The 57,671-nt window shown below is 63.9% G+C and carries 44 protein-coding genes (1 of these 44 running past the window's edge); 28 read left to right on the top strand and 16 right to left on the bottom strand.

The annotated features are described in order from the left end of the window. Positions 1 to 299: the 5' end (the start) of a chromosomal replication initiator protein DnaA gene (gene dnaA, locus HTS88_RS11700; RefSeq protein ID WP_174178545.1), read on the bottom strand. It extends 1,126 nt beyond the left edge of the window; 299 of the gene's 1,425 nt are visible here — the first part of the coding sequence; it begins with the start codon at positions 297 to 299; its stop codon lies off the left edge, out of view. Positions 300 to 767: 468 nt separating this feature from the next. Between dnaA and rpmH the strand changes: the two genes are divergently transcribed. The 8 genes from rpmH to HTS88_RS11660 all read left to right on the top strand — a co-directional run bounded on the left by rpmH (position 768) and on the right by HTS88_RS11660 (position 6,520). Continuing rightward, positions 768 to 905 carry a 50S ribosomal protein L34 gene (gene rpmH, locus HTS88_RS11695; RefSeq protein ID WP_003800212.1) on the top strand — a complete coding sequence of 46 codons (138 nt, stop codon included), beginning with the start codon at positions 768 to 770 and terminating at the stop codon, positions 903 to 905. 39 nt (positions 906 to 944) lie between these two features. Beyond that, entirely contained in the window at positions 945 to 1,355 is a 411-nt protein-coding gene (gene rnpA / locus HTS88_RS11690) for a ribonuclease P protein component (RefSeq protein WP_174178543.1), read from the top strand. Continuing rightward, positions 1,348 to 1,743: a membrane protein insertion efficiency factor YidD gene (yidD, locus tag HTS88_RS11685; RefSeq protein WP_174178541.1), complete on the top strand. Its 396-nt coding sequence runs from the start codon at positions 1,348 to 1,350 to the stop codon at positions 1,741 to 1,743. Before rnpA ends, yidD begins: the two co-directional genes overlap by 8 nt. Before the next feature lie 15 nt (positions 1,744 to 1,758). Beyond that, the gene (gene yidC / locus HTS88_RS11680) at positions 1,759 to 2,739 is read left to right on the top strand and encodes a membrane protein insertase YidC (protein ID WP_174178539.1); all 981 of its coding nucleotides are present in this window, start codon (positions 1,759 to 1,761) and stop codon (positions 2,737 to 2,739) included. Beyond that, entirely contained in the window at positions 2,739 to 3,305 is a 567-nt protein-coding gene (locus HTS88_RS11675) for a Jag family protein (RefSeq protein ID WP_174178526.1), read from the top strand. Before yidC ends, HTS88_RS11675 begins: the two co-directional genes overlap by 1 nt. Before the next feature lie 21 nt (positions 3,306 to 3,326). Next, the gene (rsmG, locus tag HTS88_RS11670; protein WP_174178524.1) at positions 3,327 to 3,977 is read left to right on the top strand and encodes a 16S rRNA (guanine(527)-N(7))-methyltransferase RsmG; all 651 of its coding nucleotides are present in this window, start codon (positions 3,327 to 3,329) and stop codon (positions 3,975 to 3,977) included. Positions 3,978 to 4,066: 89 nt separating this feature from the next. Continuing rightward, positions 4,067 to 5,134, top strand: a complete 1,068-nt coding sequence (locus HTS88_RS11665) for a ParA family protein (RefSeq protein ID WP_343044944.1) — start codon at positions 4,067 to 4,069, stop codon at positions 5,132 to 5,134. A 63-nt stretch (positions 5,135 to 5,197) separates the two neighbouring features. Continuing rightward, positions 5,198 to 6,520 carry a ParB/RepB/Spo0J family partition protein gene (locus HTS88_RS11660; protein WP_174178522.1) on the top strand — a complete coding sequence of 441 codons (1,323 nt, stop codon included), beginning with the start codon at positions 5,198 to 5,200 and terminating at the stop codon, positions 6,518 to 6,520. Positions 6,521 to 10,719: 4,199 nt separating this feature from the next. Here the strand turns inward: HTS88_RS11660 and trxA are convergent. From trxA to HTS88_RS11635, 5 genes are all read right to left on the bottom strand, one after another. After that, positions 10,720 to 11,046 carry a thioredoxin gene (gene trxA / locus HTS88_RS11655; RefSeq protein ID WP_174178520.1) on the bottom strand — a complete coding sequence of 109 codons (327 nt, stop codon included), beginning with the start codon at positions 11,044 to 11,046 and terminating at the stop codon, positions 10,720 to 10,722. A gap of 35 nt (positions 11,047 to 11,081) precedes the next feature. Next, a complete protein-coding gene (trxB, locus tag HTS88_RS11650) occupies positions 11,082 to 12,038 on the bottom strand; it encodes a thioredoxin-disulfide reductase (RefSeq protein WP_174178518.1) in 957 nt (318 codons plus the stop codon). Between the two features lie 255 nt (positions 12,039 to 12,293). Continuing rightward, positions 12,294 to 13,871, bottom strand: a complete 1,578-nt coding sequence (locus HTS88_RS11645; RefSeq protein WP_174178516.1) for a protein kinase family protein — start codon at positions 13,869 to 13,871, stop codon at positions 12,294 to 12,296. A 165-nt stretch (positions 13,872 to 14,036) separates the two neighbouring features. Further along, positions 14,037 to 16,226: a murein biosynthesis integral membrane protein MurJ gene (gene murJ / locus HTS88_RS11640; RefSeq protein WP_174178514.1), complete on the bottom strand. Its 2,190-nt coding sequence runs from the start codon at positions 16,224 to 16,226 to the stop codon at positions 14,037 to 14,039. Positions 16,227 to 16,297: 71 nt separating this feature from the next. Next, positions 16,298 to 16,798, bottom strand: coding sequence for an NUDIX hydrolase (locus HTS88_RS11635; RefSeq protein ID WP_104186702.1), 501 nt, complete (start codon positions 16,796 to 16,798; stop codon positions 16,298 to 16,300). Positions 16,799 to 17,005: 207 nt separating this feature from the next. Between HTS88_RS11635 and HTS88_RS11630 the strand changes: the two genes are divergently transcribed. The 15 genes from HTS88_RS11630 (at position 17,006) to HTS88_RS11560 (ending at position 35,743) form a co-directional block, all read left to right on the top strand. After that, complete coding sequence (locus tag HTS88_RS11630) at positions 17,006 to 18,529, top strand: CCA tRNA nucleotidyltransferase (protein ID WP_174178512.1); 1,524 nt, start codon at positions 17,006 to 17,008, stop codon at positions 18,527 to 18,529. Then, a complete protein-coding gene (locus HTS88_RS11625) occupies positions 18,526 to 19,110 on the top strand; it encodes a histidine phosphatase family protein (protein WP_102976429.1) in 585 nt (194 codons plus the stop codon). The genes HTS88_RS11630 and HTS88_RS11625 overlap by 4 nt, the downstream gene beginning before the upstream one ends. A 581-nt stretch (positions 19,111 to 19,691) precedes the next feature. Continuing rightward, positions 19,692 to 19,829 carry a hypothetical protein gene (locus HTS88_RS11620; RefSeq protein WP_174178510.1) on the top strand — a complete coding sequence of 46 codons (138 nt, stop codon included), beginning with the start codon at positions 19,692 to 19,694 and terminating at the stop codon, positions 19,827 to 19,829. A gap of 164 nt (positions 19,830 to 19,993) precedes the next feature. Then, a complete protein-coding gene (locus HTS88_RS11615) occupies positions 19,994 to 21,460 on the top strand; it encodes a glycosyltransferase family 87 protein (protein WP_174178508.1) in 1,467 nt (488 codons plus the stop codon). Continuing rightward, entirely contained in the window at positions 21,453 to 22,901 is a 1,449-nt protein-coding gene (locus tag HTS88_RS11610; RefSeq protein WP_174178506.1) for a phytoene desaturase family protein, read from the top strand. The genes HTS88_RS11615 and HTS88_RS11610 overlap by 8 nt, the downstream gene beginning before the upstream one ends. Before the next feature lie 69 nt (positions 22,902 to 22,970). Next, a complete protein-coding gene (locus tag HTS88_RS11605; RefSeq protein WP_174178504.1) occupies positions 22,971 to 24,959 on the top strand; it encodes a penicillin-binding transpeptidase domain-containing protein in 1,989 nt (662 codons plus the stop codon). 90 nt (positions 24,960 to 25,049) lie between these two features. Beyond that, positions 25,050 to 26,732 carry an ABC-F family ATP-binding cassette domain-containing protein gene (locus HTS88_RS11600; RefSeq protein WP_174178502.1) on the top strand — a complete coding sequence of 561 codons (1,683 nt, stop codon included), beginning with the start codon at positions 25,050 to 25,052 and terminating at the stop codon, positions 26,730 to 26,732. A 131-nt stretch (positions 26,733 to 26,863) separates the two neighbouring features. Next, positions 26,864 to 27,637, top strand: coding sequence for a DeoR/GlpR family DNA-binding transcription regulator (locus HTS88_RS11595; protein WP_174178500.1), 774 nt, complete (start codon positions 26,864 to 26,866; stop codon positions 27,635 to 27,637). Next, positions 27,634 to 28,827: an MFS transporter gene (locus tag HTS88_RS11590; RefSeq protein WP_174178498.1), complete on the top strand. Its 1,194-nt coding sequence runs from the start codon at positions 27,634 to 27,636 to the stop codon at positions 28,825 to 28,827. The genes HTS88_RS11595 and HTS88_RS11590 overlap by 4 nt, the downstream gene beginning before the upstream one ends. Before the next feature lie 65 nt (positions 28,828 to 28,892). After that, positions 28,893 to 30,395 (top strand): bifunctional phosphatase PAP2/diacylglycerol kinase family protein, encoded by a 1,503-nt coding sequence (locus HTS88_RS11585; protein WP_174178496.1) that lies wholly within the window; start codon positions 28,893 to 28,895, stop codon positions 30,393 to 30,395. Between the two features lie 150 nt (positions 30,396 to 30,545). Then, positions 30,546 to 31,493, top strand: coding sequence for an ABC transporter ATP-binding protein (locus tag HTS88_RS11580; protein WP_174178494.1), 948 nt, complete (start codon positions 30,546 to 30,548; stop codon positions 31,491 to 31,493). After that, positions 31,490 to 32,338 carry an ABC transporter permease gene (locus HTS88_RS11575; protein WP_174178492.1) on the top strand — a complete coding sequence of 283 codons (849 nt, stop codon included), beginning with the start codon at positions 31,490 to 31,492 and terminating at the stop codon, positions 32,336 to 32,338. Before HTS88_RS11580 ends, HTS88_RS11575 begins: the two co-directional genes overlap by 4 nt. Positions 32,339 to 32,365: 27 nt before the next feature. Further along, complete coding sequence (locus tag HTS88_RS11570; protein WP_174178490.1) at positions 32,366 to 33,718, top strand: sensor histidine kinase; 1,353 nt, start codon at positions 32,366 to 32,368, stop codon at positions 33,716 to 33,718. Then, positions 33,715 to 34,407 (top strand): response regulator, encoded by a 693-nt coding sequence (locus HTS88_RS11565; RefSeq protein ID WP_174178488.1) that lies wholly within the window; start codon positions 33,715 to 33,717, stop codon positions 34,405 to 34,407. Before HTS88_RS11570 ends, HTS88_RS11565 begins: the two co-directional genes overlap by 4 nt. A gap of 34 nt (positions 34,408 to 34,441) precedes the next feature. Further along, entirely contained in the window at positions 34,442 to 35,743 is a 1,302-nt protein-coding gene (locus HTS88_RS11560) for a M18 family aminopeptidase (protein ID WP_174178486.1), read from the top strand. Here the strand turns inward: HTS88_RS11560 and HTS88_RS11555 are convergent. From HTS88_RS11555 to HTS88_RS11535, 5 genes are all read right to left on the bottom strand, one after another. Beyond that, positions 35,740 to 36,405: a NeuD/PglB/VioB family sugar acetyltransferase gene (locus HTS88_RS11555; protein WP_174178484.1), complete on the bottom strand. Its 666-nt coding sequence runs from the start codon at positions 36,403 to 36,405 to the stop codon at positions 35,740 to 35,742. The two genes, HTS88_RS11560 and HTS88_RS11555, sit on opposite strands and share 4 nt — an antisense overlap. Further along, positions 36,402 to 37,532 (bottom strand): DegT/DnrJ/EryC1/StrS family aminotransferase, encoded by a 1,131-nt coding sequence (locus HTS88_RS11550; protein WP_174178606.1) that lies wholly within the window; start codon positions 37,530 to 37,532, stop codon positions 36,402 to 36,404. Before HTS88_RS11550 ends, HTS88_RS11555 begins: the two co-directional genes overlap by 4 nt. 85 nt (positions 37,533 to 37,617) lie before the next feature. Further along, positions 37,618 to 38,763 carry a Gfo/Idh/MocA family protein gene (locus tag HTS88_RS11545; protein WP_174178482.1) on the bottom strand — a complete coding sequence of 382 codons (1,146 nt, stop codon included), beginning with the start codon at positions 38,761 to 38,763 and terminating at the stop codon, positions 37,618 to 37,620. A 40-nt stretch (positions 38,764 to 38,803) separates the two neighbouring features. After that, positions 38,804 to 40,306 (bottom strand): sugar transferase, encoded by a 1,503-nt coding sequence (locus HTS88_RS11540; protein ID WP_174178603.1) that lies wholly within the window; start codon positions 40,304 to 40,306, stop codon positions 38,804 to 38,806. A 248-nt stretch (positions 40,307 to 40,554) separates the two neighbouring features. Then, positions 40,555 to 43,245 (bottom strand): LuxR family transcriptional regulator, encoded by a 2,691-nt coding sequence (locus HTS88_RS11535; protein WP_174178480.1) that lies wholly within the window; start codon positions 43,243 to 43,245, stop codon positions 40,555 to 40,557. A 624-nt stretch (positions 43,246 to 43,869) separates the two neighbouring features. Here HTS88_RS11535 and HTS88_RS11530 point away from each other — a divergent pair. From HTS88_RS11530 to HTS88_RS11520, 3 genes are read left to right on the top strand one after another with little or no spacing between them, the layout of a single operon-like run. Beyond that, positions 43,870 to 45,681 (top strand): nucleoside/nucleotide kinase family protein, encoded by a 1,812-nt coding sequence (locus HTS88_RS11530; RefSeq protein WP_174178478.1) that lies wholly within the window; start codon positions 43,870 to 43,872, stop codon positions 45,679 to 45,681. Next, on the top strand, positions 45,678 to 46,703 hold the full coding sequence (locus tag HTS88_RS11525; RefSeq protein WP_174178476.1) for a phosphotransferase: 1,026 nt from the start codon (positions 45,678 to 45,680) through the stop codon (positions 46,701 to 46,703). Before HTS88_RS11530 ends, HTS88_RS11525 begins: the two co-directional genes overlap by 4 nt. 48 nt (positions 46,704 to 46,751) lie before the next feature. Beyond that, positions 46,752 to 48,227 carry an O-antigen ligase family protein gene (locus tag HTS88_RS11520; protein WP_174178474.1) on the top strand — a complete coding sequence of 492 codons (1,476 nt, stop codon included), beginning with the start codon at positions 46,752 to 46,754 and terminating at the stop codon, positions 48,225 to 48,227. A gap of 292 nt (positions 48,228 to 48,519) precedes the next feature. On the opposite strand, the gene HTS88_RS11515 is transcribed toward HTS88_RS11520, so the two are convergent. Then, positions 48,520 to 49,989 carry a lipopolysaccharide biosynthesis protein gene (locus HTS88_RS11515; RefSeq protein ID WP_174178472.1) on the bottom strand — a complete coding sequence of 490 codons (1,470 nt, stop codon included), beginning with the start codon at positions 49,987 to 49,989 and terminating at the stop codon, positions 48,520 to 48,522. A 361-nt stretch (positions 49,990 to 50,350) separates the two neighbouring features. On the opposite strand from HTS88_RS11515, the gene HTS88_RS11510 reads away from it, so the two are divergent. After that, entirely contained in the window at positions 50,351 to 51,424 is a 1,074-nt protein-coding gene (locus HTS88_RS11510; RefSeq protein WP_174178470.1) for a glycosyltransferase family 4 protein, read from the top strand. A 243-nt stretch (positions 51,425 to 51,667) separates the two neighbouring features. Then, a complete protein-coding gene (locus HTS88_RS11505; protein ID WP_174178468.1) occupies positions 51,668 to 52,942 on the top strand; it encodes a hypothetical protein in 1,275 nt (424 codons plus the stop codon). Positions 52,943 to 53,012: 70 nt separating this feature from the next. Here HTS88_RS11505 and HTS88_RS11500 read toward each other — a convergent pair whose 3' ends face one another. The 4 genes from HTS88_RS11500 to HTS88_RS11485 all read right to left on the bottom strand — a co-directional run bounded on the left by HTS88_RS11500 (position 53,013) and on the right by HTS88_RS11485 (position 57,268). Further along, positions 53,013 to 53,354: a YciI family protein gene (locus HTS88_RS11500; RefSeq protein ID WP_174178466.1), complete on the bottom strand. Its 342-nt coding sequence runs from the start codon at positions 53,352 to 53,354 to the stop codon at positions 53,013 to 53,015. Between the two features lie 28 nt (positions 53,355 to 53,382). After that, positions 53,383 to 54,198, bottom strand: a complete 816-nt coding sequence (locus HTS88_RS11495) for a glycosyltransferase (protein ID WP_174178464.1) — start codon at positions 54,196 to 54,198, stop codon at positions 53,383 to 53,385. A 272-nt stretch (positions 54,199 to 54,470) separates the two neighbouring features. Then, positions 54,471 to 55,604 carry a glycosyltransferase gene (locus tag HTS88_RS11490; RefSeq protein ID WP_174178462.1) on the bottom strand — a complete coding sequence of 378 codons (1,134 nt, stop codon included), beginning with the start codon at positions 55,602 to 55,604 and terminating at the stop codon, positions 54,471 to 54,473. 92 nt (positions 55,605 to 55,696) lie between these two features. Beyond that, positions 55,697 to 57,268 (bottom strand): tyrosine-protein kinase domain-containing protein, encoded by a 1,572-nt coding sequence (locus HTS88_RS11485; protein WP_174178460.1) that lies wholly within the window; start codon positions 57,266 to 57,268, stop codon positions 55,697 to 55,699. Positions 57,269 to 57,671: the final 403 nt, after the last annotated feature.

Genomic DNA, 57,671 nt, shown 5'->3' with positions numbered 1-57,671 from the left:
GGTTCCGTGTGGATGGGCACCAAATCGGTATCGACGTCGATGGCGCACCGGATGTCCTCGGAGAAAACGTTGTGCAGCGCATCATCCAGTGCGTCCTTGACCTGGGTCTGGAGCACTTCGCGGGTGAGCTCGTTGGGGACGGCCACCAGGAGGGTGGAACCGATCAGGCCCTGGGCCTGGGCGAGGATGACAAAGCCCCGCTGACGTGGTGAAACACGGTGGTCCTGCTCCAGCAGGCTGACAACGCGCCGCCAGGAACTTCCGACAGTATTGGCGTGGTTGGCTTCGTCTACTGTCATCAATCGGTTCCCTCAAAACTTGCTTTGCCTGCATTGCCTGCAGCCGCAAGTCATGAACCAGGATGGATTCAGCTTCATCCACAGGGTTATGCACAGTCCGTGGATAATCGGCTACTGGGCCACTCTAGGGGATGAAAAGCCTAGAAGATAGCTGGCAAGTAGCTTGTGGATAATTACACCGGTGTGGTTCGGAAAAGGGGGCTGTGAGCCACTTCATCCACAGGCTCCGGGGGCAGGTTAGGCACAGCTGGGGATAGCGGCCAGAAGGGGTTCCGGTTTGACTCGGGGGCTTAAATTGCCCTAACGTTGTGAAGTCCTTTGTGTCCGCTTTTTGGCCCCATCTGAATCTCCCAGGCGCAGTGCGCTTGGGCAGCCGGGGGAAGCGTGCATATACAAAACTTAGCGTCGGCCAGTTCTTCCCCATTACTGATCGGGTGGGCGCACCTTTGATCCACTGGAGTAACTAACGTGAGCAAGCGGACTTTTCAGCCGAATAACCGCCGTCGAGCCAAGAAGCACGGCTTCCGCCTTCGTATGCGTACCCGTGCCGGCCGTGCCATCCTGGCAGCCCGTCGTGGCAAGGGTCGCACCGAGCTGTCGGCCTAAATACTGACTCGTCGGTAGACATTTCTTTGCGAGTTTAAGGTGCTGGCCACCCGTAACCGTTTGAGGACTGCATCCGATTTTTCAACAACTGTACGTTCCGGTGTCCGCAATGGACGCCGGAACGTAGTGTTATATACGGCAGCCATTGCTGCTGACGAACCCAGCCGGATCGGGTTCATCGTTTCCAAGAGTGTAGGGAACGCTGTGGTCAGGAACCTCGTTAAGAGGAGACTGAGAGAAGCAGGTGCTGCCTCGCTGCGCGAGCACGGTACCGGGTTTGCCATAGTGGTCCGGGCGCTTCCTGCGTCCGCAACTGCCAGCTGGGACCAGCTGCTGTCGGATTACAATGCCGCATTGGAATCGACGATGGTCCGGCTGGCCGGCCGCCCTGCAAGGGCTGCTGCCAAGGATTCGGCCGGTACAACACAGGAGGGGACACCGCGTGCGTAACGCCACCGCCGTCGTCGTTACTTCCCTCCAACGTGGTGCTGCAGCCGTGGGGCTGTTCCTGTGGAACCTGCCCCGGAATATTCTCATTCTTCTTCTCAAGGCCTACCGCAAGGTGATTTCCCCCTTGTACGGCCAGGTGTGCCGGTTCTTTCCCTCCTGCTCGGCCTATGCGCTCGAAGCTGTCACTGTCCATGGCGCCGTCAAGGGAAGCTGGCTCGCTGTCCGGCGCCTTGGCCGCTGCCATCCATGGAACGCCGGCGGTGTGGACCACGTCCCCGCCGGCCATCGGGAATGGCCTGAGCACCAGACCCCCACAATTGTTGTGCTGAACAACCCGGACAAGTACCTGGCTGCTCGGACTGATGGAGAAGGCCGCAGTGCGGCCTGACGAATAGGGATAAGTATGGACTTCTTTGAAACAATCATGTTTCCGTTCAAATGGCTTGTGTCCATCATCATGGTGGGATTCCATGAGGGACTGACTGCCATTGGGCTGCCGGAAGCTTCCGGCTGGACGTGGACGCTGTCCATCATCGGCCTGGTGCTGGTGATCCGTGCCGCCCTGATTCCCGTGTTCGTCAAGCAGATCAAGGCCCAGCGCGGCATGCAGCTGCTGCAGCCCGACCTCAAGAAACTCCAGGACAAGTACAAGGGCAAGACCGACCAGCTGTCCCGCCAGGCAATGGCTCAGGAACAGATGGCCATGTACAAGAAGCACGGGACCAACCCCTTCTCGGCCTGCCTTCCCATGCTGATCCAGATGCCGTTCTTCTTCGCACTGTTCACCGTGCTGTCCGGCATTTCGACGGCGAGCCGCGAGGGCGAGGGCATCGGCGCCATGAGCCACGAGCAGGTGGTGCAGTTCGATCAGTCGACCATCTTCGGGGCCCCCCTGTCTGCAACCCTGCTTCACGGGACGCCTCCCGGGGGCAATGTGGTGGCGGTCTGGATTCTTTCCATCCTGATGATCCTCGCCATGACTGCCTCGCAGTTCATTACGCAGAAGCAGATCATGGCCAAGAACATGTCCGAAGAAGCCATGGCCAGCCCGTTCATGCGCCAGCAGAAGATGATGCTTTACATCCTGCCGATTGTCTTCGGTGTTGGCGGCATCAACTTCCCGATCGGTGTCCTCATCTACTGGACCACCACCAACCTGTGGACCATGGGACAGCAGTTCTTCGTGATCCGCCGCATGCCGACGCCGGGATCCCCCGCTGCAAAGGCCCTCGCCGAGCGCCGGGCTGCCAAGGGCCTTCCGGCCCTCCCCATCCTGGGCGGCAAGAAGGATGAGGCAGCGGACGCCGCTGCTGCCGCCGCGGCCGTGGCCCAGGCAAAGGGCCAGCGTATCCAGCCACAACGCAAGAACAGGAAGAAGAAGTAATGTCTGCCGAGAGCACCGAACACGCCCTGTCCGAGGAGATCATCGACGATCAGGACGTCTCCGAGAACGGGGAAGCTTCCCTGCCCAAGGCCTCCTCAGCCAGCCGCCTGGAGGAAGAGGGGGACGTGGCTGCGGACTACCTCGAGGAGCTGCTGGACATTGCCGACATCGATGGTGACATCGACATCGAGGTCCGCAACGGACGCACCTACATTTCCATCGTGACCGAGGAAGAGTCTGACGCCCTGGACAGCCTGGTGGGTGAGGACGGCGAAGTCCTTGAAGCCCTTCAGGAACTGACGCGGCTTTCTGTGCTGTCCGCGACGGAGAACCGCTCACGGCTGGTACTGGATATCAACGGTTACCGGCAGGAGCGTACCGGCCACCTGCAGAAGGTTGCCGAGGACGCCGCAGCTTCAGTGAAGGAAAGCGGCCAGCCGGTGGCGCTGGAACCGATGAGCGCCTACGAGCGGAAAATCGTCCACGATGCCGTTGCCGACCTGGGACTGGTCAGTGAGTCCGAGGGCGAAGGCGCCGGACGCCACATCGTTGTATCCGCCGAGTAGAGAATGGCTGATCCGCTAACCATGGTTGACATTACGCCAGCTGAGCTTTCGGCCGCGGAGAAGATCTTCGGCGACCGGTTGGACCTGGCTAAACGCTATGTTGAACACCTGGCGACCTCCGGCACGGAGCGCGGCCTCATCGGGCCGCGGGAGATCCCCCGCCTCTGGAGCCGGCACGTCCTTAACTGCGCCGTCATTGAGAGCGAGATCCCCGAGGGGAGCCACGTTGCTGACGTCGGCAGCGGTGCAGGCCTGCCCGGGTTGTGCCTGGCAATTGCCCGGCCGGACCTGGAGCTGACCCTCATCGAGCCGCTGGAACGCAGGGTGATTTGGCTCCAGGAAGTTGTTGACGACCTGGGCCTGGACAACGTCACCGTGATGCGGACCCGGGCCGAATTGGCCGTGGGGCACGTCGAGGCGGATGTGGTGACGGCCAGGGCTGTTTCGGCCCTCAGCAACCTTGCTGGCCTGACCATCCCGCTTCTTGCGGGTAAGGGCGAAGTGGTGGCCATCAAGGGCCGCAGCGCCGCCGAGGAGATCGAAAAAGCCGCGAAGACGATCCGTAAGTTGGGGGGCGTCGAAACGTCCGTTCTCACGGTTGGTGAGAACCTCCTGGAGGAACCCACCACCGTGGTTCGCATCGTTGTAAACAAGTCCCAAAAGAAGGCCTAGTTCGGGCCCGGTGGCCTAACTCTGGCGGGTCCAGCAGTTAGGCTAGACAACGGCAGCAAATTTGGCTGAACGAGAGTGAGTGTGCCCCAGTGACCAGTAGTGAAGCCTCCACACAACGGATCCCCCCGTTTGTGTCTTTGGGGTCAGCACGTTCTGTCGCTGGTCCTGTCGCGACGCCGGGCAGGGGCGGAATCCACCCGGAACGGGTTTCGAACGCCGCGAAATCAGCAGCCGTTTCACGTGAAACAACTACTGGCGGTAGATCCAACGTTATTGATGCAATCGATGATTCCAGCCCCATTGCCCGAGAGCTGGCGCATGAAACCAAGCGCCGTGAACGCCTGGTAGGCCGCCAGCTGCCGCGGCCCGAGAACACACGCGTCTTTACGGTTTCCAACCAAAAGGGTGGGGTGGGAAAGACCACCACCACGGTGAACATTGCCGCGGCACTGGCGGCGGCTGGACTCAATGTCCTGGTCATCGACATTGACCCTCAAGGCAACGCTTCCACCGCCCTGGGAATCGAACATCACGCGGACGTGGACAGCATCTACGACGTCCTGATCAACGACGTACCCCTCGCGGACGTGGTGGCACCGTGCCCTGACATCGGGAACCTGATTTGCGCGCCCGCAACTATCCACCTGGCAGGCGCGGAGATTGAGCTGGTCTCCCTCGTGGCACGTGAACAGCGGCTCCGCCGCGCCATTGACGTCTATGCCAAGACCCGTGAAAAGAACGGCGAGCAGCGGCTCGACTACATCTTCATTGATTGCCCGCCGAGCCTTGGGCTGCTGACCGTCAACGCTTTCTGCGCAGCCAACGAAGTACTCATCCCGATCCAGTGCGAGTACTACGCACTCGAGGGACTGAGCCAGCTGCTCAAGAACATCGAGATGATCCAGAAGCACCTGAATGCTGACCTGGTGGTGTCGACGATCCTTTTGACCATGTACGACGGCCGTACCAACCTCGCAGCCCAGGTTGCGGCCGAGGTACGCCAGCACTTCCCGGATCAGGTCCTCTCTGCTGTGGTTCCACGATCGGTGCGCATCTCGGAAGCACCGAGCTACCAGCAGACGGTCATGACCTACGACCCTTCCTCCAGTGGAGCCCTGTCTTACCTGGAAGCCGCTGCTGAAATAGCAGAGCGCTAAAATCTTCAAACTGCAACGACTGGAGCCTGGCAACGCCTGGCTCTACCACTGGAGGGATTACCAATGAGCGAGAAACGACGCGGCCTGGGCCGCGGTCTGGGTGCGCTGATTCCAAGTTCCGCCGCCGCCAACGGGTCGGGTACCGCCACAACCGTCTCGCGTCCGGTAGATCTCTTCTTCCCTGAGGGACGCAAGAAGACGGAACCTTCAGAGGAGGCGGTTGAGGCCCCGTCGTCGAAGCCCGCAGCGGACAAGCCTGCGGCGGCTAAGTCCTCCCGGTCCTCTTCATCCACATCCTCCCCGGCTAAATCCACGCCGGCGAAGTCCGCTGCAGGGAAGTCCGCTGCAGGTAAGGGAACAGCTGCTGGAACCCCGGCAGCCGGGCCCAGCACTTCAGCGAAGGCAAAAACGGAGGCCGTGGCCACCTCGGCCGTCACAACAGACGATGCCGCTGACACCGGCTATGAGCCCACGACCGGTGTGCCTGAAGCCGCGGCCTCCGCGGCTGTACTTGGCGGTCGATCGGAAACCCCTGGGTGGGATGATGACGGCGTGGGCCTGGTCGAGGTACCGGGAGTTCGGTTTGCCGAGATTCCGGTCGGCGACATCCACCCCAACCGCAAACAGCCCCGCTCTGTCTTCGATGAAGACGACATGGCGGAGCTCGTCCACTCGGTACGCGAAATCGGCGTCCTCCAGCCAATTGTGGTTCGGAAATCAACCGAAAATGGTAGCGAACCGTTTGAGCTTGTTATGGGTGAACGCCGGTGGAGGGCAGTACAGGCCGCTGGCCTCGAAACTATCCCCGCTATCGTCCGTGACACCACTGATGACGATCTGCTTCGGGATGCACTGCTCGAAAACCTGCACCGCAGCCAGCTAAACCCCCTGGAAGAAGCTGCCGCCTACCAGCAGCTCCTGGAGGACTTTGGAACTACCCATGAGCAACTGGCTGACCGCATCGGAAGATCCCGCCCCCAGGTCTCGAACACCCTGCGTCTCCTCAAGCTGCCCCCGCTGGTGCAGCGCCGGGTGGCAGCCGGCGTCCTTTCAGCTGGCCACGCCCGCGCCCTCCTGGCTCTTCCTGACGCCGCGGCGATGGAGCGACTGGCCCAGAAGATTGTTGCGGAGGGTATGTCGGTTCGTGCCACCGAAGAAGCCGTGACGCTGTACCAGGATCCGGCAAAGCCTGCGAAGAACAACATCCCCCGTCCAGGGGCCCGACATGAGCGGCTCGACTACTTGGCGTCGTCGCTTTCCGACCGGCTTGATACGAATGTCAAGATCTCCCTTGGCGTCCGTAAGGGCAAAGTAAGCATTGAATTTGCGAGCGTCGAAGACCTCAATCGCATTATGGAAGTCCTGGCTCCGGGCCAGTCCGGCTAGCAGGACGATTTCAGTAGGGCCGGGTTCACTCCGAATCGGGCCCTACGTGTATCCGGGGCCCTCCCCGTGAGAGCCGATAAGGGTGGAAGATCGTCACATCCCAAACTTATGACCCATCATCGAGTCTTGTGGATCGGTCGAGGGGCACGGGAAGTTGTACAGAGCTGCTGATACGGTGTCACGGCCTTGCGAGGATTTGGTTGTGCCTCCGTCCCGCCACTAGGTTCTACGGCTGAGAGACTCGCGGCTGGGGTACCATTCTAGGGTTTCAGAGAGGTGGCGTGATTGGTTCGCCGATTTAGACTGAACGGCCAGTTCAGGTTAGGGGAACCAATCCTCGGAACGCCCACCCATGGAGGTCCTCTTCTCAAGCTGAAGTTCCACGCACAGGACAGTAACGTTTCACGTGAAACGCAGCCCCGAGGATTGGTACTGTTCAAGTCGGCCGTACTTCGTTGAGTCTATTCACAAAGAGGATATGTGGCTATTCCCTGATGTCGCCTCCTTATCCTCGATGTAAGTCCCACTGGAAGTAGAGCGACGCAGTCTAAATTTCCATCTAGTAGGTTCAGCAGCCGATGCGGCCCGAATTGCGCCCCAAGAAACCCTTAGAAACAGGGCTCTGAGCCTGGGCAATGAGAGGTACTCGAACCCCACACCTATACGAGATTCAAGGAAGGCCGTATGTCCTTTACGTTTCACGTGAAACAGGTATGTCAGCGCTGCAGCTCAGCGGCCTGCTGATCAGTTCGGTGCTCTCAATTTCTGCACGCTCTTCTTTGCATGTCCGTGTTCGTCGTCATTTCCGCTACCGCCGCATTTGGCATCACCGGTGCCAAGTCTGACCTAGGAGAGAAGGAGCCCTTCACATCATTCAGGCACTTTGTGTAATGCCTCGGACTTGAGGGGCTTGGGAGCAGCTCCGTCAGCACTGGCAGGAGCTGCAGGCGGCCCGTCCGGACGTCAATGTTGTAGATAAGCGCGTGATCGAGGGCTGATCCGTCTCCCTCGGCTCCAGGGCCCCAGAGAAGGTCCCTGTTGTCCTGATGTAGGGCCGCAGAGCCAGCTACCCCTCTGCATGAAAGGCCCGTACAAGCCGATACCCAGAACCACAACGGCCTGCCAACACGGGCCGTTGCATGCAGAAGAACAATCAAATGCGAGCATGGGCCTTTGAATCCCGTTCCATGCGTTTCACGTGAAACAGTGAGCGCCACCTAGTGCTGGGGCCGAAGGACTGAAAATGCGGCGTATTCCGGGCCGGCTCCTGCGACTGGGACCAAAAATACGACCGCCGACCGCCAGAGACGTCCAGCTGCGACTGAGCAGTCATAATGACACAGACATGGGCCGACGTTTTCCCCTGGGCATGAGCGCGCCGGCATCTTCACCCGCAGAACGACAGGTCATATATCTTACGACCTCCATGTCGATGATCAGCCTTGAATGTTACCCGAACCTGAACGACCCTCACCGCTAATCTCCACGATCTCATGTCCGCGGATGTGGCGTGTGCCGGCGATCAGAGCGTCGGAGGTGCACATATGCCGAACGAACTGATTAGGGAGAATTGTCTAAAGCCTGTCCATCGGCAGGTATAACGCCACGACCCACGTGGAGTCTGGCAGTCGATGGTAAGCGCTTGGTTCACGCGCATACCGTCGACGTACTCCCCCGTGGTCTGCGGCTCATGGCCCTGGTCGCAAAATGATTGCCTCCATATCGGCGTCGTGCGCCGCCCCTTGACGGTCAATGTTTGTACGTGCTGTCGGGTAGGGCCAAATGTCGACACTCGTGGTCGAATGGGCGTGACGAGCTATGAGTGAGGCGGCTCAGGCCGGGCAGCGATGGGCCGTGGAAAACGCTGTGGATAACTTTGTGGATGATCGGACGGGAGGACCGGCTCCTCGCGCACGCAGAACGACGATCCGAGGAGTCGGTACGTTCTTCCTTTGGGCACCTGTTGAGGTACGGCAGGCCGGCGCGCCCCTGTGTTTCACGTGAAACACGATGGCGCCGCAAGGAGCCGCACATCACACTGAGTGGAAATCAGCTTAAGTAGTGCACTTTCGTGCAGATCGGGCGGGCCTTTGGAGACGTTTCAATGAGCCATCACCGAGGTGGTCGGACGCTAAGGCATGAGGTTATGCGCAGCATCGAGAGTGGGTCGCGAGCAGCCAACCCGAGACAGAGCTGACGTGGCGCAACCAGGCCTGTGGATATCACTGTGAATATTGAGGTCTCTGGCTGTGGAAAAGATTGTGGATATCCAGCACCGATCTACGCCCTTACGACCTCTCCTGGATACCTATTTCTTCCCCTTTGCTCTGAGCATTCTGGGTCCTTGGACTATGTAGCCACAGCCCCGCCCTGTTGATCCATGAAGCGGTCAGCTCGTATCACGACGTCGGACATCAGCCGAACCATGGATCAGCTCTTGTACTTTCCGCCGTGGAGCAAGTAGCTAGAGGATATCAATCGTTCTGCCATAGGTCTGCCGCCAATGAGTTCGTTCAGGGGGCCGTTGTCGGTGGAAGGCGAACGAGTCAGCTCCACCAATTCCGTACCTGATGCTCTGTGTTCAAAGCTGGACTGGGTGCAGAGGAACCGGCAGGAAGGGTCTGTGGGCATAAGCGTGCGTGAGTACCGCGCTACAGTCCACGCTATGTCTCGAGTGCTAGGGTATCCCCCAGTTCAATGCGCGATTGGCCGCTTTATTGTCTGGACAACAGTGTGGATATCTCCACCTCTTGTTTTCGGTACAACATAAGGCCCTAACAACCGCATGGCCCACGCAACCGCGCATGTTTCACGTGAAACGGCGTCCCGGGTACTCATCATTTGCGACCAGCTTTGGATTGTGTTGTCGACGGAGGGCTCGTGGTCAAGATTAGGGTGCCATCAAGCCTGGTCGTCGGCTCATAGGCGTCACCGCCCGCTTCCGCAAACGTGTGATCAGTATGTTCTGACGATTGGCCGCTTGGATAGTTTGCGTTGCCTGCGAACGCAGGTATGCCGTTCTCATAGGTCTTCGGGTGCACCGACCTTCCGAAGCAGGACAGCCCGGAAAATCGGGGTGGGCACGATATCCCTCGGGCACAACGATCGGCGGGGCTTGGATTCAATGACTAGATGAATCCTGGTCCGTGCTCACTGCTGCACCTACACCGGGAGTGTGTTCGTAGTGGGAAATCAAGACATTGCTACAGTTGGCCTGCTTGGTTTCCGCCACTGGTGCGAGTGTCCTGAATGACCGCCGCCTTCTAGGGCGCTCCGCGTGAGGCTGTTGCTGGACCCGAGCTTGATTGCGACAAGTCGGGAATTTTGTTTTCTACGCTGGGCCGGCCCAGACTGCGCCGGGCCGTATCGTGGAGACCTGAGCGCGGCCGGACGGATGTTGTGCCAGGGCGCCATTATCGACGGCGGCTCAGGGGCGAGACCTGCAGCGAAAAGTCCACTCAGTACGAAATTTGGGTGAAGGTAGCCTTTGGAGCGGAAAACTTAGGGGCTGCTGATGCCGGGGGAAACGTCGCTCCATGTTTCACGTGAAACCGCCCCACGTGGGAGCGTGTACGCGTAAAACTCAGTGATCCTCGTGTGTTTCACGTGAAACGGTTCGGTCACTATGCCGGCACTGCACCCCCCCGCCCGGTACACCGTCAACCCCTGAGGCGTCTGCATCAGAATGTTCGAACCGTCCTCCAACGTGCCCTGTAGGGACACGCGTTCTGAGAGTTCCACCCGCCGCGGCGCTTCCCCCTGGCGCTAGTTTGGCACTCTGCCTCAGATCTAGGAGCATTAAGATTGCTGAAACGGTCGGTGGAGCGTCCTTGTTCATTGATTGGAGCACGCAAACGATAGCGTGCAGACGCCGCCTGGCTGAAATAGCTTCTGATGCACGTCTTCGGTCCCGGCTAGCTAGATAGTGGCACTTTGGAGCCCCTATTGGACGCCCTCGGCCAGGTATTTTCGACTCCCATGCCTTTTGGCGGTACGGAGGCAACTCCGGGCAGGCAAGCGTTTCACGTGAAACGAGCCTACTACTCCAGCCGCCCGGTCTACAGGTGGGTATCTTTGCTCAACGATAAACGGACAGTACGAGCAGAAATTGATTTCCAGGCCGCGCGTACACAAAAAAGTGGCCACCGCATATGCAGTGGCCACTTTTCCAAGCTCGACTCATCCGAGCCGGTGCACGCTCAGGACAGGACGTCCGCAAACTCTTTTTCGAAGAACTGCTTCGGCTTGGCACCGATGACCGTGTTCTTCACTTCTCCACCCTGGAAGAGGTACACGGCCGGGATCGACGTAATGCCGTATTCTGCGGCGATGGCGGGGTTATCGTCCACGTTCACCTTCACGACATCCACCTTTTCGCTGTACTCGACCGAGATCTCATCCAGGATGGGACCGAGCTTGCGGCAGGGGCCGCACCATTCAGCCCAGAAATCAACGATTACCGGCTTGTCGGAGGACAATACGTCCGTGCTGAAGCTTGCGTCTGTTACGTCTTTTGCGTTGCTCATAACCTGATCTCTCTCTTCGGGTATCGTGGCGGTAATTACGCGGGCAAGTCTGCGAGGTAGTGCTCAACATCAATTGCCGCTACACAGCCGGAGCCGGAAGCGGTGATCGCCTGGCGGTAGGTGGGGTCCACCACGTCTCCGGCTGCAAACACTCCGGGAATGCTGGTTCTCGAGCTGCGTCCTTCGACGGCGATGGTGCCCTCAGGGGTGAGGTCCAGGATGTCCTTGACCAATTCGGTCCTCGGGTCGTTGCCGATCGCAACGAACACGCCTGTTACTGCGAGATCCGAAACACTGCCGTCGAGTAGGTTCTTGATCTTCAGCCCGGTGACCTTGTCCTCGCCGATGACGTCGTCCACAGTGCTGTTCCAGACAAAGCTGATCTTCTCGTGGGCCAGGGCACGGTCAGCCATGATCTTGGAAGCCTTGAGGGAGTCCCGGCGGTGCACAACCGTGACCGTCCTGGCAAACTTGGTGAGGAACAGGGCCTCCTCCATGGCGGAGTCGCCACCGCCGATCACGGCAATGTCCTGATCTTTGAAAAAGAAACCATCGCAGGTTGCACACCAGCTAACGCCGTGTCCGGAGAGACGCTTTTCGTTCGGCAGGCCCAATTCGCGGTAGGCAGATCCGGTGGAAAGGATGACGGCCTTCGCCTTGAAGCTCTCACCGGTCGCGATGGTGACCGTCTTTACCGGCCCTTCAAGCTCAAGGCTTGTAACGTCCTCGAACTGGATCTCCGTGCCAAAACGGACAGCCTGCTTCTCGAAGTTCTCCATCAGGTCTGGACCCATGATCCCTTCCGGAAAGCCCGGATAGTTCTCAACGTCTGTGGTGTTCATGAGTTCGCCGCCGGCAGTGACGGAGCCGGCAAGCATCAGCGGCTTCAGGTTGGCACGTGCTGTGTAGACAGCTGCCGTGTAACCGGCCGGGCCTGAACCGACAATGATGACATCACGTACATCGGACGCGGTGTTTTCTGCGATGGTCACTGAACGGTGAACCTCTTCCTTGGTTGACGCGCCCCTCGTGGAGGCCGGCCACATGGCACAACTGCTGCGTGTTGCTGATTATTCCGGCGCCAGGACATGGTAGACCACCGGTACACGGCAGGCCGCCGTCACCATAGGCGCTCTTTCAAGGTTACCGTCCCGGCAGGGGCACGCCGCCTGCTGCAGGGTTTGTCCAGATTTCCGCGCTGATGACGGCCAGAGCCGGTACGAAAGCTGCAGCCCGGAGGAGCCTGTTTACTGGACCTTGATCTCCGCGAGCCGGATGCCGAATCCGTAGCGGGTTTTGGGAGCAGCCAGCCGCGGCAGGGAGTTTATGGAGACGATCACATACTCGGCCTCCACCGGCTCCGCCAATGGCATGGTCAGGTCGGTTGAGGTGAAGCTGTTGGTCCCTACCGCTTTAGCCCCATCCAGTGAAGGACGGTCGTTGGTGTAGACGGTGATGTTGCCACCGGAGCCACCAAGCTGCGAAAGCGTAATGGAGGAGACCCGGGCCGGGTTTTCGAGCTTCACTACCAGGGGCACGCCCTGGGGTGCCAATCCGCCCCAGTTCTCGGTAGCGAACTCCATGTCTGACCAGAAGCTCGCGGCGTTGCCGTCGTACGCCCTGACGAGGTCGCCATCAAAGGTGGCGGCAAAGTCGAAGTTGCCCTGCCTGGTGATGCTCTCGATGGCCGGTGGCGCTGCCGGCGGTGCCGTTGTGGGTTCCTGCGTCGGAGCCGAGGTGGCTTCGGGAGCGTTGCCGTTTGTCCCGGGTGCCGTGGGCACTGCCTGGGGCTGTGAGGAGAACAGGCTGCCCAGGTTGGTGACGGCAAATACCAGGCCGGCAATGAGCACCACGGCCAGCAGTCCACCCACCAGCCAGCGCATGGAGCGGGGCTCGCGGGCAGGTTCGTCACGGTCGTCGTCGTCATAACCGCCCTGATCGGGGACGGCTGCGCCGGCGGCAGCTGCGGGCGCGGCCGACCGTGCGAAAACGGAGGATTTTTTCTTCTTGGCCTCTGGTTCGTCGTCGACCGGCGATTCCACCGGGGCATGCTCTTCAGCGTGCGCGTAATCGTCATCGGACCACAGGGAAACCTTGGGCTTACCCGCAGGTGAGCCGGGAGATCCTTGGGTGTGGCCTGCTGCCGGCGTGTAGGCGGTCTGGTGCTCCTCCTCCGGGCGTGCAGAACGGTCGGTTCCGGAGCCGGCGGCAGCGGCCGCAGCTGCGGCTCCTCCCGCAGCAAGGGCTCCACCGGATGCTGTTGCCCCGCCACCAGCGGAGGCCCCGTTGGACGGGCGTCCAGCGGAAGGCGCGGCAGCAGGACGGACCGGCGGCTTCGGCGGAACGGCCGGTGCTGCCCGGTAGGGATCCACCTGGCTGGGGTGGTTGTCCCCGTAGTTGATGTAGCCGGCTTCCACATGGTCTTCATCGTCGTAGGGTTCCGGCTCGTTCGACCGTGGCTGGCCAAAGATTTCGCTTCCCAGGGTGTCTGTGAAAAACGGTTCCACGTAGGGAGGGTTGGAGGCCACCACCAGGTCCAGCAGATCCGCCGCGGAGGTGTGGTTGGTGATGAGGTAGGTGGCTGCCTCGCTCATGCCAAGGTCCAGGACCTGGACGGTGCCGGGACGTTCCCCGGTGGCTACTTCGCGGGCACTCTGGGCAACCTGTTCGGTGTTGCCGGGTCCGGCCACCAGTATGCTGACGGGACGGTTCAGGACCTGATCCACACCGTCCAGCACCAGATCGTGGTCGTGCGAGGCCAATACCGTGGCAGTGACCTTATAGCGGCCGCCCAGTACTGATCCGACATCGATCGGGTTGGACACGTGTTCCTCCTAGACTGTCCGGGATTGCCGGCTTGAATGATGCAACCACCGTCCAGGAGCCGGCGGGCGCCTGACCCCTGGATGCAACTACCCCTGTACCCTTCCGATCCTAGCCGATTGCGTCCCTTCCACCTTGGACGACGGCAGCCGGAAACCGCGGGAACGTCACTTTTTCCGGGGTTTCCTCGGCTTGAAATGGGGGTTCTCGCCGGGCTTCCCCTGGAAGGTGCGGCGCCCTGGAAGGGGGATCTGCTCCCGCAGGAAGCCACCCCGTGCCGTGCTGGGTTGGTCCTCCCCGGGGAGGTAGTCGCCGTCGGACGTTGGAGGGCCATCGCCGTCGAGCGGTTCCTTCCCCCGCCCCCCCCGCCCGGGCGCCTCCTGTTCCGGGGCCGGCCCGGCCCTGAAGGAGACGGCGTCGAACTCACCGGAAATCCTTGGGATGAGGCCTGTGTCCACGGATGTGGTGGCACGTTCCGGGTGCTGGCGTCCACCGGAGGGCGAACCGGACGGTGAACCAGACGGCGAATCTGGGCCGGAACCGGGGGAAGAGTCCGACGGCGGGGTCCCGCCTCCAGCCGGAGGTGCGGCAGGTCCGCCGCGCCCCAGCCGGCCGAGGAGGGGACGGAGCAGGTCGCGCAGTTCGGAAACCCGGAACAACTTGAGGAGGAAGAAGTAGGCCACCAGCATGATGGGACCCACCACGACGACGGTGATCAGGGCTGTCAGCCTGTCGCGCCAGGCAAAGCCGTCCGGACTGTAGCTTCCCAGGAGCCACAGGGCACCGGCTCCGGCGATGGCCGAACCAAGCGCTGCGTACCCCATGCGGATGTAGGAGTTGGCGATTCGTGGCCCGTCCAGGTGACCCAGGAGGCGCCGCAGGAACCAGGCGCTGATGACCACGGAGAGGATGTTGCCCACCATGTAGAGGACCGCGATGGCGTAGATGATCTGCGTGACGGGCAGGAATTGGATGGCGAACGCCCCGGCCACGTAGACAACGGCCAGGAGCAGCTGGACGTAGAAGGGTGTCCTGGCGTCCTCGTTTGCGTAAAACACCCGGGACATCATGAAGTTGGCGCTCATGAACGGCGTGCTCAGCGCCAGGATGGTGAGCGTCTGGGCCAGCATCACGCCGTCCTGGCGGAGCCCGCCCGAGAAGAACATGCCCAAGGGACCTGCCAGGGCAAACAGCGCCAGAGCACCGAACACGGTTGCCACCGCCATGGTCCGCAGGCCGTGCGAGAGGGCATCGCGCAGCTCGTCGCGGTTGCCGTCCTGGGAGGCCCGCGTCATCCGGTTGAACAGCACCGTGGCCAAGGACAGGGCAATGATGGAGTGCGGCAGCAGGTACAGCTGGCTGGCCACCTCCAGCACGGCGTTTCCTGGCAGCATATAGGCAGCGGGGTCCCCCGCCTGCTGCAGCCGGATGCGTTCGGCGCCGGGAATGGTGGCAATGCGCATGACATACAGGAAGGCGAGCTGGCCGACGGCGGCGGTCAGCAGGGTCCAGACGCTCAGCCTGGCTGCCTGGCCCAGTCCCACCCCCCGCCATCCGAAACGCGGCCGGATCCCCAGCTTGAGTCGCATCACGGGGATCATCAGGATGGCTGTTTGGGAGACCACGCCGATGGTGGAGAACCCGGCCACCAGGAGGGTTTGCGTGTCGCCCCAGTTGTCCAGGGTGTGCGGATTCACCTCGTTGGCGCCGAAAATCCAGATGAACATCCCCAGGCCGGCAATGGCCACCAGGTTGTTAAGGATGGGTGCCCACATGGCGGGCCCAAAGGCTCCGTTGGCGTTCAGGACCTGCGTCAGGAGGGCGTAGAGGCCGTAGAAGAAGATCTGCGGCAGGCACCAGAAAGCAAAGGCCACGGCCAGCGCTTTCTGCTGCGGGGTATATCCCTGCGTCGTGAGCTCAATGACCCAGGGTGCCGCCAGCGTCACCAGCGCCGTCAGGCCCAGCAGGAGCAGCACAGCCAGCGTCAGCAGCCGGCTGATGTAGTCCGCTCCCCTGTCCGGAGCCTTGCTTGCCTTGATGATCTGCGGAACGAGGACAGCATTGAACACCCCACCCGCCACGAGCAGGAAGATCAGGTTGGGCAGGTTGTTCGCGTTGATGAAGGTGTCGTTGACGGTGGAGCCCAGGCCAAGGGCCGTGCCCAGCATCCAGGTCTTGCCAAAGCCCAGGAACCGGGACACGAGCGTCCCGGCGGCCATGATGGCACTGGACCGGGTTTCACTGGCAGCCACGGCGCCAGGGGTGGTGTCCGGGCCCGCCGGCTCGGGGGGAACGCCGTCCGGGACGGCATCGCCGGGCCGGCCGGCTTTATCGGAAGGAAAGTTGGTAGCTGACATCGACTTCATCGTCTCACCCGAAGGCAGTTAAAGCCGCAACGCAGGCGCCCTGCGCCCGGGAATCCAGAGTCCTAGAGGTGCTCCGGCAGGACCTCGCGGGCGAGGTCGGCAATCCGGCGTTCATTGGGGAAGGACAGCTTCCGGGCCAACTCCTGGATGGGAACCCATGCCACGTCCACGGCTTCCTGGTCCGGATCGTTCTCGATGGTCAGTTCGCCGCCCGTTGCCCGCAGGAGGTAATGGTGGACCGTCTTGTGGACCCGGTGGCCGCTGACCGTAAACCAGTAGTCGATGCTCCCGAGTGGCGCGAGGATGTCCCCCTCGATGCCGGTTTCCTCGGCAATTTCCCGGACGGCTGCCTGCTCGTTGTTTTCCTTGCCTTCCGGATGGCCCTTGGGAAGGCACCACTCCAAACGTCCGCCGCGGTTAAGGCGGGCGATGATCGCAACCCTCAACTCGGCGTCGGACGTGTCCACTACAACGCCGCCGGCAGAGACTTCCTCAACCGTGGGCAGCGATGCCGGTGCCGCATGCTGGGCAGGGGCAACGTGCGCACCGATTGCCGACGGCAATGGTGCGTTTGTCCTCCTGCCTGGAGCGCTCGGTACTGGATGGGCCATGGAGTCCACTCTAACGACTGTTGCCCGTTCGTGATGACCGGAACATGACACCAACATGGACTGCATATGACGCACTTTGCCGGCGGCGGAGTGATTCCGCACGATCTTGACCGTATTTTGGCCTGCCGACGCGCTGGTTTCTGACAAGCTTAAGTAACTATGGCTCACGCACATCACAAGACTGATTCCCAGACCGTCGATTTCCAGGTGGACCCGGTGGTCCTGGAGCTCGGCCGGCGCTTCGTGGACGCCGGCCACGAGCTGTCACTGGTGGGCGGACCGGTGCGTGACCTTTTCCTGGGCCGGAGCTCCCCGGACCTGGACTTCACCACGGATGCCACCCCGGACCAGACGGTTGCCCTCATCAAGAAGTGGGCGGACAACTACTGGGAGATCGGCCGCGCCTTCGGAACCATCGGCATGCGCAAGGCAGGCTTCCAGATCGAAATCACCACCTACCGGGCGGAGGCGTACGATCCCGATTCCCGCAAGCCAGTAGTGGCCTTCGGGTCGTCCCTGACTGATGACCTGCTCCGGCGGGACTTCACCATAAACGCCATGGCCCTGAAGCTGCCCTCCCTGGAACTGGTGGATCCTTTCGGCGGCGTACGCGACCTCCATGCGTCCGTGCTGGCCACTCCCGGGGCGCCGGAAGCGTCCTTCTCGGATGATCCGCTGCGGATGATGCGCGCGGCACGCTTCGCCGCCCAGCTTGGGGTTTCCGTCCACGAGGACGTCCGGCAGGCCATGACGCAGATGGCCGAACGGATCACCATCATTTCCGCCGAACGGGTGCGGGACGAACTGGTCAAGCTCATCTGCGGCGCCCGCCCGCGCGTCGGCGTGGACCTGCTGGTGGACACGGGGCTCGCCGAGTTCGTGCTGCCCGAGGTTTCGGCGCTGCGGCTGGAATCGGACGAGCACCACCGGCACAAGGACGTCTACCAGCACTCCCTCCAGGTCTTGGAACAGGCAGCGGAGCTGGAGACGGACAGTGAGGGCGCGGTGCCAGGGCCGGACTTTGTGCTGCGCTTCGCAGCATTAATGCACGACGTCGGGAAGCCGGCAACGCGCCGCTTTGAACCGGGCGGCGCGGTGAGCTTCCGGCACCACGACATGGTGGGGGCTAAACTCACCTCGAAACGGATGAAGGCGCTCCGTTTCGACAACGACACCACCAAGGCCGTGGCCCGCCTCGTGGAGCTCCATATGCGCTTCTACGGCTACGGGGACGCCGGCTGGAGCGACTCCGCAGTGCGCCGCTACGTGACCGATGCCGGGCCGCTGCTGGAACGGCTGCACCGGCTCACCCGCTCGGATGTCACCACCCGCAACCAGCGGAAAGCCGAACGCCTGGCCTTCGCCTACGATGACCTCGAAGCCCGCATCGCCGCGCTCCGCGAGCAGGAATCGCTGGATGCCGTGCGGCCTGACCTTGACGGTGCCCGGATCATGGCCCTGCTGGGCATCAAACCCGGTCCGGTGGTGGGGCGCGCCTACAAATTCCTGCTCAATGAGCGGATGGAGAACGGTCCCCTGCCTGCGGAGGAAGCGGAAGCACGGCTGCTCCGCTGGTGGGCAGGGCAACCGGAATCAGCACCTGCCGTTTCCGCACCCTCGGCGCCCGACGCTGGAATGCCGCCCGCCGTCGTCGAGCCGTCCCCTTCTGAGGAGTCCAAGTGACCATTCCTGCCCTTGCCCCCCGGCCCCAGCTCTGGATCCTTCGCCATGGCGAGACGGAATGGTCCAAGAGCGGCCAGTACACCGGGCTCACTGATCTTCCGCTGACCGTCGAGGGCGAACAGCAGGCCGTGGAGGCCCGGAAGGTGCTGGATCCTGTCGACTTCGACCTGGTGCTCACCTCGCCGTTGAGGCGTGCGCGACGTACGGCCGAGCTTGCCGGCTTCCCCGACGCCCAGCACGAGCCTTTGGCGGTTGAGTGGAACTACGGCGACTACGAGGGGATCAGCTCCGACCTGATCCGCAAGGACAATCCGGACTACCTCATCTGGACCCACGGCGTTCCCAACGGCGAAACGCTGGACGAGGTGGCGGCCAGGGCAGACAAGATTATCGGGCGCGTGCTCGAGTCCGGCATGGACAATGTGCTGATTGTGGCCCACGGCCATTTCTCAAGGATCCTTACCGCACGCTGGCTGGAATTGCCGCCTACCGAAGGCCGCCATTTCATTCTCGGTACCGCAAAAGTCTGCACTCTCGGGTGGGATAAAAAGACGCCTGCGATCGTCCGATGGGGCCTCTAAAAGAGACCGCCATAATAAGTTGGACAATTTTTGGATATTAAGTAGCCAATAGTCCAGCCGGTGGTGTAATTTTATTTCTGATCCCAGGGCGTCCTGCCGGGATCGCGGCGCACGCTGCCGGGTCCAGGCCCGTGCGGCGGCAGAGCAGAAAAGGAGGTTGGGAAAATGATTACTTTGACTAGCGGATGGAAGATGACCGTCATCGCTGCCCCGGCCCCTGATGCTTTTGCGCGCCCCTTTAGGGATTACGCCGGCTCCTAGCCGCTACTCCCGCCTGGAGCCCAGGCAGCAGCGTCCCTCAGGGGCCCCGGTCCGGCAGGACGCCGGCCTGGTGCAGGTGCAGCATTTCCAAACCGTTCCCGCGGGACCACGGACTTTCCCTTTCGCATTCTTCTGCCCTTCTTTCCTGCGTAATGCAGCTTTAGTGCTGGGGTGCGGTAAAACGGTTCAAATTTCTGCGTAATTATATTTGTGCTGCCCATAATTCCCTGCCGTATTCCCTGATTTACACACCATAAAGGGGCTCAATTGCCGTGCCCATTTATGCATACCGAACTCCGGACGGAGAGGAGGTGATGGCCATGAAAAAGTTTCGAGAACTCCTGCTGCCGGCCCAAGGACGGCGCAGCAGCCGGAGGAAGTTCAACGAGGACCTGCTGGAAAAGCAGCGCGAGGATGTCTTTGTCCTGATGCACCAGCAGATCGGCGGTACCCGCTAGGGAAGGCGCCGCCCGGGTGACCAGGGCAGCCACGAAAGACGCACCTTCGCCAGGAGGCACCGTGAAACACCAGAGAACCTGTGGCCGGAGCCCACGCGGCGACGCGTGGGCTCCGCCGCCCGTGGCGCCAACCGGCTTCCGGGCACGGCGGTAAGCTCGAAGCCATGGAGGACACCCAGCCGCCCGAGCATCGAGGAAGGGTGCGCCTCGTTGTTCCAAGCCGCAGCGATATCCTGCTGAGGAACTTCACGGAATTAGTGGGCGGCCCCCTTGGATCCCGGTCCGCTCCGGGCATTGTTTCCCCTGGTGTCTTCACGGTGGAGCGGGTACTGATCCTGCTGACCGTGCTGGCGGCACTGGCGGGCATCCTGCTGAAGGGATACTGCCGTGCCAACGGATGGGAATCCCCCACCCAGTTCTACGCCACCTGCTATTCCGACTTCCCCGAACTGTTCCGGAACCGCGGACTGGCAGACGGCAACTTTCCCATCCTGGGCACGGGGAGCCAGTTTGAATACCCTGTCCTGACCGGCCTTATTGCCGGGATAACGGCCTGGCTGGTCCCCGGCTCTGGAGCCCCGGATGCCCGGATCCTGGCCTACTTCGACATCAATGCCGCGCTTCTGGCCGCGGCCGCGGTGGTCACGGTCCTGGCCACCGCCCGGATGAGCGCCCGCCGGCCCTGGGATGCAGCCATGGTGGCTTTGGCGCCGGGCATCATCCTGGCCGGTACCATCAACTGGGATCTCTGGGCGGTGGCGCTGCTTGCCGTGGGTATGTACTTCTTCTCCCGGGAGCGGCTGGTGCTGGCGGGGATCTTTATCGGGCTTGCCACGGCCGCCAAGCTGTATCCGCTGCTCATTCTGGGTGCCATCCTCCTGCTCGCCCTCCGGACCGGACGGTTCCAGCCGTTCCTCAAGACTGCGGGGGCCGCGGCCGCCTCGTGGGCTGTTATCAACGTCCCCTTCGCTATTGCCAATTTCCCGGGCTGGGCCTACTTCTTCCAGTTCTCGGCAGACCGCGGCGCCGGCTACAGCTCACCCTGGTTCGCCTACAACCTGGTCCTGGGCAGATTGAGGGGACAGGAACTGAGCGGTGCAGCCGTGGACCTGCTGTCCCTCGGTTTATTTGTGCTGGGCTGCGCCCTCATTGCCCTTGTTGCCCTGACCGCACCGCGCCGCCCCCGCCTTGCCCAGCTTGCCTTCCTGGTTGTGGCGGCCTTCATCCTGACCAACAAGGTGTACTCACCGCAGTTTGTTGTATGGCTGATCCCGCTCCTCGCGCTGGCCAGGCCGCGGTGGCGCGACTTCCTGGTCTGGCAGGGCATCGAGGGCCTCCACTGGGCTGCGGTGTGGATGTACCTTGGACAGGTGACCAGCGCCGGCTCCTCCCAGCACAACCTGGATATGCCCTACTACGTCCTGGCCGTGGCTGCGCACATGCTGGCCGTCACCTACCTGATGGCGCGGGTGACCTGGGACATCTACGACCCCACGTACGATCCCATCCGCAGGCACCACCTGGACGATCCCCACGGCGGCCCGTTCAACGGGGCACCGGACAGGTTCCGGCTGAACCTGCGCCGCCGGACCATTGCTGCGCTCCAGCAGAAGGCGGCCTCCGATGCCTGACGTTACGGTGGTTGGAGCCGGACCCAACGGGCTGGCTGCCGCGGCCGTCATGGCGCGGGCAGGGCTTGCCGTGGAGGTCTTCGAAGCCGCGCCCGTGATCGGCGGCGGAACCCGTACGGCAGAACTCATGCAGCCGGGCCACTTCCACGACGTCTGCTCGGCCGTCCATCCAATGGCCCTGGCCTCGCCTTTCTTCCGGGCCTTCGAGCTTTCCCGGCGGATGGAGCTTGTCACGCCTGAGCTCTCCTTCGGATCACCGCTGGACGGCGGATGGTCCGCCCTCGCCTACCGGTCGCTTGACCGGACCGCAGCGGGACTCGGCCGGGACGGCGCTGCGTACCGGCGGCTGATGGGCCCCATCGTGCGGAACATCGACGACGTTATGGACTTTACGCAGAACCAGCTCTTCCGCCTTCCCCGCAACCCGGTGGCCGCGGGCATTTTTGGCCTGCGGACCCTGGAACAAGGTTCGGGCTTCTGGAATGCCAGGTTCCGCGAGGAGGCAGCTCCTGCGCTCCTCAGCGGCGTTGCGGCCCATGCCGTGTCCCGCCTTCCGTCCCTGGCCGCGTCCGGAGCAGGGCTGATGCTCGGGGCGCTGGGCCACGCTGAAGGATGGCCCATTCCCCTGGGCGGTTCTGCTGCCATCGCCGCCGCCCTGGCAACGGACATCGAGTCGCATGGCGGCATCCTCCACACAAACGCCCCCATCAACCGGTTAACGGACCTTCCAGCGGCGCGGGCCACGCTCCTTGATGTCGCGCCGCGCGGACTGGTGGACATGGCCGGTGACTCCCTTCCCGGCCGCTACCGCACAGCCCTGGAGTCCTTCCGCTACGGGAACGGCTCCTGCAAGGTGGACTTCATCCTGTCCGGCCCCGTTCCGTGGCAGGCGGCCGAACTGGCTGACGCCGGAACCGTCCACGTAGGCGGAACCAGGGAGGAACTGGCACACGCGGAAAACGAGGTCAGTGCCGGCCGGCACCCCGAACGGCCCTACGTACTGGTAGCCCAGCCTTCCCGGTTCGACCCACGGCGCGCACCCGCGGGCCGCCACACCCTGTGGACCTACTGCCACGTGCCGGCCGGTTCAACCAAGGACATGTCGGAAGCCATCACCGCGCAGCTGGAGAGGTTTGCCCCCGGTTTCAGGGACCTCGTGGTGGACACCAACGTGGTGACGGCGGCGCAGCTGGCAGAGTACAACCGGAACTACATCGGCGGGGACTTCAGCGCCGGCACCATGGACCTCCGCGGCCTGGTCCAGCGGCCCGTCGTATCCCGGCACCCATGGCGCACTCCCCTGCGCGGCGTCTACCTTTGTTCCTCGTCCACGCCGCCCGGCCCCGGGGTCACCGGCATGCCCGGCCTGCACGCGGCAACCCATGCGCTCAAGGACATATTCCACCTGCCCGTACCGTCGCTGGGCCTGGGCGGCGCATAGCAGCCGGCAGCGCCCTTAAACCGCAAGGAATGGCCCGACGCACTGCATTTCGCGGGGCATAATGGCCGAATGGGGAAATCAACAAAACTTTCTGTTGCCGTAGCTGCGTTCATACTGGGAACCTCGCTGGTGGCCTGCGACGACGGCCGGAGCGGGGCAGAAACCGCAGCACAGCAATTTGCCACAGCCGTTTCAGGACTCGATGTGGCCGGGGTGGCCTTCGACGGCAAGGACGCCGCTGCCGCCAACGACCAGCTGCGCGGCGTCTTCAAGGCATTGGACCCGCAGAAGCCCGCGGTCGAAGCAGGCGACATCACCCTGGACGGTGACAATGCCTCGGCGCCCTTGAACTACACCTGGAAATTCGGCGACGCAGAGTGGAAATACACCGTACAGGCGAACTTCAAGAAGTCCGGGGACAAATGGCTTACGGTCTGGGACCCGGCAACCCTGGCACCCGGCCTCGCGGACAGCGAGATCCTCACCAAGGGCGCCCAGTCCCCGCAGCGCGCGGATATCCTCGGGGCGGGGGACGTCCCCCTGGTCACCTACCGTCCCGTGGTGAACGTCGGCATCGACAAGCCCCAGCTCGGCACTGCCGACCCCACCGACGCTGCCACCAGGCTCGCTGCCCTGGTTGGGGTTGACCCAGCCGGCTACGTCCAGCAGGTAAAGGCCTCCGGCGCGGAAGCCTTTGTGTCCGCGATTACCCTGCGGGAAGAGGGCCGCACCATCACCAACGAGCAGATCGCAGCCATCCCCGGCGCCCGTGCCATTCCCGCCTCGGTGCCGCTGGCACCCAGCCGGACCTTCGCCCGCGCCGTGCTCGGCACCGTCGGGGAAGCCACTGCTGAGCAGATCGAAGCCTCGGAAGGCGTGCTATCAGCGGGTGATGTCACCGGCATCGGCGGGTTGCAGCAGCAGTACGACGAACAGCTCAGGGGGACGGACGCCGTCGTAATCCGCGCGCAGCGCGCCGACCTGACCCGCGAACAGATCCAGTCCGCAGCAACTGACCCCCGGCGCGTGCTCTTTGAAGTGGCGCCTGAGCCCGGGACACCGCTGAAGACAACCATCGACCCCACGCTGCAGGCACTCGCGGAGACCACCCTGGAGGACGTAGGTCCGGCGTCGGCGATCGTGGCGCTCCGCCCCTCCAGCGGTGCCGTCCTGGCCGTGGCATCGGGGCCCGGCAGTAACGGCTACAACACGGCCATGCTGGGCCAGTACGCGCCGGGGTCGATCTTCAAGATGGTGGACTCGCTGGCCATGTTCCGCAACGGGTTGACCCCTGATTCCAAGGTTGAGTGCACGCCGACGCTGACGGTGGACGGGCGCACTTTCAAGAACGCCGACGGTTATCCCGAAAGCTCCCTGGGCTCGGTCACCCTGCGTGACGCCTTTGCGCATTCCTGCAACACGGCGTTCATCGCTGCCCGGGATACCGTGTCACAAGGACAGCTTGAGGCGGCCGCCCTGGCCATGGGGATCGCCGTCGAAGCGCCGTCGCTGGGCGCAGACGCGTTCCTCGGATCCGTGCCCGGCGAGGCGGCAGGGACGGAGCATGCCGCCTCCATGATCGGACAGGGCAAGGTGCTGCTTTCTCCCCTGGCGGCAGCCATGATGGCGGGCTCCGTGGCCAAGGGCGCGCCCGTGTCGCCCCAACTGGTCCTGAATCCCGACGGCGGTGCTGCCGCTGCCGGCACGACGAGCGGTTCCACGGCACCGGCGGCGCAGCCTTCCGCCACCGCGACGGCAGAAGCACCGTCGACGGCGTCGGGCGAGCCGATCACTGCTGCCGAGGCCGCTTCGCTCGGTGACATGATGCGCGCCGTGGTCACCTCCGGGCATGCAGGCTTCCTGGCCGGCGTTCCCGGTGCACCCGTGGGGGCGAAGACCGGGACGGCAGAATTCGGCAAGGAGACTCCCCCGAAGACGCACGCCTGGATCGTGGCTGTCCACGGGGACCTGGCCGTGGCCGTGTTCGTGGAGGACGGCGGTCTGGGAGCAACGACGTCCGGGCCGCTGCTGAAGGAGTTCCTCACCGCAGCCGGCTAGTTTTGTGTCCGGGTATGCAGAATTCCGGGCCGGTCAACCCTGCATGCCTGGACAAAAACTCTCTGCCATGGCCGTGGGAAGATGGAACACGTGGCCCATATTGACGTTTCCGGCATTGACTATTTCCTCTCCGACGGCACCCAGCTGCTTAACGGAGTGACCTTCAAGGTCCCGGACGGCACCAAGACCGCATTGATCGGCCCCAACGGCACCGGGAAGACCACCCTGTTCCGCATCATCGCCGGGGACCTGGTGCCGGATGAAGGCGTGATCGGGCGGTCCGGGAACATGGGCATCATGCGCCAGTTCGTAGGCCAGGTCCGGGACGGCTCCACGGTGCGTGACCTCCTGGTGTCCGCCGCCCCGCCTGCCCTGGCGGCTGCGGCCCGCGAGGTGGACGATGCCGAGCTTGCCATGGTGGAGTACGACGACGAGCCAAGCCAGATGCGGTACGCCCAGGCGATCGTTGATTGGGGAGATGCGGGCGGCTACGACGTCGAGACCGTCTGGGACGAGGTGTGCATGGCCGCGCTGGGACTTCCCTTTGACCGCGCGCAGCACCGCCCGGCGTCGAGCCTTTCCGGAGGCGAGCAGAAGCGCCTGGTGCTCGAAGCGCTCTTTGCCGGGCCGGACGACCTCCTGCTGCTCGACGAACCGGACAACTACCTTGACGTCCCGGGCAAGCGGTGGCTTGAGGACAAGCTGAACGAGTCCAGGAAAACGGTCTTCTTCATCAGCCACGACCGCGAGCTGCTGAACAATGCCGCAGGGCGCATCGTGACGCTGGAACCCGGCATCAACGGTGCCGGCGCGTGGATCCACGGCGGCGGATTTGGCTCGTACGTGGAGGCCCGGGCAGACCGCAATGCCCGTTTCGAGGAACTGCGGAAGCGCTGGGACGAGGAGCACGTGAAGCTCAAGGAACTCGTCAACATGTACAAGAACAAGGCCGCCTTCCGCTCCGACATGGCCAACCGGTACCACGCCGCCCAGACCCGGCTGGCCAAGTTCCTGGAGATCGGGCCGCCGGAAGCGCTGCCCATCGAGCAGAACGTGCAGATGCGCCTCAAGGGCGGGCGGACCGCCAAGCGGGCCATCGTGGCGGAGAAGCTGGAACTCACCGGGCTCATGAAGCCCTTTTCCACGGAAGTGTGGTTCGGGGACCGCGTTGGTGTGCTGGGTTCCAACGGCTCGGGCAAGTCGCACTTCCTCCGGCTGCTGGCTACCGGCGGAACCGATCCGGAGCGGGAACACCTGCCCGTGTCCGACGTCGAGATCGCCGAAGTGCCGCACGAGGGCACCGTGAAACTTGGCGCCAGGATCCGCCCCGGTTTCTTTGCCCAGACCCACGTCCGGCCCGACCTCCTGGGCAAGACGCTGCTGGAGATCCTGCACCGTGGCGATGAGCACCGTTCAGGTCTCGGCCGGGAGGCCGCGGCCGGGGCGCTGGACGGCTACGGGCTGGCCGGGCAGTCGGAGCAGAAGTACGAGTCCCTCTCGGGCGGGCAGCAGGCACGGTTCCAGATCCTGCTGCTGCAGCTCAGTGGCGCCACCTTGCTGCTCCTCGACGAGCCCACGGACAACCTGGACCTGCACTCAGCCGAGGCACTTGAGAAGGCCATCGACCATTTCGAAGGAACCGTCCTCGCCGTCACCCACGACCGCTGGTTCGCGCGCACGTTCGACCGCTTCCTGGTGTTCGGATCCGACGGCAAGGTATACGAATCCGCAGAGCCGGTGTGGGACGAAAAGCGCGTGGAGCGCGTCCGCTGATCCAACGCTCTCTCACTCCCTGCAGCTTTTTGGCGATCCCTCTCTCACCGATGAGAGAGGGATCGGTGATTTCCGGCATTAAGTGAGAGAGCGTCGGTGATCAATTGATCAAAATTTGTTAGCATTTGATCATGAAGACTGATGAGCGGCACCTCACCATTGCCGGGCTGCTCCGCCAGCGCCATGAGGTGACAGTGGAGGAGCTGATGGTGGCCTGCGACGCGTCGGGGGCAACCATCCGGCGGGACCTCGAGGCCTTGGCAGCTAATGGCGTCCTCCGCAGGATTCACGGCGGGGCACGGAGCCTCATCGGCCGCGGCGAAAATCCAGGCTACGGCCAGCGCGAGCTGGAGGACCAGGACGGAAAGAGGCGCATTGCGGCTGCCGTCGCAGGGTTGCTGGGGGACCGCGAGCACGTGTGGCTGGACAGCGGCAGCACTGCCACGGAGGTGGCCCGCGCTGTGCAAGCGAAGGAACTGACCCTCATGCCGATGTCACTGAGGGCGCTGAACGTCCTCGCGGGCGGCGAATCCACCGCAGGTACCCGCCCCGCCCTGCTGCTGCCCGGCGGCAGCCTTGTACCCGGAGAGCTGAGCTTCCGCGGCCCGCTGGCCGAATCCAACATCCGCTCCCTGCGCTTCGACACCGCTGTTGTGACGCCCTGCGCCGTGGACCTCAAGGCCGGCCTCCTGGCCCATGACATCGAGGACGCCGCGGTGAAGCGCGCCGGTGTGGAATCCGCCGCACGGGTGGTGGTGGCTGCCTCCGCCGCCAAATGGGATGCACAGGCCCGGGCATTGGTCGCCGGCCTGGAACGGGTGGACATCCTGGTGACGGACAAAAATTTCAGCGCCGATGAACGCGCACAACTCGACGAATACTCCCTGGAAGTAGTGACTGTATGAGCATCAACACCGGTACCGGGCAGCAGACAGGACTGAACGCAGCCGCCACAGCCACCTTTGTGGTTTTTGGCATCAACGGCCTCGTCTTTGCCAGCTGGGCCGCGAGGATCCCCGCCGTCACCGAGACACTGGAAATCACCTCCGGGCAGATGGGCACCCTCCTGCTGTGCACCGCCGTGGGTTCGCTCCTGGCGCTCCCTACCGCCGGACTGGTGGTGGGCAGGATCGGGACCGCGAACACGGCACGCTTCGGAGGCGTCCTTGCGGCCCTCGCTGGCGTCGGAATCGCCGCTTCGCTCTCTGTCGCCTCGATTCCAGGGACGGCCGTTGCCCTCTTCTTCTTCGGTATCGCCATCGGACTCTGGGATGTAGCCCAGAACATTGAGGGTGCCGACGTGGAGCATAAGCTGCGGCGCACCATCATGCCGCAGTTCCATGCAGCGTTCAGCGGCGGTGCCTTCGTCGGCGCACTGATCGGTGCCGGGCTCTCCAACCTTGGCGTCGGCCTGCCCCTGCACCTACTGGTCATCGCCGGTGTGGTTGTTGTGGTGATGCTGACTGCCCCGCGCTACTTCCTCTCGCATATCTCCACCGCCACACCGGACGGAGAAGCAAAGGCAGCCAAAGGACCGTCAGCCTGGCGTGACAGCCGCACCCTGCTCATAGGCGTCGTGGTCCTCGGGGCCACCCTGACGGAGGGTGCGGGCAATGACTGGATCGCCAAAGCATCCGTAGACGGGCTGGGCACCTCTGAATCCACCGGCGCGCTGATGTTCGCCCTCTTCGTGCTGGCCATGACGGCGATGCGGTTCCTGGGCGGCCGCGTCATCGACAAGTACGGTCGGGTTGCGGTCCTCCGGGCGAGCATGGCAGCCGCGGCGGCCGGGCTGTGCCTCTTTGTGCTCGCCGGAAACGTGTGGCTGGCTGCCGTTGGGGCTGCGCTGTGGGGCGTTGGAGCAGCACTCGCCTTCCCCATGGGCATGTCTGCGGCTGCGGACGACCCCAGGCATGCCGCTGCCAGGGTGTCCGTCGTATCCACGCTGGGGTATATCTCCTTCCTCGCCGGACCTCCCCTCCTGGGGTACCTCGGCGACCTGACCGGCATACACGTGGCGCTGCTGGCCATCCTCGCGCCGATCCTCCTGGCCCTGCTGCTGGCTGGGGCGGCGAAACCCCTGAGGGCCGGATAAAGACGGCAGACCGGATTTTCCTCGCGGCTGGAGGACCTCCATTCACCGACCGGTAGGGTGATGGAATGCAGAGCACATGGCGCGGAAGCCATCGTTGGATCAGCCGCCTGGACAGATACCTGGTGCGGCATGTCTCGGATCTTCCGGGAGGAAACCATGATGCGTTCTTTCGGCGCCTTTCGGCCTCCGCCAACCACGGAAAACTGTGGATCGCCGCTGCTGCAGCAATGGCCGCCTTTCCGGGACGGCCTCGGCGTGCGGCACTGCACGGCCTCATCGCCCAGGCAGTGGCTTCCGCCGTCACGAACGTTGTCTTCAAAACCCTGCTTCCCCGGGCACGGCCGCTGCCGGAGCATCTTCCGGTGTTCCGGTTCGTCCACCCCCAGCCGACAAGTTCCTCCATGCCATCCGGCCACTCTGCGTCGGCGGTCGCCTTTGCCGTGGGTGCAGGACTTGTCCAGCCCGTCATCGGGGCCGCACTGGCTCCGGTGGCGGCAGGCGTAGCCTATTCACGCGTCCACACCGGAGCCCACTGGCCTTCGGATGTCTTCTTTGGTTCCGCCCTGGGCGCCTGCGCTGCCCTCCTGACGCGCACGTGGTGGCCGGTGCGGCCGCCCTTTCCCGACGTGGCGAGGACATGGACCACGGCGCCGGAGCTACCTGGCGGCCGGGGGCTCAGCATCGTGGTTAACACCCTCGGGGGATCCTTCACGGAGGAGACGGCCACCGCCCTGCAGGGAGTATTCCCTGACGCGCATATTAATTCCGTCCACCATCCGGACCAGGACCTTCTCCGCGAGATCCGGCATGCAGCCGAACATCCCGGCACCCGTGCCCTCGGGGTGTGGGGCGGCGACGGAACCGTCGGCGCCGCGGCAGCTGCCGCCGTCGAGCATTCCCTCCCCCTGCTGGTCCTCCCCGGCGGTACCCTGAACCACTTTGCCAGGGACGCCGGAACCGGGAGCCTCAAGGAGGCTGTAGCCGCCGCGTCCAAAGGAGACGCGGCGCTGGCAGACGTAGGAATCGTCACGGTGGAGCGCGGCTTGGCCGGCAGTCCGGAAAGGGCGCAGCTGACCATGCTGAACACCTCAAGCGTTGGCCTGTACCCGAACTTCGTTCGCCGCCGGGAACAGCTGCAGCCTGCGCTGGGAAAACCGCTGGCCGGGGTGGTGGCGATGTTCCGTACCTTCGCGGCCGGAACCCCCAGCACCCTCACTATCGATGGCAGGCGGCACAAGGTGTGGATCGCCTATGTGGGACGGGGCCGGTACTACCCGCGTGACCACGCACCCCTGTTCCGGCCCGTGATGGACGACGGCGTCCTCGACGTCCGCATGATCACGGCCGACGAGTCGTTCGCCCGGCTGCGTCTGCTGTGGTCGGTGCTGACGGGTACGGTGGCAACCTCGCGCATCACCCATCTCTCAGAGGCCACACGGGTGCGCATCGACGCCGGCGGGTCGCCGATGGCTCTGGCGGTTGACGGTGAGGCGCTGGCCGGTGTGCGCAGCGTGGAGTACACGGTGCGCCGCCGGGCCTTTGCCTACTACTCGCCACAGCAACGGTGATCACCCGGTCATCCACGGGGACTACCCTGACCCGTCCCTGAATCATCCCTGAGACCGGCGAAATACCTCCCGGCCGTGGGTAGCGTGGTGTGTACCAGACTTCCGCAACGCATCCCGCAGTCCACAAGCTGCCGTTCGAAGGAACATTCCATGATTGAGGCAACAGGGCTGACCAAGGTCTACGGCGATAAAACCGCCGTGGACGGCGTCAGCTTCACCGTCCAGGCAGGCCGCGTTACCGGTTTCCTGGGACCCAACGGCGCAGGAAAGTCCACCACCATGAGGATGATCATGGGACTGGACCGGCCGACGTCGGGTTCCGTCACCGTGAACGGGGTGCCGTTTGCGCAGCATGCCGCACCGCTGCGCGAGGTGGGCTCGCTCCTTGACGCCAAGGCCGTCCACACCGGCCGCACCGCCTACAACCATCTCCTGGCCATGGCCGCGACCCACAGTATTCCAAGGAAACGGGTCCAGGAGGTCATCGAGATGACCGGCCTGGCGGAGGTGGCCAAAAAGAAGGTAAAAGGGTTCTCCCTGGGAATGGGGCAACGGCTCGGCATTGCCGCCGCACTGCTGGGAGATCCCCAGACCATCATTCTTGACGAGCCAGTCAACGGCCTGGACCCGGAGGGCGTGGTCTGGGTGCGGAACCTGGTGAAGTACCTGGCATCGGAAGGACGGACAGTGTTCCTGTCCAGCCACCTGATGAGCGAGATGGCCATGACCGCCGACCACCTGATTGTCATTGGCCGGGGCCGTATCATTGCCGATGCCCCTATCGGCGAAATCATCACGGGCAAGGGCCAGTCCCGCGCCCGCGTCCGGACTGACCAGCCGGAGCAGCTCATGCGCCTGCTCGCGGACGACGGCGTTTCCGTTGAGGTCCAGGACCACGAACTCCTCCAGGTCACGGGCCTGCCCCCCAGGGACATCGCCCGGACAGCACTGGACAACCGGATCATGGTCTACGAGCTCACTCCCCTGCAGGCAAGCCTCGAAGAGGCCTACATGGAACTGACCAAGGACGAGGTGGAGTACCACTCCCTCATCACCACGGGAGCTGCGGCGCCCACCCAGACCGGAGGACAGCAATGAGCACGGCAGCACTTCAATCCAGCCGGCCGCAGGGCACGGGCCCCGGTCCCAGTTTCCTGCGTGTCCTCAACTCGGAGTTCATCAAGTTCCGGACGCTCCTCTCCACCCTGGTCCTGGTGGGATCGACCGTGCTGGTGATGGTGGGCTTTGCCGCCCTGAACGCGTGGGGCATCGGACAGTTTTCCGAGGCGTCCCGGAACGACCCCCAGGCAGGTGCGGCCTTCGCGGCCCAGGGCGCTGACCTTACGGCGGGAATCCCCACGTCCGGCATCGCGTTCGCGCAGCTCATCATCGGATCCCTGGCGGTTCTGCTCATGAGCTCGGAATTCACCACCGGCATGGCAAGGTCCACCTTCTCGGCGGTCCCAAAACGCACCCCGGCCTTCGTCGCGAAGCTGCTGGTGGTGACGGCGTGCGCCTTCGTGGTGACTGTGGCGTCGTCCCTGCTCGCGTACGCGGCTGCCAGCCCCATCCTGGACCACTACGGGTTTGATATCGACCTTGGTTCGGACCATTCCCGGCGCCTCCTGCTGGTCAGCGGCGTGTACGTGGCAGCTGTCGCGGCAATCGGAATGTCCCTGGGAACCCTCCTTCGGAATTCAGCGGGTGGCATCATGTCCCTGGTGGGGCTGTTCTTCGTGGTCCCCATCGCCTTCCAGCTCATCCCCGGCGAGTTCTTCGCAGAAGCCCGCAAGTACCTGCCGGACAGCCTCTTTGAGCGGATCGTGACGGCCGCACCGGCGGAAGGCGCCCTCGAGGTCTGGCAGGCCTGGACCTGGCTTGGCGTTTGGGTGGCTGTTCCGGTGGCTGCTGCCATGATCATCTTGAAGAAGCGCGACGTCTAGAACCCGCGGAACGGGCAGCCCCGATATATGAACCACACGGCATTTACGAAGGACGCGCCGGCCGGGCAGGCCGACGCGTCCTTCGCCGAGCTCACGGCGAGGCGCACAGGGCGGTTCCGCAGGTACCTCCAGCGGCACCCCCTGGTGATGGACGCCGTCGTGGCCGCCAGCTACAGCCTCCTGGTGGCACCCACCGTGGCGGACGCGGCCACATCCGGCAACTGGCTTGCAGCCGCCCTGCTGGTGCTGGTGGCCGGATCCCTCTTCCTGCGGCGCTTCTATCCTGTGGGCCTGGCGGCCTTCGTCGCCGTGGTGGAGGTAGCGGTCACCCTGCTCCACCCCTGGGGCTCCAACGTCTCCGCGGGACTGTGGTTCTCGCTCTATGCCGTAGCGGTTGCCCACACCCGCCGCTTCGCGCTCATCACCATGGCCGCGGCCACGGCCCCGCTGGCACTCCTTTATCTGCTGGCGGCCGTGGGACCCATGGAAAACTCCTTCGTCCACGATCCGGGCGTCAACCCGGGCGACTTCCACCTCCTGACCAGCATCGCCACCGGCGCCACCATTGCCCTGTCCAACATCCTGGCCACCGGCCTCGGCATCAGCGTCCGGCAACGCCGTGAGCACGAGCAGGAGGTCGCCGCCTGGGCCGCCCGGACCGCCAGCCTTGCCTCCGTCAACGAGCGGAACCGGATTGCACGCGAGATGCACGACGTGGTGGCCCACTCGCTGACGGTGATGATCAGCCTGTCCGACGGTGCCGCCGTCGTCGTCCAGAAAAACCCGGAGCGCGCCGGGGAGGTGCTCGGCGAACTGTCCCGGACGGGACGCACCGCCCTCGCAGACATGCGCCGGGTCCTGGGTGTCCTGCGTGATGACACCGGCACCGCCGCGCCCCGGCTGCCGCTGACCGCCGGCGACAGCCTGGCCAGCCTGCTCGAAGGCTTCCGCACCGCCGGCCTGCCGCTGCACTACTCCCACACCGGGCCTGCCCTGCCCGGCGATGCTGCGTTCCAGCTCACGGTGTACCGGATCGTGCAGGAATCGCTCACCAACGTGCTCCGCTACGGCCGCGCCCTGACCCGGGTGGACGTCACCATTGTCCGCTCGGGCTCCACGGTGACCATTGACGTGCTCGACGACGGCGCCGGAGCCACCGGGCACCCCGCCCAGGATGGAGGTACTTCCCCGTCCGGTGCTGCCGGTTCCCATGGATCCGGACAGGGGCTGGCCGGGATGGCTGAACGCTCCAGGATCTATTCCGGCTCCGTGGAAGCGGGGCCCAGCGGCCGGGGCTGGCGCGTCCACGCCGTACTGTCCTGGCCCGGAGACGATTCCGCAGGCTCCATCCGCCCCTACGAACTGCAAGGCAACCCATGACCGGAAACACCCCCATCAACGTCCTGCTGGCTGATGACCAGCCGCTGCTGCGGATGGGATTCCGCCTGATCCTGGAGGGCGAAGAGGATCTGAGGATTGTTGGGGAAGCCTCTGACGGGGCCGACGCCGTACGGCAGGCCCGGGAGCTGCGCCCGGACGTGGTGCTGATGGACGTCCGCATGCCCGTGCTGGACGGCATCGAGGCCACGCGCGCCATCACCGCCTCCGGTTCGTGCGCCCGGATCATCATCCTGACCACTTTCGACGTGGACGAGTATGCCTTTGCCGGCCTCCAGGCTGGAGCCTCGGCCTTCCTCCTCAAGGACGTGGCGCCGTCGGAGTTGGTCAGTGCCGTCAGGGTGGTGGCCAGCGGGGACGCCGTGGTGGCGCCGCGCGTTACGCAGCGGCTGCTGGAAACATACGTCCGGGGTGCCGCCCGCCCGGCCCCCGCCGCTCCTGCACCGGATCCCCTGCTGGCGGACCTGACCCCGCGGGAAACGGAGATGCTGGAGGCGATGGCCGAGGGCCTGTCCAACGCCGAAATCGCCCACCGGTACTACCTCTCGGAAGCGACGGTGAAAACCCACGTCCGCCGCATCCTCACCAAGCTCCACCTGCGCGACCGAGTCCAGGCCGTGGTTTACGCCTACGAAACCGGCCTCGTGGTGCCGAGCAACCCGGACTACTGAGACCCGCGGCGCAACGCCGTCTAGACTCGAGACCATGCCTTCCCTTGCCTCCGCCGCAGACCATATCCAGGACCTTGGCGCCTATGTCAGCGCGTCGCCGTCGAGCTTCCACGCCGTGCACGAAGCGGGGCGGCGTCTGGAGGAAGCGGGCTTTGTGCGCCTGGACGAACTGCAGCCCTGGGAGGGCGGGCCCGGACAGTACTTCATCATCCGGGACGGCGCGCTGATCGCCTGGGTTGTTCCCGAAGGGGCAGGGCCCGCCACCGGCTTCAACATCCTGGGCGCACATACGGATTCGCCCACCTTCAAGCTCAAGCCAAAGCCGACCACGGGTGCCCACGGCTGGCTGCAGGCTGGCGTGGAGGTGTACGGCGGACCGCTGTTGAACTCCTGGCTTGACCGGGAACTGCAGCTGGCCGGCCGCCTGGTCATGCTGGACGGCACCGAGCACCTGACTGCCACCGGGCCGATGCTCCGGTTCCCGCAGTTGGCTATCCATCTGGACCGTACTGTCAACGACGGCCTCACCCTGGACAAGCAGCGGCACATGAATCCGGTGTGGGGGCTCGGCAATCCCGCGGATGCCGACCTGCTGGCCGTGCTGGCTTCCCACGTTTCCGGCGCTTCCGTGGACCCCGCCCACATTGGCGGGTACGACGTCGTCATGGCGGACACGCAGGCCCCATCGGTTTTCGGGGGCAACAGTGAGTTCTTCGCCTCCGGGCGCCTCGACAACCTCTCCTCAACCCATGCGGGGCTGGCGGCGCTGACCGCGCACGCGTCGGCGCCCGGTACCGGCAGCCCGATCGCCGTCCTGGCGGCGTTCGACCATGAGGAGATCGGCTCCAACTCCCGCTCGGGCGCCTGCGGGCCTATCCTCGAGGATGTCCTGGTTCGGATCTCCGACGGCCTGGGCGCCACGGTGAGCCAGCGGCGGCAGGCTCTGGCGGCGTCCTTCTGTGTGTCCGCGGACGCCGGCCACGCTGTGCACCCCAACTACGCGGAACGGCACGACCCCGCCAACCATCCGGTGCTGAACGGCGGACCGCTCCTGAAAATCAATGCAAACCAGCGCTACGCCACCGACGCCTCCGGTGCAGCGCTGTGGGCCCGGCTGTGCGCCGATGCCGGTGTGCCCTACCAGGAGTTCGTGTCCAACAACGCGATTCCGTGCGGTTCCACCATCGGTCCGTTGACCGCCACCCGCCTGGGAATCCGGACGGTGGACGTGGGCGTTCCCCTGCTGTCCATGCATTCCGCGCGGGAGCTGTGCGGCGTAAAGGATCCCTGGCGCCTGGCCGCGGTGACCGCGCAGTTCTTCCGGACGGCGGTCTAGCGGGACGGTTCCTTCCCGAAAGTGAACAGGTGCTGGTCGATTTCGTGGGCGGGGACTCCAACCCACGTTTCTCCGGCCGGGACGTTACTGAGCACGGCGGCGCCCATGCCCACCGTGGCATAGTCGCCCACCGACGTCCTGTCGCGGACGCTGGAATTCATGCCGAGGTAGGCAGCCTTCCCTACCCGGACTCCGCCGCCCAATGACACGCCCGCGCCGAACGTCGCAAAGTCCGCCACGTCGTCGTCGTGGGTGAAGGTTACCGAGGGCATTGCCACCACGTGTGAGCCCAGGGTGACGGCGGCTGTCAGGGTGACATTGCGCAACAGGATGCTTCCCCGCCCAATCCGGCAGCCTTCGGGGTACTGGACTGAGGGATCCACCGCAGTTGCATACCGCGATTCATGGATTCCCAGGGACGTGAGGCGGTCCACCACGGCTTCCCGTGCCTTCCCGGATGCCAGGCACACCAGCAGGAACGCATGGGTGTAGTTGGCGGCATCATCGATGCTCCCCAGGACAGGCGCCCCGTCCACGGTGACACCGGCCATCTCCTTGTCATCGTCCAGCAGGCCAACGACGTCGTACTGGCCACTGCTGCGCACCATCGCCAGCACTTCGCGGGCAAGGCCGCTCACTGAAATGAGGATCAGCTCACTCACGTGCCCACCGGGTGCGCTGCGTTCCGGATGGCGTTGATGACGCGGTTGATGCTTGATGAGTCGATCTCGTGGAACACAGGGAGGACCAGGGTGCGGTCGCTCAGCCGCTCCGTGGACTGCAGCCTGGCGTTGCCGTTGTCGCGCCAGCGGTATGCCGGCTGGCGGTGTGCGGCGTACGCCCCGCGCCGTGCGGTGATGCCGGCGTCGGCCAGCCTTTCCAGCAGGGCCTCGCGGGTCATGGGGAATCCAGGGAGGACTTCCAGCCACAGGGATTGATAGTTCGTGGTGCCGTATGGAGGATCGGACACGATCCTGAGGCCTTTGAGGCTTTTGAGGGCGTCGACGTACGTGCCTGCGATCTTCCGGCGCCGTTCCACCATTTCCGGAAGCCGCCGCAATTGGATGATTCCGACGGCGGCCTGAAGGTCGGTCATGCGGTAGTCGAAACCGACTTCGAGGCAGATCTCGCGGGGCGACAGGAACAGTTCTTCCCGGTTGAGGGCCGCCAGGCTGCTTGAATGTTCGCGCAGGGCCCGGGCGCGGGCCGCCCAGTCCGCCCGCCGGGTGGTGAGCATGCCACCTTCCCCGGTGGTGAGGATGTGGTTGGGATGGAAGGACCAGACGGTGATGTGGGCGCCGGCTCCCACCGGCTTTCCTTTGTACTGCGAGCCCACCGCGCAGGCAGCGTCTTCGATGACCGTGATTTCGTGGCGGTCGCAGAGCTCGCGGATGGGGTCCACGTCCACGGGCACTCCGCCCTGGTCCACCACGATCACCGCCCGGGTATCCAGGGTCAGCGCGGCATGGATGGTCTCCGCGGTCACGTTGCCGGTGGCAGGATCCACATCGCAGAAGACGGGGCGTGCGCCGACGTAGGTCACGGCGTTGGCCGTGGCTATATAGGACAGTGACGGCACAACGACGTCGTCCCCTGGTCCGATTCCCGCCACCACGAGGGCCAGATGCAGGGCGGTGGTGCAACTCGACGTGGCTACTGCGAACCGGGCACCCTGTGCGGCTGCGAAGTCGACCTCGAACTCCTTGACTTTCGGGCCCTGCGTGACGCATCCGGAGAAGACCACCTCCGCAAGTGCATGGGCTTCCTCCTGCCCCAGCCAGGGCTTCATTACTTCGATGCGTGCAACAGCTGATTCGGTGGCCACGAGGCACCATCTTTCCTAGGAGGAGCGGAATGAAGAACGGCAGCTCGTGTCACCTTGACCACAGGACACTTTCAAGCCAGGAGCCGGCAGCCTGCTGCTGGTAATCTTCAGGCCCTGGCACGTGGATACTTGACGCCTGACCTTCGAGGCCCCTGCTGCGGCTAACCGCCTCCAGCATGCCGAGAACCCGCAGGCCGGACGTATTGGTGGAGGGGGCCCTCTGGTGGCCGCGGACCCGACGCGCAAACTCGGCAGCCACGCGGTCCCGCGCCTCCTGCCCGAAGGCGGGCACCTGTCCATCTTCGCCCGGCACCTGAAGTGCGCCCGGCTCCGTCCAATACGGGGAGCGGCGCCGCTGCTGCGTGGATGAATCGGAGTCGAAGATGGCCAGTTGCTCCTGCGGAAGGGTGGTATCCCACACCAGGACAAGCTGGGAACCTGCAATGACCAGCTGATGGCTTTTCACGCGGCTCAGGTTGTTGACGTGCAGGTGCACCGTGGCGTCGTTTGGAAGCCGGAAAATCACGTGTCCAACACAGTCGCGGCCGGTTCCCAGCGGATCACCCCCAAGTGCCGAAACTCCCTGCGGGTTGAGCCGCCCGGCGAACACATAGTCAAGGAGGGCAAGGCTGTCCGGGGCCAGGTCCCAGAAGACGTCCCGGTCAGTCCGGGCCAGGTTGCTTTCGGTCCGCACTGCTTCGACGAAGAGGATATCGCCCAGGGATCCACTGCCCACCAGCTTCTGCATCTTTTGCACGGCGGGTTCGAAACACTGGGCCTTGTTTGCCATCAGCACAACGCCCCTGGCGTCCGCCTCGGCAGCCATCTCCTGCCCGCGCTCCAGGCTGTCCGCCAAGGGCTGTTCCACCAGGACGTGCTTGCCTGCCCGCAGCGCGGTCATTCCGGTACCGAACAGGGCGCGGAGGGGGGTGGCGATTGCCACCGCATCCACTTCCACACTGTCCAGCAGTTCATCGATGGCTTCAAACCAGGGCGCGCCGCCAAGCTTTTCGGAGACTGTGCCGGCCCGGCGGGAGTCCACGTCGCAGATGGCTGCCAGGTCCCAGTCCGGGCTGGCCTGGAGGGTTTCGGCCATGCCCGCTCCCCGGGAACCTGCGCCCACCACCGCGATACGCAGCCTGTCTGCGTTCACGCGGTCCCTGCCGTGGCTGAAGTCCTTAGCGAAAGCTTCCATTCTCATCCTCTTTGTCAGTAGGCGCCGTCAGTAGGCGCCGTCAGTAGGCGCCGGAAGGCTGGATGACGGCACGGAAAGTCCGCCACAAGATCAGCAGGTCACCCGGGATTGACCAGTTTTCGACGTAGTAGAGGTCCAGGCGCACGGCCTCGTCCCAGGACAGGTCCGAGCGCCCGTTGATCTGCCAGAGACCGGTGAGGCCGGGCTTGATGAGGAGGCGCCGGTGGGTGTGCTGCTCGTATCCGCTGACTTCGCGTGCAAGGGGAGGGCGCGGGCCCACCATGCTCATGTCGCCCAGGACGACGTTCCAAAGCTGCGGGAGTTCGTCCAGGGAGTACTTGCGCATCCACCGCCCGCACCGCGTCACCCGGGGGTCATTGCGCATCTTGAACAGGACCCCGGCGCCTTCGTTGGTCTCGTGCAGCACGGCCTGGCGCTCCTCGGCATCCACCACCATGGACCGGAACTTGTACATGCCGAAGGTTTGGCCGCCCTTGCCGATGCGGTCCTGGCGGAACAGGACGGGGCCCGGGCTGTCCAGCCGGACGATGACGGCAAGCAGCAACAACAGCGGCGAAAGTGCGGTGATGGCGGCACCGGCAAGGACAACGTCCATGACCCGCTTGAGGACGTGCTTGCCGCCGGAATACTGGGGAATGTCCACGTGCATCAGTGGAAGCCCCTCCACGGGGCGCCAGTGGATACGGGGCCCCGCGACGTTCGTGAGGGTCGCTGCCAGCACCATCTCGGCAGAGCACTCCTCCAGCCTCCACCCCAGTTCCCGGATGAACTTGTTTCCGCCCGGGAGGGGCCCGGCAACAATCACGGCATCGGCCTGCGCGAGGCGTGCCGTCCGGGAAATGTCATCCGTGGAAGAAAGGACGGGCACCAGCTGCTCGCCCACGCGCAGCCTGGCCCCCCGGCGCGAACCAGGAAGGCACACACCGAGGATCTTGTAGACGGGGCCGGACTTCTTCTCGATCTGCTGGACCACGTAGCGGACGTCCTCGGGTTCGCCGACAACGATGGCCCGTGACAGGTGCCGTCCCTTGGCTTTCTCAGTCGCCAGCCGGCGCCGGAAAAGCCAGCGGTTCGCCGTCAGGGACACGGTGCCCACCGGCAGGGCAACGGCGAACATGGTGGCACCGCTCTGGATCGAGAAGACGACGGAAGCGATGGCAATTAATCCAAAGAGCCGGAAGGTGGCAGATATGACCCGTTTGTACTCGTCTGCACCCACGCCCAGGACTTTGGGATCGCGTGTCCTGTAAATCTCCAGTGCAGCAATCCAGATCAGTGCCAGCGCAACGCTGGCCGCGATTCCGGCCGCCGTTGATGTCCTGCTCAAAAGCCCGGGACTGGCAAGGTGGTAGCCGAGAGCGACTGCCCCGGCGATCAGCAGCGAGTCCGTGACACGCAACAGGTTGATGTGGACTGAGATCCAGTCCGCGGAGGACGCCTTACGGCCCAGCTCACGGGGGACGAAGCTGACTGCCGGGCGGTAGCCGGGGGATACTCCCTGGGCAGGACCGTCGCCCGCCATGGCAGGCCGCTCGCCTGCCAGGCTGCCGGTGAGCGCTGAGCGTTTGGACCCGTAAAACGTGGGACGCCGCTGTCCGGTGACGGGTGCTTCTGCCATGGTGACCCCTTCCGGTTTGTCCGCTTGTGCTCTTGCCGTGAAGCAAAATTAGTCACGGAAAGCCATGTGCGGAGGGTTTGCGCGGGCCCTTTGTGGGTCCCGCGAAGGAATATTGTGGATAATGCGGGTAGCTGCAGCAGCTGCAGCCGGCACTAGAGGACCGGCAGGATGTACGGCTCCGGAGCTGCCTTTTCCTTGCTGGCAGCCAGGGCCGTCAGCTGGGCGCGTGACTCAACCCCGAGTTTGCGGTAGATGGCGGTCAGCCTCACCTCGACGGTCCTCACGGAAACGAAGAGGGTGGAGGCGATCTCCTTGTTGCGCATGCCCCGGGCGACCATTCTTGCCAGCACGCGTTCGTGGTCGGCGAGCAGCAGCATGGCCGGGTTTCCCTGGGGGCCTGGTGCTTCCACCCGTTCGTCCAGCAGGAGCGCATCCACGTGCTGGATCCACGCGTTGGCGCCAACCTCGTCGAACATGACCTTGGCCCGCAGAAGGCCGTCGCGGGCATCCCGCAAGCGGCCGAGCGCCTTCAGCCGTTCTGCATAACACAGCATGGTCCGTGCCCGTTCAAGCAGCGAATCCCGCGAGTTCCTGCTGTCCAGGGCCTGGCCGAACAGCTGCAACGACTGCTCGCCGTCCGCAAGGATGGCCCGGCTCCGGGCAACCGCCATCATCAGCCACGGTGAGCGCAGCCCGACGGAACGGCTCTCCAGGCTGAGGAGTGCCTGGGTGGCTTCCCGGTGGCGTCCCAGCCGGACCAGTACCTCCACGAGGTCCGCATCGCACCGGAGCAAAGTGGGATTGGTGAAGCCCGTGCCAATCTCGGCCGCGCGTGAGAGCTGGGCGAGGGATTCCGCCAGGTCACCCCGAAGCAGTGCGAAGTGGCCCTGCCACGCGGCAAGCTGGGCGGTGATGGCCGGGTGGCTTTCGGCGCCGGCGAACCGTTGCGCCTCAGCCGCGTAACTTTGGGCGAGGGTCTCATCCCCCAGTGCGTGGGCGCGCCAGACCCGGAAAACGTGCCGGAGGCCGCGGTGGTACTTGAACTCAGGTTCAAAAAGTTCAAGGTCGTCCATCAGCTTGCTCGCCGTCCGGACGTTTCCTGCCCTGATCTCGTTGTCCACAGCCAGGAACAAGGCCGTTTCCCGCCAGTTCACGTGGGCGTCCCGTGTAGAGGTCCGCACCATGGCAAAGAGCTCCTGCGCCTGGTCATAGCGCTCCGCGTAGCTGAAGGCGCGGCCCTGGATCAGCAGGCCTGCCACGGAGCAGCCCTCAAGGGTGTACTTGCGTCCGGGCTGGACTCCGTCGCCGCCGGTGGACTCGGTCAGCAGCCTGGCACGTTCCGTGAGTTCAAGGCATTCGGCTGATGCGGCTTCCTGGAAATTTCCGGCGTACTGGAGAAGCTCGCACGCGTCCTGGAATTCCCAGCGTTCCGCGTAGTACACAGCGGCGACGGCGAGGAGATTGGCGGCAAAGGCAGGATCGTGCTGGCCGAATTCCTTCACCAGGCGCAGCACCATGCTGGACCGGACTGCTCCCCCCTGGATGAAGTCGATTTCGAAGGAGAGCCCTGTAAGCCGCAGGATCAGGGCCGGATTCCGGGTCACCCGCTGTGCCCACTCCAGGTAGCGCCGGGCGTAAACGAACTCACCCCGGTTGAAGAGGAGTTCAGCGATCGCCGCCAGGCGTGCCGCCGTTTCCGCCTCCCAGGGGTTGATGGTCAGGGCGCGCTCAACATACTCCACGGCGAAGGACAGCTCCCCGCCCCGGATCAGGTCGACGGCGTGGCGGAGCAAACCGAACGGGGTCTGCCGTTCCAGCGCCGTGAAGCTCAGATGCCACCTGCGGGCGTACGGGTCAGTGTCCTGGCACGCGTCCGCCAATGCCCGGTGGTTGGCCGTGCGGACCGCCGGCGTCATGGCGCCAAAGACGTACCCGCGAAGCAGCTGGTCCCGGATTGCAAGGTGCGGGCCGGTGCGGTGCACGATTCCGCAGGCCAGCAGTTCGTCCACGCCGGTCCACACGTCCTTGCTGATCTTTTCCAGCGTGGTGATGTCGCTTCGGCACGAGAGGGACAGGAGATCCAGTACGTTCCGTGCGGGCGCGGTCAGTCCGCCCACCACCAGGGCGAATTCAGCCTCGAAACTGCCGTTGCCGGGCAGGGGAACCGGGAGGGCGAACTTTCCCTCCGCATGCCGTTCCAGCAACCGGGCATAAAGTTCGACGGCGGCAAGGGGGTTTCCGCGGGTTGCTGCGGCAACCGCGTGGGCGGCCGCCGTCGTGGTGTGCCGTGCGGGGATTGCTTCAAGCATCCTCACGGTATCGCTGTAGCTCAGCGCCTGGAGGTGCAGCACGGCCAGCCCGCTGAAAGGGCTGTCAGGTGCTTCGTCGCGCAGGCAGACGAACATGGCAATGTCCGTGCCGGACAAGCGGCGGGCCAGGAAGCCAATAACAGCCTGGCTGCCGGGATCCAGCTGGTCTGCGTCGTCGATGACGATGACGGTCCGGGAGGATGCACGCTGGTGCAGGCCGTTGAGGAGCATTGAGGAAATGGCCGGCACGTCTAGGGATCCGGCAGTATCGCGCAGGAGCTCATCAGCGATTCTGTTGAGTACGGGATCATCCATGGCGTTGAGGAGGGCCGTGACACCGGACAAAGGCCAGTCGGATTCGAACGCGCTTGCTCCGAGGAAGACGGTCTTGTAGTCCGAAAGCGTGGGGATCTCCGAAAGCAAGGCCGACTTTCCAACCCCGTGGCCGCCGATCACCGCCAGGGCCGTGTCCTTGGGGCCGCGGATCACCGAAAGAAGCCTGTCCAACTCCTTGTTTCGCCCTAACAATGACATGGGTCCCCAATCCTCGAAGAAGGAGACCACATTCTTTCGTTAGTAGTTGTTCGGATACTGCATGCCGCCATCCGGTTATGGATATAACCATTGGTAGGCAGGCTGTCGGTTTGCACCTCCAGCACGGTTCCCAGCCGTTAAGCGAATATAGCCCTGAATTTGTGCAAAGCGCCATATATCGTTCACTTAGTATTTGCTCAAGATCACCCCTCCTTTTCCTCAAGAGGGGAGCGGATGCCCTACCTACCTAATGGCCCGCAGTCCACTACCTCCCCTACCTAATGTCGACGACAGCGGGCCTGCTACCTATTCCCGCTGCAGGCGGCAGCAACATGCCCTTTACCTACGTAGTTCAGGGGGCACGGGCCCAAAAATGTGAGTACCCACTACTCGTGCCACCCCATTAGGTAGGGGGTAGGCTCTCGGGACTGCCATCGGATCAGCGGTGCCCTGCCGGCGTGCAGGGGGCGGGGCACCTAGATTCCAAACTATCAAGAAGTGGTGAGCGAATTGTCGAATTCCCCCCAACTTCCGGTTTCCTATTCTGAGTCGGAATTTGCCAGCAAATATCCACACGGCAATAATGCAGGCGTCATTCTAAAGGTTAATTCGGCGCTGATTACGGTGTTCCGGGAACTCGACAACTCCGGGCTGCCATGGGCTCTGCTGAGGGGCGAGGACGACCTGGTGCGGCCGGCGGGCGATGTTGACCTGCTTGTTTCCGCTGAGCTGGTGCCCGGCCTGGACCGCCATCTTGCCAGTGCAGGGTTCCGGCGCGTGGCAGCGCTGGGCCACGGGAGCCACCGCTTCTACTTCCGCTACCTCGCCGAAGAGGATCTCTGGATCAAACTGGACGTGGTCTCGGACATCAGTTTTGGGAAGTTCCAGGAGCTCGGGACCGCCCTGGCCGCTGGCTGCCTTCGGCGGCGCGTGGCCCTGGGGCCGTTGTGGCTGCCGGAAATCCAGGACCAGGCCTGGCTCCACATCCTGCATTTGGTGCTCGACAAGGGTGAAATTACTCCCGCCAAAGCCCCGGCGGCCCGGTCCGCAGCTGCCGTGGCGACTGTCGAAAACCCCATCGCCCTGTTCCTGGACCGGAAATTCGGGACCGGAACAGCGGGAAAGCTGCTCAACCTGCTGCGGTCCGAAAATTTCGAGGACGTCCCTGCCGCCGCGGCTGGCCTGAAAAGCCGATGGACCGGCACCAGGGTTCCGCCGTGGCTTACGAGCTCTGGCAACAGGGCGCTGCGGCGGGTGGGCCCCAGGCTCAAGGGCCGCGGGCCCGTGGCAGGAGTGCTGGCCCCCGACGGGGCAGGCAAGACCACCCTGCTCCACGGCCTCCGTTCCAGCTGTCCCCTGCCTTCTGCCTACGTCTACATGGGACTGTGGTCCAGCAGTCCCGTGGACAGGTGGCTCCAAAAGATCCGCGGCGGGTTCCTGGTCAGGAAGGTATTCCGCATCTTGCGCGCCGGACTTGCCGCCCGGTACTACTCCCTCCGGGGCAGGGTGGTGCTGATGGACCGCCTCGCCTTCGATGTCCTGCTCCCCGGCTCGAAGGCGGACAGCCGCCTGGCTGCGTTGACGGACGCGCTGGCCCTCCGGTTCCAGCCACACCCTGACCTCGTCCTGGTCCTTGACGTCCCCGGCGAGGTCATGTTTGCCAGGAAGGGTGAACATACTCCCCAGAAACTGGAGGAATGGCGAAAGGCCTATCTGGAGCTGGCCGAGGAAATTCCCTCAGCGCACGTCCTGGACGCCAGCCAGTCAGAGTCCCAGGTCCGCGCAAAGGCCAGCGGGCTCTTGTGGAAGGTCGCGGCGCCCAAAGGAGTGGACGGGCACGCCGGCACGGAATCGCTACCCCTGCATCTGTGGACGCTGCTTGATTGGCGCTTCCTGCTTCCCGTAAGCCAACCGGAGAAGCTCGGCTATGGGGGCGGGCTGAGCAACGACGCGGTGGCGGCGATCAGCCTGCTGGACCCGTCCGCCCGCCGTATCCAGGCATCTCCCGCGCCCGCCCCGGCGAACGACTTCGACGTCGCCCTGCTCTCCGAACCGGACGCGCCCCTGTTTGCCAGCGCTGCCGCGTCACTCCGGCCGGGCGGCTGGATCTGCCTGCAGGTCAGGCGCTCATTGGGTACCCGTCCGGGCCCGCACACCCTCGCAGGCTGGAAGCGGGCGCTGGAGAGGTCAGGCTTCGATGACGTGGCGGTCTACTGGCATGTGCCGACACTCGAACGGCCGGCACGCTTTGTCCCCACGGCATCGAGGACCGCGGTCCAGGATACCCTCGCGCATTATTCGGGCGTACGCTTTGGAAAAGCCAAGGCTGCGATCGGGAGGCTTGCGTTGAACCTGGGCCTGTTCAACGTGGCCGCCGCAGAAGGAACCGTGGTGGGCCGACGGGCGCCGGAGCCCGGGCGGCAGGAGTTGCCGTGAAATACATTGACCAGATCCTCCGCGATAACTACCGGACGCTCGAGCTTAGGAAGTTCGGACTCACCGGCCAATGGGACACACTTCTGCTGACGCCGCAGTTTGTCACGTCGCGGCACGTGGTGGCCCTCATTTTTTCCACAGACGCCCAGGTTCCCCGGCTCGTGGTCAAGATCCCCCGCCAGCCCGGAGACAACGAAAGCGTGCGCAAGGAAGCCGATGTCCTGCTCCAGCTCAAGTCGTTGGGAGTCGGCTCCGAAGAGGGTGCGCCGGAGGTTGTGGGAGTACTGGACGTCGGGGGGCAGACGGTGCTCATTGAGACTGCCGTGGTGGGCAGCCTGCTGGAGCCCCACCTCGTTGTGCAGGACTTTCCCCGAGCCTTGGACGCAGGCCTGAACTTCGTCGCTGCGCTGCCCTGCACCAGGCCGGTACGGGAAAACGCCGACTGGTACCAGCGGACCATCGCCGGCCCCTTGGACGAACTCGCATCCTTGCTGCCGGCTGACACGGAAGTGGCCCGGCTGATCGAGCGCACCCACGAGGTGCTGGCGCCAATGCGCGCGGAGCAGCTTCCGGCAGTTGTGGAACACGGAGACCTCAGCTACCAGAATCTCTTCCTGCAGCCCAACGGCCGGCTCCAGGTGGTGGACTGGGAACGCTCGCGCCTTGATGGCCTGCCCGCCCATGACCTGATTTTCTACCTGCAGTACATCGGCCAGTCCCAGGAAGATGCGTTGTCCTCCCGCCGGCTCCAGCTCCGGGCCTTCGAGAATGCCTTCAGTCCCGGTGGATGGGCCTTGAAACCCCTGGCGCAACACCTGCGGCTGCGAAGTGTGGAACCGGAACTGCTTCCCTACCTGGTCATCGCAACATGGGCTCGTTCAGCAGCCACCATGACTTACCGCCTGGCAGGCCAGGCCGTACATGAAGGGGATACCGGCCATGTCCAGGCCGCAGTGACAGCTGACCGCGACTTCTGGCTCTGGCGCCATGCGGTCACCGACTGGGCAGCGGTTCCTGCCTAGGTACGATCAGCCGCTGATTGGCTGCACGCTCGACAGTATGGGGAGAAGATGTACACCAAGAAAACGGCCTCCGAGTTCTCGCCCAGGGTCGACATCGTCCCCTTCCTGCTGTTCGGCGGCGGGCTGGTACTCATCACCGTCGCCGCCAGCCTCGGCTCCATCGCCATTCTTGCCGCAGTGGCGGCAGTGGTCTTTTTTTCTGTCACCGCGCAATTGATTCACCGGCTGGCTGAGCGAAAGGCCGAAATTTCGTTCTTCCTCATCATCCCGACGATCATGTCAGCGACGCAGAACGTCTATCTGACCACTGTCGCCGATGCCATGGACAGCGGACGGCTCCAGTTTGCCATCATCCTGAATTTCCTCTTCTCGGTTGCCCTGTATCTGGTTTTGATCTCGGCAAAAAAGCCGGCTCCGGAAGGGAAGGCCCTTCGGAAGCTGATCAAGGCAGTGACAACCTGCCTGGCCATCCTTGTTCTCTACGGTGCTGCAACCGTTGTGTTGTTCCAACATGACCTGGCAGCAGCAGCCGCCTCCTCAAGGAACATCGTGGCTCCTTTCCTGTTCCTCCTTATCGGCCTGCATGCCAGCGCCTGGGCCAAGCATGCCGTATACCTCCGCTACCTGGTGATGCTGGGCTTCGTGGCGATTGTCTTCGGCTTCATTGAAGCGAACACCCCTGATTTCTGGCAGACACTCAACCTCCGGGACCTGTGGGAGAAGAAGGGAATTTCTGTCCAGCAGGACTCCGGCCTGCCCAAGAACTTCTTTGCTTCGGAGCAGGTGGTTCCGGGCGAGTTCCTCAGGCGCATGGCGGGCCCCTTCGCGGACCCGGTTAATTTCGGAACCTTCCTCTTCGCCGTGTTCATGGCGGCTTGGTATCTCCGCGGGCTGCTCTGCCAGATCGCAACGGTGGCGGCGATGGTTTTGGCCGTCAGCAAGGGTGCACTCCTTGGCCTGATCGTGTTCCTGGCATTCTGGACCCGCTTCTACGCATCCAGAACCAGCCACATCATTGCGCTGTTGCTGCTGGCTGCCGGGGCCTACAACTTCTATTTGTTTACTGTTTCCAGTTCAACGGGCAGTACTGCGGCACACATTGACGGGTTCACCGCTGCCTTTGTGGAGTTCCCGCATCATCCACTCGGGCGTGGACTGGGCAGTTCCGGAGTCCTCGCTGGTCTTTTTTCGGAAGGGTCCGAGTCCACGTCTGCTGTGACGGAGAGCGGACTGGGCATGGTCATCGGTCAACTCGGAATAGTCGGACTTGCCGTGTACCTGGTGTTTTTTGTCCAGCTGTCCAAACACGTCCTACGAATCAAAGACCTCCGCGATAGGACGTTGGCGGCAGGCCTCCTGGGCGGGTTCCTCTTGAATGCCGCCTTTAATGAAGTAGCGCTCAGTCCCAACTCTGCGGCACCCTACTTCATCATTCTCGGCCTGGTCATCGGCTCGGACCTTGCGGCGCAACAGGAGCCGGACGCCGTGCCTGCTGTCCCTACAAGGGAGGCATCCCCCTTGTAGGGACCTGCTTTGTAAGGGACCTGCTTTGTAAGGGACGTGGGTCGGAAGGGCACCTCCGGTCCAAGCAGGACCTGGCGGGTCAGGCTGCCTTCCTGGCCGGGACCCGCCGTCGCGCTTTGCCGCTCGTCGACACCGGCAGCGACATCTGACGCCCCGGCTCTAGGTACCTGCCCGCCTGCCGCCGTCTCCGCCGTGGTGATGCCGGCGGCAGGTGATCGTCGACACCGGCCTGCCCGGACACGCCGGCCCGGGCCGCATCCCCGCCTGCGCGGGGACGATTGCCCGAGCCCTCCTATTCAGCCGGGGCGTCCTGCCGGCGGCGAACGAGGTGCAGCAGCTCATGGTGCAGGGTTGGGAATCCCCACCGGAGGACGCCGTACACGGCGGCTATGGCAGTCACAAATACCAGAGCCGCTGTCAGTGGAGCCCCCAAGTAGGGTTGCAGGAACATGATGGTTCCGGCCGCCGCCACGGCAATGCTGCAGGCGAAGGCCGGCAAAACAGCGCGCAGCATTGCTTTTGGTCCGATGTGGATCACTTTGGCAGCCACCGTCTGCATTCCGATGGCGAAAAGAAGTGCTGTAGCCATCTGGGCGCACGCAACGGCGATGATCCCCCATTGGGCAGCCACCAGCAGGACCGGCACCAGCACTGCCAACCGAATGAGTGAGAACGTGATCGAAATGCCGGGCCGGCCGATGGCCTTGTAGACGTCGTTCGCGCCCGCTCCCAGGGAGCGTGCTGCCGCATACAGGGCCAGGAAGACAAGCGGAATGACCGACTCGGACCATTGGCCGCCAAAGACCAGGGGGACGAGAATCGGCGCCAGTACCGCCAGGCCCACCCCCGCCGTCATGCCGTACAGGGACTGCACACGGACACCCTTCAGGTAGCCGTCCCGCAGCCGTTCCGGCTGGTGCTGCACCTGGGTGTAAAGCGGGAACAGGACCGTGGAGAGCACAAAGAAGACGTTGATGATCAGGGCTTCGGGCAGCCTGAAGGCCAGCGTGTAATAACCAAGGGCCTGGGCGCCAAGGATCACGCCGATGATCACATAGTCGATGTCGAAGATCAGCCGTGCCAGGAGATTGCTGCCTGCCACGGGAACGCCGAATTTGAGGTTTGCCCGGAGGGCGTCTTTGGCCACGCGCCAGATCTGCCAGGGAGCGCCCTTGCGGACAAGCCACCAGCACGTGGCTGCGTACGCAACCGCCCCTGCCGCGGTGCCCGCCGCGAGCGAGAAGGCACCGTACCCTGCGAAGGCGAGGACCAGGCTCAGTACTCCCGTGACGAGCGCCCGGACAATCGGGGCAACCGCCAGCCGCCTGAACAGAAGGTCGCGTCGCAGCAGGGCTTCTGGAACCGCACCCAGCGACGTTGCCAGGACTGCGATGGACAGCACCTGTACCAGGGGGCCCACGTCCGGCAGCTGGAAAAGCCCGGCGATCCATGGCGCCGAGAAGAACGTCAGGAGGGCCAGGGATGAACCAAGAACCACTGAAACCAGCAGCGCCGAGCGGGCCGCGACGCCGGAGGCAGGCAGATAGACCAGGGCCTGAGCGACGCCGGCATCGGCAACGGTCTCGACGTAGGCCATGAGGACCAGTGCCGCGGCCACGAGGCCATACTGTTCAGGCGACAGGAGGCGTGCCAGCACGATCGTCGTTATGAGGACGATCGCCTTCCCGCCCACCAGGGCAAGCCCCTGCCACACCGCGCCCCGGAAACCGACACGGGCAAGTCCACCAGCAACGTTCGTCATGGGTTGGAGCCTTCCTGTGGCCTCTTTGCAGAAGTTTACTGTCTGGGTGCGGACCGGTGGGAGGAATTCACCGTAATTGAGCAGTTATTGAGCTAAATATTGTTTCCGGGCATCGGGAGACCGGTCTTCCGGCGATCCGGGTGGACGGAAGGGGGAAAACGAATTGTTTGCTCAATTTTCCGGTTTGTCCCCTGGGTGCTGGTGCATACTGTAGTGAAGGCCGGACGCATCCTTAGTGATAATTTCCAAGGTCCATGCCGAATAGTTTTTCGTCCCTTTGGTGCAAAAGCGGAGTAACGTGGCTAATTCAGACGCAGTGCCTGTATCTAATGCTTCTCCAATTCCCGCCACACTCATTCTGGTGGCACCCCGTATAAGTTCGGGTGGAGTCGGCGACTATGCGGAAGAGTTCATCGCCGCGGCTGTGCCCAACTTTTCGGCATTCCGCGAAATCAGGACTGCGGGACCGGGCAACGTACGGCTCCTTGACGTGTTCCGTGACCGGCGCAGGCTCTCCGTGGCCGTGAAGGAATCACTCGCCGCCGGCCGGGTGGTGGTTCACTTCGAGTTGTCAGCGGCGTCGCTGGGTCCCTTTTGGCTTCTGGCAGGCCGCTCGCGGGACGTCGCCACAACGGCCACCGTGCATGACCCCCCGCTGGCCGCGTGGTGGCCTTTCCGCTTCAAGTGGGTGGCCCGGAGCAAGCTGCTGCACCACGGCATCCATCTCCCGCTGCGCCCTGTCAGTGCCCGGCTGGAACGGTGGCTGTTGCGGGACACCACCCTGTTTGCGCTCAGTGAAGCCGGCGCGGCAGCGCTTCGGCAAACTTTTCCCGCTTGCCGGGTGCTCAGCACCTGGCACTTCGTGCCGCCCAGGCCTGCCCTGAAGCCTGCTTCCCAGCGTCCTCTGGCGGTAGGACTCTACGGCCACGCCTCCAAAGGCAAAGGCTTCGACAGGCTGGTCGAGCTTCGTCGCGAACTCCCGCCGGACGTCGAAATCCGCGTGGCCGGCAGGGGAACCGAACAGCTGCCACCGATCCCCGGAGTCACCATCCTGGGAGCGGTCGAGGGGCGGCAGGAGGACGCCTTCTTTGAATCCGTGAGGGCCATCCTCCTGCCCTATGACAAGACGAGCCGCTTTTACGGCAATATCCTGCCTGCCTCCGGAGTGGCCTCAAGGGCCTTCGCCTACCGCACCCCCGTGATCGGATTCGACTCCGGAACGCTGGGGGAAGCATCCAAGGCCGGCGGGCTGATCGTGGTTCCCGCCTCCGTCCGGGAACTGGCAGAGGCTGCCCACAGGACCATCACCGATTCGACCGAGCTGGAACGCCTCGACCGCCAGATAACGGCGCTGCAGACCGGGCGGACTGTCGCGTTGGCTGCCGCGCCGTACCTGGCCTGCTGGAGAGAGGCGGTCATCGGGGGAGGTTCATGACGCACAGCCGGTTGTGGGTATCCACATACTCGCGGCCTGGCACTTGTTGGGAGATGCTGGTCGGCCTAGCGTGAGGAACGACGGATTCCGTCACACGCGATGCTTGCGATACTGCGGGTATTGAAACCTGTCCGGATGATTCCGGGGCTTGACCCTGCATTGCAGCGATTCTGGAGGCGTTGCAGCAATCTCGAGAGGGACGACCAACTCGTGCTACTGCCTTTCGTTGTTACCGCTTCCGCCGTGATCAGTCTGGTACTGATCCTTGGGCGCTCCTACCATGTACTGATCCTGCTGGTCATTGCGGCCGGCTGGTCGCAGGCGCCGCTCATCACCCTCACCAGGTCTGATGCCTTCCAGTACCTGGATGACGTGCCTGCGGCGGTTCTTGTTGCAGCCGCCGTTATCAGGGCCTTCAGCTCCCAGGACAAGCGCCTGCACAAGGCGCTTGGGATGATGCTGCTGCTGGTCATCCTGGTGGGTATCGGATTCATCCGATCACCGGATGCGGACATCGGCATTGCCCAGGCGCGACAGGTACTCATGCCGCTTGGCCTGGTGTTCGCCGGTTTCGTCTACCGGGACGACATCAAATGGCGGAAGATCAGCGCCTACCTGCTGCTGTTAGCCGGGTTGACCGTGGCTTGGGCCCTGGCTGAGGAAGTCATGCAGGCGCCCCTCCTTGACCCGTCCTGGTACCACGTCAACGTTGTGGGCGGGAACCCCCGCAGTATGCGCATGGGTTTGCCGCCGGCTTACTTCGCGGACGGAGTGTCCAACGGTGACCTCACCTTCCGTCCTGGCGGTCCCTTCATGAACCCTCCCGTCATGGGCTTCCTGCTTGGGCTCGGTGCCTTTGCTGCCGTCGCAAGGCTCAGGAGTTTCGCGCGGCTTGCAATGCTTGCTGCCATCGGCGCCACCCTGTTCTTTGCATATGCCCGGGCAGGCATATTGATTTTCCTTGTGGTCACCGTGATCTACTTCATCTGGACCAAGGTGGGGAAGTACGCGGGCATTCTTGTAGGCCTCGGCCTTGGGGGGTACTTGTTCAGCACCTTCATTGAACAGGGCAACACCGCCAGCCATTCGGATGGCCTGTTGTCCGGTTTCATGCTTGGCCTGCAGTCGCCGGCAGGCCTGGGCTTCGGCACAACCGGCTACCAGGCCGCGCTTGAAGGCGCATCCACTGGTGTGGGCAGTGAGAGCCTGCTGGGGCTGTATTTCGCGTGGATCGGCTGGCCCATGATTGCTGCCGCCCTCCTGCTTCTGATCCACCTCGGAAAGCTCCTCCGCCGGGTTCCGCGGACGCAGAGCCTGCCTGTGTGGCTGGCCGTGGGCTTCCTGCTTACTGTCGCTTCTTCGGAGTCCGCCTCCTCCATGGCATCCACCCCCGTCCTCTGGTTGACCGTGGGATCGGTGGTGGCCATGACGGTACCCCTGAGGCCGCAAGTGAGGTCCGTGCCTGCGGTCATGGGTCCGCGCTTCGTGTCCCGGCAGCGGTCGACGTCGCGGCGGTAAGGCTCCGAGGCTGGAGCGCGGCATACCGCTGCACCAGCGTCGGCGGCCCCGCAGTGCAGGGGAGCCTCCGTCAGCTCTCGGGGTCGTACTGGAAATGCCGGACCTCCTGGGGGCAGCGGCAGGCGACGGCGATCTTGGCAGCCCATTCAAAGGCCACTTCCCTGGAGGGCAGCTCGAGGACCGTGTAGCCGCCGTCGGGTACTGCATGGCCTGGGTACGTGCCCTCTGTGACGGTGCCGTCACCGGCCACGCGCATGGGTGCCACGTTCTCATCGATCCCGCCGCCGAAGACGTACACGCCCGCCGCCTTGGCCTCGCCGATGACGGCGTGCGCGGCTTCGACCACCGCCTCGAAGTCCTCGGCGGGGACCACCATGGCGTCACTGGGGAACGAGATCAGGAACTTCGTCATGCGGGTATTCTCCTGCAGGAAGGCCGGGTCAGCCCCTGGCAAATCCTTCGGCCAGCATGCGGCGGCCGAAGGCGCGCCAGCTCTCGGACGCCTCCTCATGAAAGAGTTTGGCCGCGAGGACCGTTTCGGTTCTTCCTTGGCCCATTGCATACTCGATGGCGGCTGCCCACGCCTCGACCTCCTGGCCGGGCACCACGTGGTCCGCCGCGACCAGGAGCCGTGATTGCGGTCCGTACAGTTTCTCAAGGCTCGTCCCGACGCGACCGACAATCGGAACGCCGTGTTCAAGAGCGCGCATGGCTATGCCGCTTTGGTAGAAGCGTTTATACGGGATGACTATGGTGTCGCTGGAGACGATCAGTTCCTCCAGCTCGTCCTCCGGGACGAAGCGGGCATCGACATGCCAACCCTCGACGGGAGGCCAGCCACGGCCCACTATGTCGAGGTCGCATTTCGGGCCAAGCCTGCCGGCCAGTGATTTCAGGAGGTCAATGTCCCGGTCGGCCTTGTACTGGCCCAGCACGCGAACCCGTGGCCTTTTCCCGGACTGCCCGCCAAAGGCGGCGTCCTTGGCTGCTCCGGCCGGGGGAAGCATTGGATGGGGCACCTGCGCCAGGCCCCCGGTGAGTCCGACGGCGTCCATGGCCTGGGCAGCTTCATCGCTGTGTACCACCGTTCCGGGCCGCTTCTTCACCCGTCGAACGAGGCCCGCCACCAGGGGGCTGCTGCCCACGGACCGGACGAGCGGTTGTGGATCGTGGTAAATAACAACCCCTGAGTCGCCGCAAAGGACTTTCATCATCAGGAGGTCCAGGAACCCCAGAACCGGCCACGTGAGGAGCACCCTTTCAGGTGAATTCCTTTTTCGTGTCCGCCGTCCCGCAGCATAAAGCATTGCGGTATATGCGCCGAGCCACTGAAAACGGCTTTTACCGGACTGGGAAGGTTCGGTAATGGAAAACAATTCTGTTTCTATTCCGGCATCGGCTAATTGATGCAAAAGTGCCTCGGTGTAATGGCTTAAGGCCACTCCCAGGGGATTCAAGACCAGTATTCGGGGGGTTCCGCTGCATATTTGTCCGGCTGATTCAGGTGCGCTCGGGCGTAATCCAAAGGTCATTGACGCACCTCGCTGCCGATCTTGGCCGCCTTCTCCCCCAGGACCGCTTCCTGGAGTGTCAGTTCATATCTCCGGCACACATCGTCCCAGTCATAATGGGTGGCTGCGCGGGCCTGGTTTGCTGCCCGGGCCTTCGCCCGCAGATCGTGGTCAGTCAGCATGCGCCGCAATGCGCTCTCGATGGCAAGCGGATCCGGTGCCACCAGGTGCTCATCCGCCCGCAGGACCTCGGCGTTGTATGGCGTCTGCCGGGCAACGACCGGTGCTCCGCAGGCCATCGCCTGGACCAGGGCTGGATTGGTCCCGCCTACGCTGTGGCCGTGGAAATACGCTCCGGCATGATGCCAGAGTGAGAGGAGCTTCTTGTCATCACTGACGTGGCCGAGCCACTGGACGTTGGGATGTTCACCCAGCCGCTGGGCGGCCTCATCCAGCGGCCCGCCATATCCGCTGGATCCCACGATCACCACAGGATGTTGCTCCGCCAGGCGTTCAGCTGCCTGGAAAAACTCAGACACCGTGTTCTCGGGAACAAACCGGGCCACCATGAGCACATAGGATTCCGGTTCGAGGCCAGGAACAACCTCGCTGGGGCTGGCGAGGTTGGCGCCGTAAGGAATGAAGACGCTCTTGCGCCCGAAGTCCCGCTTCCAGCGGCGCTGGATCTCCAGGGAGTCGCTGATCAGGATGGTGCCGTAACGGGCCGTCAGCCGGGCGCCCAGCCGGAAGACGAACTTGGCGAAGCGGTTCCACTTGGCGCGTTCCCACTCGATTCCGTCCACGTTCACCACGGTTGGTATCCCGCGAAGCTTCAGCAGCGGCAGGAAAAAGCCGTTGGCAACGTTCATGACGAGTGCCACCTGGGGCTTGTGCCACAGGGCGTGGAGGACCGAAGACAGCCCGAAGGAGAGGGTGCTCAGCGACTTGCTCTCAAGCCCCACTGTCCTGGTGGTTCGGATGCGGGGGTCGCGTGCCTCGTCGTCGTCCTTGGTTTGGCCTGCCCGGCAGTAGACGTTGACGTCCCAGCCGGCATCGGCGAGGAATGGTGCCAGGCGCCGGACTGCAGTCTCAAAGCCGCCATAGTAACTTGGGTAGCCGCGTGTCCCGATGACGACGACAGACTTGGACATGGGTTCTCCTAGATGAGTGTGTCGGCCCGTGCGCGCGTGACCGGGTTGGCTCGGATAGGGCGCACGTGGCAGCTGCAGGCGGTGGATGGTGCCTAGTAGGAAGTGACGCTCCGCGAAGTCTGTTCCCTGCTGGAACCACGGAATGCAGGGGGGCTTTCGGGCTCAATCACTACGGGTGAGTCGTCCGCGTCGTCCCCGGACGGATCGCTGTCCGCAGATTCAGGATCCGAGGAGTAGTACGAGTAGCCGTCAAACTCCTTTGCCGGCACGCAGTTCAGAAGGGTTCCAAGAACGGCTCCATGCACCTTCCGGATGTTCCCCAGCGACTTTGTCAGCTGGTCCTTGGTTGTCCGGCCAGCCCTGACAACCACAATGGCGCCGTCCGCGATCCTGGCAAGGAGCACGGCATCAGTCACTGGCAGCAGCGGCGGGGCGTCAATGATCACGATGCCCTTTTCGGACAGGGATTCGATCAGCTGCTTCATGGCATGCGAGCCGAGGAGCTCTGTGGGATTGGGCGGGATCCGGCCGGAGCCCAAAATCGACAGGTTGGGCAGATCGCTCCGTTGCTGGAGCACGTCATCTACCTCTGCTTTTCCGGTGAGGACGTCGGTAATGCCAATTCCTGGAATTACGTCGAAGATCTTGGCCATGCTGGGGTGCCGCAGGTCGCCGTCGACAACGATGACCTGTTCCCCTCCGGCCGACATCGCGGAGGCCAGGTTGGCTGCAATAGTTGATTTGCCTTCCCCGCTCACCGAGCTCGTGACGACGATGATCCGGGGCGGGTTGTCGACGTCAAGGAACGTCAGGTTGGTGCGGAGTTCGCGGAGCGCCTCGGCGAAGGCAGGGCTCTGTGCCCGTGAACCGGGCGTGGGAGCGGCTGGGACGCCTCCCAGGACCTTGTTCTCGCCCGTCAGCCGGAGGTCGACCGGGAGGGCGCCGATGACCGGTACGGAGAAGAGATGTTCCACTTCAGCCGCGGAATGCAGGCGGCGGTCCAGGCGGTCGCGAAGGAGTGCGGAAGCGTAGGCCAGGAGGAGGCCCAATGCTGCCCCGTACACAGCTGTCATAGCGACGCCGGGCGAGACGGGTGTGGTTGGCAGGGCTGCTGGATCCAGCGGTACAAGGGAGAGCGGCGGCGTGACTGCCTCGAGGGCCTCGCCCGAAGCGGCAGTGGCGGCTTTCTCCCTTTCCTGGACCTGCTTGCTCAGCTCGACGATCCAGGCGTCCGCAACCTTCTGGGCAATGGTGGGATCCGGCGACTCTGCCGTGATCCGGATTTCAGCAGTGTCGCGGGGCACGGACACGGAGATGGCGCCCAGCAGGGCATCACTGGACATGCTTAGCCCGGTGGACAGGCGTACGTTGTCCGCCACGAGCCGGGATTCAGCCAATGACTTGTAGTTCTTTGCCCTTGCTTTGGCCAGGGTGTCGCCGGCCAGCAGGCTGCTGACGTTGTCGGTTCCCACCGCAATAACAACTGCGCTGGCTTCGGCGGCATAGATGCGGGGGCGGAACGTGCTCCACGCCGTGGCCAGCAGGGTGACGATCAGGGTCACGACCGCAATGTGCTTCCAGTACGTCCTCGCGACGCGGGCGTAGTCCCTCAGTCCCATCCCGGCGGCTGGTACGTCGCTGCCGCTAATATCCTGATTACTCAAGGATCCGATCCCTCCTGCAGGTTGACGTGCTGAATGGGCAGGTGCGACGGAAGGGCCTGGTGCGGCCGGGTCGATTCGAAAGACCTTTTCTTCTGCCATGATTGCCCCTTTTCCGGCGGGTTTCCTGTGTCTCTGTGCCGCTCTGGCGTGTTGCAAAGCTAGTACGGGGCAGGATGCCGCGGTCCGATAAAACAGGGGGCTTGTGGCTGCCCGGGGGTAAGAATGTGGAAATTGCGGTTACCTGCAGCCGGGCCGCCTCACCCTGGCCTAGCTCAGGGTGAGGACGAGTTTGGGTGCGGTGGTGCTGCCGGCTTCTTTGGAGGTGAGGTCCAGGCCGTCGGTGCTGGTGGAGTCCAGGGCGAGGGAGAGTTGTTGGCCGAGGTCGCTGGCCAGGGCGCCGGCA

Origin of the sequence: Pseudarthrobacter oxydans (assembly GCF_013314975.1) — a bacterium.
GTDB lineage: Bacteria > Actinomycetota > Actinomycetes > Actinomycetales > Micrococcaceae > Arthrobacter > Arthrobacter oxydans.
This window is presented reverse-complemented; position numbering and strand designations above follow the sequence as displayed.

What these genes read in the sequence shown, in the direction of transcription:
- HTS88_RS11590 (WP_174178498.1), top strand. Translation starts at nt 27,634, where the DNA reads ATGAGCATCAACACCGGTACCGGGCAGCAGACAGGACTGAACGCAGCC.
- HTS88_RS11570 (WP_174178490.1), top strand. Translation starts at nt 32,366, where the DNA reads ATGAACCACACGGCATTTACGAAGGACGCGCCGGCCGGGCAGGCCGAC.
- HTS88_RS11490 (WP_174178462.1), bottom strand. Translation starts at nt 55,604, where the DNA reads ATGTCCAAGTCTGTCGTCGTCATCGGGACACGCGGCTACCCAAGTTAC.
- HTS88_RS11675 (WP_174178526.1), top strand. Translation starts at nt 2,739, where the DNA reads ATGTCTGCCGAGAGCACCGAACACGCCCTGTCCGAGGAGATCATCGAC.
- HTS88_RS11610 (WP_174178506.1), top strand. Translation starts at nt 21,453, where the DNA reads ATGCCTGACGTTACGGTGGTTGGAGCCGGACCCAACGGGCTGGCTGCC.
- HTS88_RS11565 (WP_174178488.1), top strand. Translation starts at nt 33,715, where the DNA reads ATGACCGGAAACACCCCCATCAACGTCCTGCTGGCTGATGACCAGCCG.
- yidC (WP_174178539.1), top strand. Translation starts at nt 1,759, where the DNA reads ATGGACTTCTTTGAAACAATCATGTTTCCGTTCAAATGGCTTGTGTCC.
- trxA (WP_174178520.1), bottom strand. Translation starts at nt 11,046, where the DNA reads ATGAGCAACGCAAAAGACGTAACAGACGCAAGCTTCAGCACGGACGTA.
- HTS88_RS11595 (WP_174178500.1), top strand. Translation starts at nt 26,864, where the DNA reads ATGAAGACTGATGAGCGGCACCTCACCATTGCCGGGCTGCTCCGCCAG.
- HTS88_RS11630 (WP_174178512.1), top strand. Translation starts at nt 17,006, where the DNA reads ATGGCTCACGCACATCACAAGACTGATTCCCAGACCGTCGATTTCCAG.
- HTS88_RS11605 (WP_174178504.1), top strand. Translation starts at nt 22,971, where the DNA reads ATGGGGAAATCAACAAAACTTTCTGTTGCCGTAGCTGCGTTCATACTG.
- rsmG (WP_174178524.1), top strand. Translation starts at nt 3,327, where the DNA reads ATGGTTGACATTACGCCAGCTGAGCTTTCGGCCGCGGAGAAGATCTTC.
- HTS88_RS11575 (WP_174178492.1), top strand. Translation starts at nt 31,490, where the DNA reads ATGAGCACGGCAGCACTTCAATCCAGCCGGCCGCAGGGCACGGGCCCC.
- HTS88_RS11540 (WP_174178603.1), bottom strand. Translation starts at nt 40,306, where the DNA reads ATGGCGGGCGACGGTCCTGCCCAGGGAGTATCCCCCGGCTACCGCCCG.
- HTS88_RS11500 (WP_174178466.1), bottom strand. Translation starts at nt 53,354, where the DNA reads ATGACGAAGTTCCTGATCTCGTTCCCCAGTGACGCCATGGTGGTCCCC.
- HTS88_RS11580 (WP_174178494.1), top strand. Translation starts at nt 30,546, where the DNA reads ATGATTGAGGCAACAGGGCTGACCAAGGTCTACGGCGATAAAACCGCC.
- HTS88_RS11585 (WP_174178496.1), top strand. Translation starts at nt 28,893, where the DNA reads ATGCAGAGCACATGGCGCGGAAGCCATCGTTGGATCAGCCGCCTGGAC.
- HTS88_RS11535 (WP_174178480.1), bottom strand. Translation starts at nt 43,245, where the DNA reads ATGTCATTGTTAGGGCGAAACAAGGAGTTGGACAGGCTTCTTTCGGTG.
- HTS88_RS11545 (WP_174178482.1), bottom strand. Translation starts at nt 38,763, where the DNA reads ATGGAAGCTTTCGCTAAGGACTTCAGCCACGGCAGGGACCGCGTGAAC.
- HTS88_RS11660 (WP_174178522.1), top strand. Translation starts at nt 5,198, where the DNA reads ATGAGCGAGAAACGACGCGGCCTGGGCCGCGGTCTGGGTGCGCTGATT.
- HTS88_RS11550 (WP_174178606.1), bottom strand. Translation starts at nt 37,532, where the DNA reads ATGAAGCCCTGGCTGGGGCAGGAGGAAGCCCATGCACTTGCGGAGGTG.
- HTS88_RS11560 (WP_174178486.1), top strand. Translation starts at nt 34,442, where the DNA reads ATGCCTTCCCTTGCCTCCGCCGCAGACCATATCCAGGACCTTGGCGCC.
- HTS88_RS11515 (WP_174178472.1), bottom strand. Translation starts at nt 49,989, where the DNA reads ATGACGAACGTTGCTGGTGGACTTGCCCGTGTCGGTTTCCGGGGCGCG.
- murJ (WP_174178514.1), bottom strand. Translation starts at nt 16,226, where the DNA reads ATGTCAGCTACCAACTTTCCTTCCGATAAAGCCGGCCGGCCCGGCGAT.
- HTS88_RS11520 (WP_174178474.1), top strand. Translation starts at nt 46,752, where the DNA reads ATGTACACCAAGAAAACGGCCTCCGAGTTCTCGCCCAGGGTCGACATC.
- HTS88_RS11620 (WP_174178510.1), top strand. Translation starts at nt 19,692, where the DNA reads ATGAAAAAGTTTCGAGAACTCCTGCTGCCGGCCCAAGGACGGCGCAGC.
- HTS88_RS11615 (WP_174178508.1), top strand. Translation starts at nt 19,994, where the DNA reads ATGGAGGACACCCAGCCGCCCGAGCATCGAGGAAGGGTGCGCCTCGTT.